Genomic DNA, 56205 nt, shown 5'->3' on the forward strand with positions numbered 1-56205 from the left:
GCGGGCACGGCCATCAACTTCACCCCCCCGCCCCCCCCCCCCCCCCCCCCCCCCCCCCCCCCCCCCCCCCCCCCCCCCCCCCCCCCCCCCCCCCCCCCCGGACCTCACGTCCAGTAGAGGAAGCGGGCCTGCGGGAGCCGGTCGGCGACGGCGGCCTCGAACCAGGGGCGCAGCTCCGCCATCGTCTCCTTCGGGTAGACGTGCTTGACCGAGCCGAACTTCCCGCGCTTGAGCGTGCGCCTCGACTCGTCCATCTCGAGCCTCGTCCGCGGGTACCAGTCGAGCAGCGTCTCCTTGCTGTCCGGCGTGAACCGGTGGGTGATGCACTCGACGGTGAGGTCGGCGTCCGCCGGCAGCGCCGCGGCGACGGCGTCGAGCAGGGCGCCGTACTCCTCGCGCCAGCCGTCCACCGGCATGATCGGCGCGATGGTCAGGCCGACCGGGTAGCCGGCGCGGGCGACGGCGGCCAGCGCGGCGACGCGCGCCTCGACCCGGGCCGTGGCGCCCTCGAACCGGCGGGCCACCGGGGCGGCGTTGAGGCTGAACCGGAGCCGGGTGCGCCCGCCGTGCGGCAGGCCCAGCAGCGCCGCGACGTCGTCGAACTTGGTCGTCGCGCGCAGCTGCACCGGGCCGGGCCACGCGTGGGTGCCGAAGTGCTCGACCATGCGGGCCAGGCCGCCGGTGAGGTGCTCGATCGCCAGAGGGTCGGTGTAGCAGGACGCCTCGAACGTCGTCCCCTCGCCGCCGCGCTCGACCGTGCCGGAGGTGACGTGCCCCCGGCCGACGTAGGCGTCGAGGCCCTCGAGCACCTCGTCGAGGTCGGCCCACACGCGGGTGATCGGCGGGCCGGACAGCGAGCCGGCGAGGTAGCAGTACTGGCAGTGCGCGGGGCAGCCCTCGGCCAGGTCGAGCCGGAAGTCCGCCGACGGCGGGATGGGCTGCAGCCGGCGCTTGGACGGCGGCGGGACGACCAGCGCCATCGTGTCCTTGGCGGCCATGAACGCCGCGCGGTCGTCGTCCCCGCGCAACGAGGGCAGCCGGTCGCCGGGCAGCAGGTCGATCGCGTCGACGCCGGCGGCCTCGAGGCGGCGCAGGACGCGCTGCCCGTGCGGGCGCTCGGCGGCCGAGCGTGTGACGAGGACGCGCCTCGGCGTCCACAGGCGGGTGGGGGAGGGGGCCCCGGGCAGGGCGGGCGCGGTCATCACCAGGGAGAACGCCCTGGTGGGAGCCGTGCTGCCGGGTCGCCGGGTGAGGTGGGACACGCCGCTCAGACGTCGACGGGGCTGCCCATCGTCACGGTGCGGTCGACCGGCAGGCCGAAGTACGCGGCGGGGTCGGCGGCGTTGCGGGCGAGGCCCAGGAACAGCACCTTGCGCCACCGGGCCATGCCGGGTGTGCGGGTGCGCCGGATGGGCCCGCGCGAGATGAAGTAGGAGGCGGTCTCCTCGTCGACCGAGTCCGACTCGAGCAGCCCGGCCCGGCACGCCCGGCGCAGCGCCGTGGGGAGGTCGGGGTCCTCGGAGAAGCCGTACCGCACGGTGAGGTGCTGGATGCGGTCGTCGGCGTGCCCGAGGTCGTCGACCTCGAAGCGCCGGGACAGCGGCACGTGCGGCACGGTGGCCGAGACGGCCGAGACGATCACCACGTCCTGGTGGAGGACGCCGTTGTGCCGGACGTTGGCCCGCAGCGCCAGCGGGGTCGTGTCCTTGCCCGGGTGCAGGAACACCGCGGTGCCGGGCACGCGGGGGATCCCCCGCCGGTACAGGTCCTCGACGAACTCCGACAGCGACCCCTCCTGGTGCCGGCGGTTGCCCGCGACGATCTCGCGGCCGCGCCGCCAGGTGGTCATGACGGTGAAGACGGCCAGGGCGATGGCCAGGGGGAGCCACCCGCCGTGCGCCACCTTCGAGAGGTTGGCGGACAGGAAGGTGAGCTCCAGGCCGCCGAAGACGGCCGCGGCGAGGCCGAGCCGCCAGGCGTCCCAGTGCCACAGGACCCGCGCGACCAGCAGCATGAGCACGGTGTCGACCACCAGCGCCCCCGTGACCGAGACGCCGTAGGCGGTGGCGAGCCGCTCGGAGGAGCGGAACGACAGCATGACGACGAGCACGCCGACGAACAGCAGCGCGTTGACGCCCGGCAGGTAGATCTGCCCCGCCTCGGTCCGGGAGGTCTGGCGGACGGTGACCGGGGGCAGCAGTCCCAGCTGGACCGCCTGGCGGGACAGCGAGAACGCGCCGGAGATGACCGCCTGGCTCGCGATGACGGTGGCGGCGGTGGCGAGCAGGACCATCGGCACCCGGCCCCACGACGGCAGGAGCAGGAAGAACGGGCTGGACACCGCGTCGGGGTGCCGCAGGATCAGCGAGGCCTGCCCGAGGTAGTTCAGCGTGAGCGCCGGGAAGACGACGAGGAACCAGGCGCGCAGGATCGGCGGCCGGCCGAAGTGGCCCATGTCCGCGTAGAGGGCCTCGGCGCCGGTGATGACGAGGACGACGGCGCCCATCGCGACGAACGCGATCCCGGGGTGCTCGGCGACGAAGAGCACGGCGTAGGTGGGCGACAGCCCCGCGAGCACGCCGGGCTCGGCCAGGACGCCCCGCAGGCCGGCGACGGCGAGGGCGGCGAACCACAGCAGCATGACCGGCCCGAACAGCGCCCCGACCCGCCCGGTGCCGAAGCGCTGGACCGCGAACAGCCCGACGACGATCACCGCGGCCACCGGCACGACGAGGTGCCCGAGCGCCGGCGCGGCGACGCGCACCCCCTCGACCGCGGAGAGGACGCTGATCGCGGGCGTGATCAGCGAGTCCCCGTAGAACAGCGACACCCCGACGACGCCGATGACCACGAGCGCCGTCGTCCTCCTCGCCCGACCGGCGTAGAGCCGGCGCGCCAGCGCGGTGAGGGCCATGACGCCGCCCTCGCCGTCGTTGTCGGCGCGCATGAGGATCCCGACGTACTTGACCGACACGATGATCGTGACCGACCAGGCCATCAGCGAGACGACGCCGTACACGTCGGCCTCGGTCGGCCGGACGGCCCCGCCGTCGATGGAGAAGACCGTCTGCAGGGCGTACAGCGGACTGGTCCCGATGTCGCCGAAGACGACGCCCAGCGCGGCGAGGACCAGGGCGCGGGTGCCCCCGTGGCCGGCCGCGCCGGCGGCCGTGGACCCGGACGGGAGGCGCGGCGGGACGTCCCCCGCGGTCGGGGGTCCGGTGGAGGCCGGCCCGTGCGTCACCCGGCACCTCCCGGTCCTGAGGTGATCCCCGACCGAGAGTCTCCGCCCGGACGGGGCGCAGCGCCCGATCGAGGAGCGCCGGGCTCAGGACGCGGTGGTCGTGAGGACCGCGGCGACGGAGTCCAGGGCCCCGGGCACGAGGGCGTAGTAGGCCCACACGCCGCGCTTCTCGCGGGTGAGCAGGCCGGCGTCGACCAGGACCCGGAGGTGGTGCGACACCGTCGGCTGGGACAGGCCGAGGGGTTCGACGAGGTCGCAGACGCAGGCCTCGCCGCCGTCGTGGGCGGCCACCAGCGACAGCAGCCGGAGCCGCGCCGGGTCGGCGATCGCCTTGAGCGTCCCGGCCAGCGTGGCGGCGTCAGCGGCGCTCAGGGGGGCGCGGACCAGCGGCGCGCAGCACGCGTCCGTCCCTGGGGCGAGCGGCAGCGACGTCGTCACGGCGCCAGTGTCGCACCGGACATCCACGGACGTCGATATCGACAATCGTCGATGCCCGTGGCACCGTCCTGTCATCGACGCCCATCGATGTGTGGAGGAGCCATGGCCGGGACCGAGGTCGACCTGCGGGAGCAGGTCCGGGCGCGCTACGCCGCGGCCGCGCAGGAGGTCGGGGGCGGCTGCTGCGGCCCGGCGGCCGGGGACGACGGGCGCTTCGGCGCCGGCCTGTACGACGCCGCGGCCACCGAGGGGCTCCCCGGCGAGGCCGTGCTGGCGTCGCTCGGCTGCGGCAACCCGGTCGCCGTCGCCGACCTGCACGAGGGGGAGCGGGTGCTCGACCTCGGCTCCGGCGGGGGCATCGACGTGCTGCTCTCGGCCCGCCGCGTCGGCCCCACCGGCTTCGCCTACGGCGTCGACATGACCGACGAGATGCTCGACCTCGCCCGCGCCAACGCGGCGGAGGCCGGCGCGACGAACGTCCAGTTCCGCAGGGGCACCATCGAGGACCTCCCGCTCGAGGACGCGAGCGTCGACGTCGTCATCTCCAACTGCGTCGTGAACCTGTCGACCGACAAGCCCGCGGTGCTCGCCGAGACCTTCCGCGTGCTCGCCCCCGGCGGGCGCATCGGCATCTCCGACGTCGTCGCCGAGGACTCCGTGACCCCGGCCGAGCGGGCCGAGCGCGGCTCCTACGTGGGCTGCATCGCCGGCGCCCTGTCCCGGTCCGAGTACCTCGAGGGCCTCGCCGCGGCCGGCTTCGCCGACGCCTCGGTGACCTTCACGCACGAGGTCGCGCCCGGCCTGCACGGTGCGATCGTGCGGGCCGTCAAGCCCGCGGCCGCGTGAGCGACGTCGTCGCCGAACGCCCCCGCGCGGGCACCGGCCCGGGGGCGCCCGTCCTCGCCCGCCTGTCGACCCTGGACCGCTTCCTGCCGGTGTGGATCGCCGCCGCCATGGCGCTCGGCCTGGCGCTGGGCCGCTGGGTGCCGGGGCTGGACGACGCCCTGTCGGCGGTCGAGGTGGGCGGCGTCAGCCTGCCCATCGCGATCGGCCTGCTGCTGATGATGTACCCGGTCCTGGCCAGGGTCCGGTACTCCGAGCTGGACCGGGTCACCGGCGACCGCCGGCTGCTGGCGGCCAGCCTGGCGCTCAACTGGCTGGTCGGCCCGGCGCTGATGTTCGTCCTTGCCTGGGCGCTGCTGCCCGACCTGCCCGAGTACCGCACCGGCCTGGTGATCGTGGGCCTGGCCCGGTGCATCGCGATGGTGCTGGTCTGGAACGACCTGTCCTGCGGTGACCGCGAGACCGCCGCCGTCCTGGTCGCGGTCAACTCGGTGTTCCAGGTCGTGGCCTTCGCCGCGCTGGGCTGGTTCTACCTGCAGGTGCTGCCGGGCTGGCTCGGCCTGCCGACGACGTCGGCGGAGTTCAGCGTCGGGGCGATCGTCGTGTCGGTGCTCGTGTTCCTCGGCGTCCCGCTCGCCGCCGGCTTCCTCACCCGCACGCTGGGGGAGCGGGCGCGGGGCCGGGGCTGGTACGAGGAGCGGTTCCTGCCGCGGATCGGTCCGGTCGCGCTGTACGGGCTGCTGTTCACGATCGTCGTGCTCTTCGCACTGCAGGGCGACGCCGTCACCTCGCGGCCCTGGGACGTCGCCCGGATCGCGCTCCCGCTGCTCACCTACTTCCTCCTCGTGTTCGGCGGCAGCTTCCTGCTCGGCATGCGGCTGCGCCTCGGCTACGCCAGGACGGCGACCCTGGCCTTCACCGCCGCGGGCAACAACTTCGAGCTGGCCATCGCCGTGGCGATCGGCACCTTCGGCGTCACCAGCGGGCAGGCGCTGGCCGGCGTGGTCGGCCCGCTCGTCGAGGTGCCGGTGCTCGTGGCGCTGGTGTACGCAGCCCTGTGGGCCGGCCGGCGGTTCTTCCCCGGTGACCCCACCGCACCCCGTCCCCTCCTCCCAGGAGCAGTCCGATGACCTCCCGCCCCAGCGTCCTGTTCGTCTGCGTGCACAACGCCGGCCGCTCCCAGATGGCCGCCGGCTGGCTGCGCCACCTCGCCGGGGACGCGGTCGAGGTGCGCTCGGCCGGCTCCCTGCCCGGCGACCGGGTCAACCCCTCCGCCGTGGAGGCGATGACCGAGGTCGGGATCGACATCACCGACCAGCGGCCGAAGGTGCTCACGACCGAGGCGGTCGAGGCCTCCGACGTCGTCATCACCATGGGCTGCGGCGACGCCTGCCCGGTCTTCCCCGGCAAGCGCTACCTCGACTGGGAGCTCGAGGACCCGGCCGGCAGGGGCGTCGAGGCCGTGCGGCCCATCCGCGACGAGATCGAGCGGCGGGTCCGCGCGCTGGTCACCGAACTGGTGCCCGCCCGCTGACCCGCCCGGCGCGACGGGTCGGAGCTCAGCCGAGCCAGCCGCTGCGGCCCGGCGACCGCCGCCGCCACACGTGCTTGAGCTCGCGGTACTCGGCCAGCCCGGTGGGCCCGAGCTCCCGCCCGACGCCGGACTGTCCGCGCCCGCCCCACTCCGCCCCGGGGACGTACGGGTGGTAGTCGTTGACCCACACCGTGCCGCAGCGGAGGGCCGCGGCCACCCGCTCGGCGCGCTCGTCGTCCCCCGTCCACACCGCGCCGGCCAGGCCGTAGGCGGTGTCGTTCGCCAGCGCGACCGCCTCCTGCTCGTCGGTGAAGGTCTCCACGGTGAGGACCGGCCCGAAGACCTCCTCGCGGACGACGGCCATCTGCCGCCGGCACCCGGTGAGCACGGTCGGCCGGTGGAAGAAGCCGTCCCGCAGCGCCGGGTCGTCGGGACGGCGCCCTCCGGCGGCCAGGACGGCGCCCTCGGTCAGGGCCCCGGCGACCATCTCCTCCGTCCGCGCCCGCTGCGCCGCCGAGATCAGCGGGCCCGACTGGGTGCGTTCGTCCCGCCCGTCGCCCAGCCGGATCGCCTCCGCGCCGGCGGCCAGGCCGGCCACGACGGCGTCGTGCACGTCGGCGTGCACGACCAGTCGCGAGCCGGCCGAGCAGACCTGTCCCGCGTGCAGGAACGCCGCGTACAGGGCGTTGTCGACCACGACGTCCACGTCGACGTCGGGGAAGACGACGTTGGGGTTCTTGCCGCCGAGCTCGCAGTGCACCCGCTTCACGGTGTCCGCGGCGGCGCGCAGGACGGCCCGGCCGGTGGCGGTGCCGCCGGTGAAGCTGACCAGGTCGACGCCGGGGTGCGCGACCAGCGCCGCCCCCACCTCCCCGTCGCCGAGCACCAGGTTGGCCACCCCGGAGGGCAGGCCGGCCTCGGCCAGCAGTAACAGCAGGTGCGCGGTGGTCAGCGGGGTGAGCTCGCTGGGCTTGACCACCGCCGTGCAGCCGGCCGCGAGCGCCGGCGCGAGCTTCCAGGAGATCTCGAGCAGCGGGTAGTTCCATGGCGTGACCAGCGCGCACACGCCGGCGGGCTCGGCGACGACCCGGCTGTCGACCCCGGGGCCGGCGTCGACGGACCGGCCGACGTCGACGACCGCGAGGTCGGCGTAGTACCGCAGCACCGCGACCACGTCGTCGACGTCGGCCCGGCTCTCGCGCAGCGTCTTGCCGGTGTCGCGGGTCTCCAGCAGCGCGACGTGCTCGCGGTCGCGGACCAGCAGGTCCGCGGTGCGGTGCAGCAGCGCCGCGCGCTCGGCCGCCGGCGCACCGGACCACTTCCCGGACTCGAACGCCGCACGAGCGGCGGCGACCGCGCGGTCGACGTCGCCGGGCGTGGCGGCGTCGTGCGCGACCACCAGCGACCCGTCGAACGGGTCGAGGACCCGCAGGACGCGACCGGAGCGGGCGTCCTGCCACGTCCCGTCGATGAACAGCGAGCCGGGCACGGACACGGCGGGACCCCTCGTCGTCAGGAGGCGGGAACACCCGCTACGGTAATCCCCATGCAGTCGGTCGGGATTGTGCGGATTGCGCTCGTCGAGCGCCGGCACGTCGACCTGCTGCGGTGCGCGAGCGCGCTCTGTCGGGCCTGAGTCCCGTCCTCGGCCCCGTCCGCCCGCCCGCACGCACCCCCGGAGACCTCGCATGACCCTGCTCGCTGCTGCCCCGACCACGCCCGCCGACCTCGACGGCGGCGTCCTCGACCTCGAGCGCCTGGAGCCGACCATCGGCGCCCGGGTCCACGGCGTCGACCTCGCCCGTGCCACCGATGAGCAGGTCCGGGCGATCCGGGCCGCGCTCGCCGAGTACAAGGTGCTGTTCTTCGCCGGCCAGCACGACCTGCACCCCGACAGCCAGGTCGTCCTGGGCCGCCGCCTGGGCGAGGTCACCGAGTCGCACCCGGTCGTCCCGGGCGTCGACGAGGAGCACCCGGAGATCTACGCGCTCGACAGCGCGACCGGCGGCTTCGCCGACATCTGGCACACGGACGTCACCTTCGTGCGCCGGCCGCCGCTGGGGTCGGTCCTGCGGGCCGTCGTCCTCCCGCCGACCGGTGGCGACACCCAGTGGGCCGACCTGGAGCTGGCCTACCGCTCGCTGTCCGAGCCGGTGCAGCGCCTGGCCGACCAGCTCGTCGCGGTGCACGACGGCACCCGCGAGTTCGGCTACTACATCGCCCAGCGCGAGGAGCGCACGAAGTGGGAGGGAGAGGAATACCGCGCCCTCGTCCCCGTCTCGCACCCGGTCGTGCGCGTGCACCCCGAGACCGGCCGCAAGGGGCTGTTCGTCAACCCCGGCTTCGTCTCGCACATCGAGGGCGTCTCCGACGCCGAGAGCCGGTACCTGCTCGACCTGTTCTACGCGCACATCACCAAGCCGGAGCACGTCGTGCGGCACCGCTGGTCGGTCGGCGACGTCGTGATGTGGGACAACCGGTCGACGGTGCACTACGCCAACCGCGACTACGGCGACCAGCGCCGTGTCATGCACCGCATCACCCTCCGGGGCGACGCCCCGGTCGGGCCCACCGCCGGCTGACGCCGGCCGCCGCCCCTCCCCGACCGATCGTGGTACGAGGCGCAGGCTCCTCCAGGGGGCCTGCGCCTCGTACTGTGCCCACACCTGCTGCGGCCCGTCAGGGCCCACGTCCCCAGGAAGAGGACCCCATGCAGCACTCCACCCTCCGCCCCCGCGCCTCCGCCGTGGCGCTGACCGCCCTCCTGACCGCAGCCCTCGCCGGGTGCACGAGCGAGGAGGCGGGCTCCGGCGCCAGCGGCGGCGGCGGCGGTGGCGGTGGCGACGGCATCACCGTCCAGACCGCCCAGTTCAGCTGGACCGCCGCCGGCCTGACCAACGGCATCCTGGGCGAGATCGCCGCCGACAACCCCGACCTCGGCGTCGCCTCGCTGGCGACCACCCAGCTGGACCCGGCCGCCGCCTGGGCCGGTGCCGCGCGCGGCGACATCGACCTGCTCACCGAGGTGGCGCTGCCCAACCAGCAGGAGCTGGCCGACTCGGCCGCCGACCGGGTCGAGATCGTCTCGGAGACCTACGGCGACGCCGCGCAGGGCTGGTTCGTGCCGGCCTACGCCGTCGAGCCGGGCGGGCCGCTGGAGGGGCTGACCAGTGTCACCCAGCTCAACGACTACGCCGAGCAGCTCGGCAACAAGTTCTACGACGCCGACCCCGGCTACATCACGACCGAGCAGAACGCCAAGCGGCTCCAGGGCTACGGCATCGAGCTGGAGCACGTGGTCTCCAGCGAGGCCGCCGAGCTCGCGCAGCTGGAGAACAGCTACAGCCGCGAGGAGCCGATCGTGCTGTACCTGTACCACCCGCACGCGGTGTTCGCGCAGTACGACATGGTCCAGCTCGAGGAGCCCACGCCCTACACCGACGGCTGCCTCACCGAGGGCGACGGCGCCTGCGCGATGCCCTCCTACAGCGCCAACATCGCCGCGAGCGACGAGCTGCGGGAACAGGCCCCGGGCTTCGTCGAGCTGCTGACGAACTTCCGCATCTCCGTCGAGGAGATGGAGGAGATGCAGAAGCAGGTCGACGTCGACGGCGAGGACGTGGCCACGGTGGCGCGCGAGTGGGTCGACTCCCACGGCGACCAGATCGACGAGTGGATCGGCTGACGTGACCGCGCCGGTGCTGCGCGTCTCGGGCCTGACCAAGGTATTCGGGGCGCGGGAGCAGGAGGCCCTGCGGCTGGCTGGCGAGGGGCTCGGGCGGGACGAGATCCTGCGGCGCACCGGGGCGACGCTCGCCGTCCACGACGTGAGCTTCGCCGTCGAGCGCGGTGAGCTCTTCGTCGTCATGGGGCTGTCGGGCTCGGGCAAGTCCACGCTGGTCCGCCTGCTCAACCGGCTGATCGAGCCCAGCGCCGGCACCGTGGAGGTCGAGGGCCGGGACCTGCGGGCGCTCGACGACGCGCAGCTGCGCGCGGTGCGCAACGAGAAGATGAGCATGGTCTTCCAGCACTTCGCGCTGATGCCGCACCGCACGGTCCGGGAGAACGCCGCCTACGCGCTCAAGGTCCGCGGCGCGAGCGCGGCCGAGCAGCGCGAGCGGGCGGACTGGGCGCTGGGGACGGTGGGGCTGCTCGAGCGGGCCGAGGCCCGGCCCGTCGAGCTGTCCGGCGGCATGCGCCAGCGCGTGGGCCTGGCCCGCGCGCTGGCCGCCGACTCGGAGGTGCTCCTCATGGACGAGCCGTTCTCCGCGCTGGACCCGCTGATCCGCCGCGACATGCAGGACCTGCTGGAGCGGCTGCAGGCGGAGCTGGCGAAGACGATCGTGTTCATCACCCACGACCTCAACGAGGCCATGCGGCTCGGCGACCGGATCCTCATGCTCAAGGACGGGCGGACGGTCCAGCTCGGCACCGGGCCGGAGATCATCTCGGCGCCCGCCGACGACTACGTCGCCGACTTCACCTCCGACGTCGACCGGACCCGGGTGCTCACCGCCGGCGACCTGCTCCGCGAGCCCCGGCTGACCGCCCGGCTCGGCGACCCACCCGGCGACGTGCTCAAGGCGCTGGGTGCGGCGGAGGCCACCGGCGTCTACGTCCTGGACGACGGCGGGCGCATCGCCGGCGTCGCCCGCGACGACCTGCTCGCCCGCGCGGCGCAGGAGGGCCGGCCCGCCCTCGGGCCGCGGGAGCTGGTCCCCGACCACGCGACCATCGCCGCCGACCGCCCGGTCGTCGAGTTCGTGCACTTGGTCGGGCGGCACCCCGTGCCGCTCGGCGTCGTCGACGACGACGGGCGGCTGCTCGGCGTCGTCCCGCGGGCCGCGGTGCTCGACGCGCTGTCGGCCGTCCCGGTCCGGGGGAGGCGCCCGTGATCCCGCACATCCCGCTCGGCCAGTGGGTCGCCGACCTCATCGACTGGCTGCTCGAGACGGTCCCGTGGCTGTTCGACGCCATCTCGAACGTCATGCAGGTCCTCGTGGACCGGCTGACCGACGTGCTGGTCTCCCCGCCGCCGGTGGTGTGGATCGTGGTCTTCACGGTGCTCGCCCTGCTGCTGCGCGGCCCGTGGCTGGCGCTGTACACCGTGCTGGCGTTCCTGCTGGTGGTGTCGCTGGAGCTGTGGGTCGAGACGATGCAGACCCTGGCGCTGGTGCTCGTGGCCGCGGTCATCGCCGCCGCGATCGGGATCCCCCTCGGGATCCTGGCGGCCCGCTCGCGGGCGGTGAGCATGACGGTCCGGCCGGTGCTGGACTTCATGCAGACGCTGCCGGTGTTCGTCTACCTCATCCCCGCCGTCTTCTTCTTCGGCGTGGGCGTCGTGCCGGGCGTCGTGGCGACCATCCTGTTCGCCATCCCGCCGGGCGTGCGGCTGACCGAGCTGGGCATCCGGCAGGTCGACCGCGAGGTGGTCGAGGCGGCGCAGGCCTTCGGCGCCCGCCCGGGGCAGGTGCTGCGCGAGGTGCAGCTGCCGCTGGCGCTGCCGTCGATCATGGCCGGCGTCAACCAGGTGATCATGCTGGCGCTGTCCATGGTGGTCACCGCCGGCCTGCTCGGCGCGGCCGGCCTGGGCGCCGTGGTGGTGCGGGCGGTCACCCAGCTCGACGTCGCCAGCGGCTTCGAGGGTGGCCTGGCCGTCGTCCTGCTGGCCATCTTCCTCGACCGGCTGACCGCGTCGTTCGGGCAGCAGACCGCTCTGTCGCGGGCGTTGCGCCTCCGCCGGCGGCCCGCCGAGCGGGCCCCGTCGGCCCGGACCGCCGAGCCCGAGGTGGCGTCGTCACCCACCGGCGCGCGCGTGACCACCTGACGGCGGCCGTACCCGCCCCGGCGGTCAGCCGGTCAGGAGGTCAGCGACAGAGCGCGCTGTCGTGCGGTGCAGGTCGACGCCTTCCGGGAGGTCATGGCCGGGGTGGCGACGCCGGTCGCCGTCGTGACGACGCTGACCGGCGACGGCCCGCACGGGACCACGGCCAGCTCGTTCGCCTCGCTGTCGCTGGCCCCGCCGATGGTCATGGCCGCGCTCGACCGCTCGTCGGGCCTGCTGCGCCGGCTGGCGGTGGGCGCGCCGTTCGGCGTCGACGTGCTCGGCAGCCACCAGGCGGAGCCGGCCGGGGTCTTCGCGCGCCGGGGCGAGGACGAGTTCGCCGGCGTCGAGTGGGCCCAGCACGGCGGGGCGCCGCGGCTGGCCGGCTGCCCCGGGTGGCTCGGCTGCGAGGTGACCGAGCTGGTCCCCGGCGGCGACCACGTGATCGTGCTGGCCACCGTCCGGCACGCCGCGGCGGGCGCGGGGGCGCCGCTGACCTACCACGGGCGGCGGTTCGGGACGCACGCGCCGGCCGCGGCCTGACCTCCGCTGGTCCGCCGGCTCGACGGCAGAGCCGCCACGCCCGCACCAGGAGGATTGACGTGGGGCCGCGGGTGGGTACCGCTGAGGACCAGCGACGGGTCAGGTTCTCGCTCCACAGCGGAGGGTCGCGGGATGGCTCAGGAGCGGCGTGCGGCGCCGGAGCGTCGTGCGGCGCCGCGGGCCGCTGGTCCACGGCTCAGCGCCTCTCGTCCCACGCGGACCGTCGGCTCGTCGCGGACCGGCACGGCCGCAGCCACGCGGACGGCCGGCAGTGCTGATCGGGCCGAACGGGTCCGTCCTGACGCCGGACACGGCCGGGACGCTCGCGCGGTCACCGAACGACGTGCCGACGCCGGCGCCCGCGTGGCGAAGCCACCCACCGAGCGCCGACGGCGCTCGACGAGCGCCGAGGACCACCTGACCGGTGGCAGGCCGGAGGTGAGCCGCGCGGCCGGGGCGCCCGGCGGACCGGCTTCCACCCCCGACGGTGGCCGCACACCGAGCTCCGGCCGGCCTCGGTCGCACTCCCACCCCGCCCTCCGTCGCACGGGCACGACTCGGCAGTCTCCCGGTGTCGCCGCCATCCTCTCGGCAGAGTGGCGCCGCGCCCGTGCCGCGCTGGACGGGCTCGGCGCACGTCCGGCGCGGGCAGTCCGGCGCACGGTCCGTCGGTTGTCGTCCCGGATCGCCGCGGCCTTGGACGGCCTCGCCGGCCGCGGCGGCGGAACCCGGCGGGCTGCGTGGGCCGCCGTGCGCGCTGTCCTGACCGGCCGCAACCCGGTACTCGCGGCGATCAAGGCCTGGTTCGCCGCGCTGAGCACGCCGATGAAGATCCTGGTGATCGGAGGGCTGGTGTTGCTCGCTCTGCTCGCGCCGCTGCTGCTGGTGCTCGTGCTGCTGGCCCTCGCCATCGCCGCCGTGGTCATCGCCGTTCGAGCGCCGGCCACCGCCTGAGCCCCGGCCGGCGGATCCTCCGCACCGCGGATCCGGCGGCTTCTCCCGACAGCCGGGCCGTGCACCCCGCGCCGTCTCCGGCCTGCGCGGACACCTCCGGCCGGGCCGGACACGTGTTCCGCCCCCTTCGGCTCCGACGTGCGGCACCTCCGCGATCGACCGCGGGGTCGCGTCGCTGGACGGGGTGAGCCCGGCGAGGAACGGCTCACCTCGCCCCCGGGACAGCCCCGCGGTCCGTCAGTCGGTCAGCTCGACGACCACGGGGGCGTGGTCGCTGGCGCCCTTGCCCTTGCGCTCCTCGCGGTCGATGAGCGCCGCGCTCACCCGGGCCGCCAGCGACGGGGTGCCGAGCACGAAGTCGATCCGCATGCCCTCGCGGCGGGGGAAGCGCAGCTGGGTGTAGTCCCAGTACGTGTAGACGCCGGGACCGGGGGTCAGCGGCCGGACGACGTCGGCGTACCCGGTGTCGACGACGGCGCGGAACGCCTCCCGCTCGGGCACCGAGACGTGCGTCGAGTGCGCGAAGACGCTCATGTCCCACACGTCGTCGTCCTGAGGGGCGATGTTCCAGTCACCGACCAGCGCGACCTGCGCGGCCGGGTCGGCGGCCAGCCAGCCACCGGCCGCGGTGCGCAGCGCGGCCAGCCACTCGAGCTTGTAGTCGTAGTGCGGGTCGCCGAGCTGCCGGCCGTTGGGCACGTACAGGCTCCACACCCGCACGCCGCCGCAGGTGGCGCCCAGCGCGCGGGCCTCGGCGGCGGGCTCCACGCCCTCCTTGGCCGCCCACGTCGGCATGCCGGGGAAGCCCACCTCGACGTCGGCCAGCCCGACCCGGGAGACGACGGCGACGCCGTTCCACTGCGAGTGGCCGACGTGCGCCACCTCGTAGCCGAGCTCGGTGAACCGCTCCTCGGGGAACTGGTCGTCGCGGCACTTGGTCTCCTGCAGCGCCAGGACGTCGACGTCGCGGCGCTGCAGCCAGGCCGTCACCCGGTCGACCCGGGTCCGGATGGAGTTGACGTTCCAGGTGGCGAGGCGCACGGTCCCCGAGCCTATGTGGCACGGGTGGTCACCGCCGGAGCCCGCCCGGACACCCGCCGTGACCAGGGGAGACGCACCTCACGCCCGTTCGGGTGCCCGGGGGCGGTCCGGGGTAGGGAGACGCCCGTGACCGCCAGCCGAGAGTGGGATCATGGCCGGATGACCAGGACCCGTGGGAGCGAGACGAGCCGACCCGGTGCGTCCCGGGTGCGTCCGTGAACGAGGACGTCACCCGGCCGATCGGCGACGCGCCGTCCCTCCCGCCGGTGCCCTCGGGGAAGGGGGCGGCCGGCCACGGGCGCGGTCGCCGGCAACCGCGCGAGTCGCGGTCCCTCGCGGCGGTGCTGGGCCTCACCGCGGCCAACGCCGTCGTCCCCGGGACCGCGTTCCTGGCCTCCGGCCGGCGCCGCCTGGGCGCGGTCGTCCTGGTCCTGTTCGTGCTGCTCGTCGGCGCCGGCGTCTGGCTGGCCACCGCCGGCCGGCGCACCGCGGTGCGGCTGGCCGTCGACTCCACGTCGCTGACCTGGATCGTCGCCGCCCTGGCCGTGCTCGCGGTCGCCTGGGTCGCCGTCGTCGTCACCGGCTACCGGTCGTTGCTGCCGCGGCACAGCTCCGCCCCGCGGCACGCCGTCGGCGCCGTCCTGGTGGCCCTCCTGGTCGCCGGGGTCGCCTACCCGGCCTACCGCGTCGGCACGGTCGCCGTTGCTCAGCGCGGCCTGCTCGACGGCGTCTTCGCCGACGACCGCGAGTCCGCCACCGTCGAGGACAGCCCGGACCCGTTCGGCAGCAAGGACCGGGTGAACGTCCTGCTCCTGGGCGGCGACGGCGGCGAGGGCCGCGAGGGCGTGCGCACCGACACCGTCATCGTCGCCAGCGTCGAGACCGAGACCGGTGAGACGACGCTGTTCAGCCTGCCGCGCAACCTCGAGGACCTGCCCTTCCCGGCCGACAGCCCGCTCGCCGAGATCTACCCCGACGGCTTCGACGCCGGCAGCGAGAGCGAGAGCCTGCTCAACTCCGTCTACGGCAACGGCCCCGCTCAGCACCCCGACGTCCTGGGCCCCACCGACGACCCCGGCGCGGACTTCCTCAAGCTGGGCGTCGGTGAGGCGCTCGGCCTCGAGATCGACTACTTCGTGCTGGTCAACCTCGACGGGTTCAGCCGGCTGGTCGACGCCCTGGGCGGCATCACGGTCAACGTCAACTACTACGTGCCGATCAACGGCATCACCGGTGAGGAGCTGCCCGACGACTACATCGCGCCGGGCCCGAACCAGCACCTCGACGGGTTCCTCGCCCTGCAGTTCGCCCGCGGCCGGTACGGGCTCAGCGACTACGACCGCATGGCCCGGCAGCGCTGCACCATCAAGGCGATCGTCGACGAGGCCGACCCGATCACCCTGCTGGAGCAGTACCAGGAGCTGGCCGCGACGACGCAGGACATCGTCAGCACCGACATCCCGCGGTCGGCGCTCGACGACTTCGTCGACCTCGCGTTCCTCGTCAAGGACGCCGAGATCCGCAGCGTCGTGTTCGACACCAGCCTGATCGACCCGGCGTACCCGGACTACGACCGGATGCGCCAGATCGTGGAGGACACCCTCTCCGGCGCCGCCGGCACGTCCGCTCCTGCGCCGGCCCCGGGGACCAGCGCCGCCGGCGCCGAGGTGCCCAACGGGACGCCGCCCGCCCCAGCCGAAGGTGCCCCCACGGCCACCGAGGTCGACGACGCGTGCGCCTTCAACCGGGCGCAGGCGCAGGCCGCGCTGGACGCCGGCGAGCCGCCGAGCCGCAACGGCTGAACGGACGGCCCCGGCGGCCGTCAGGTCGCCGGGGCGCTGGCGATCTGGACGAGGTTGCCGCAGGTGTCGTCGAGGACGGCGGTGGTCACCGGGCCCATCTCCAGGGGCTCCTGGGTGAACCGCACGCCGAGGGCCTTGAGCCGCGCGGTCTCGGCGTGCACGTCGGCGACGGTGAAGGAGTTGTAGGGGATCCCGTCGGCCACCAGCGCCTCCTTCCACGGCCGCGCCGCGGGGTGGGCGTCGGGCTCGAGGACCAGCTCGACGCCGTCGGGCGCCTCGGGCGAGACGACGGTCAGCCAGCGGTGCTCGCCCATCGGGATCTCGGTCTTCTTCACGAAGCCGAGGACCTCGGTGTAGAAGCGCAGCGCCTTCTCCTGGTCGTCGACCAGCACGCTGGTCAGGGTGATCCGCACGGGCCCTCCTCCGTGTCCAGCCGCCACCTCTCGACGATGGCGCGCAGGGGTGCGGTGTCCAGGTGGTGGAACTTGTAGCGACCCTCCCGCCGGGTCCGGACCAGGCCGGCCTGCTCGAGGACCTCCAGGTGCTGGGAGACGGCCTGGCGCGACGAGCCCACCCCGTGCCGCTGGATCAGCCGGGCGCACAGCTCGAACAGCGTCTGGCCGTCCCGGTCCTGCAGCTCGTCGAGCAGTGCACGCCGGGTCGGATCGGCGAGGGCCCTGAACACGTCGCCCACGCCGGGACGATACGCAAGCGTGCGCTTGCCTGTCCAGGGGTGCGGCGTCTGGTTGGCTCGGACGCGGAGCCGGTCCCGGAGGCCGGCGGGAACGGAGGCGACATGGGCGGCGGACCGGCACGGCCCGGGGACGGCGGGACGACGGCGCGGCGCGAGCGGCTGGTGGCGCTGCTCGTCCTCGGCATCGGGGTGGTGCTGCTGGTGTCCTCGCCGACGTGGTTCGCCAGCGACCGGAGCGGCGTCGGCGTCGCCCAGCTGTTCGTGGGCGTCGTCCTGCTCGCCGTCGGCGGCTTCCTCCTGCGGCGGTCGCGCTCGGTCCGCTGACGTTGCGGCGCCCGGGTGACCGGCACCACACTCCGGGGGACCCAGCGGGCCCCAGGACGGAGGACGCACGTGAAACTGGAGAAGCGGCACCTGCTCGAGATCCTGCGCACCGAGGGCGACCACCACACCGCGGACGCGGTGGAGAGCCGGTTGCCCGACGAGATCGACACCGACCGGGACGCCGACGCGCTGTCCGGCGTCGGCCTGGACCGCACGCAGCTGCTCGCGAAGCTGGCCGCCGGGGGCTTCGGGACGACGCTGTCCCCGTGAGCCGCCCAGGACGTGGGACGGGCCGGCACCCCCAGGGGTGCCGGCCCGTTCGCCGTTCCGCCGTCCTCAGCCCACGTACGGACGCTCGCGGGCGAGCTCCTCCTTGGCCACCGACCGCAGGTGCACCGCGTCCGGGCCGTCGGCGATGCGCAGCGTGCGGGCCGAGGCGTAGAAGCGGGCGAGCACGGTGTCGTTGCTGACGCCGGCGCCGCCGTGCACCTGGATGGCCCGGTCGATGACGTCGCAGGCGACGTTCGGCGCGATCACCTTGATGGCGGCGATCTCGGTGCGGGCGCCCTTGGCGCCGTACTTGTCGATCAGGTCGGCGGTGCGCAGCACCAGCAGGCGGGCCTGGTCGATCTCCATGCGCGACCGGGCGATCGTCTCGCGGATCGTGCCCTGCTCGGCCAGCGGCCGGCCGAAGGCGACCCGCTTCTGCGCGCGGTCGACCATGAGCGCCAGCGCCCGCTCGGCCATGCCCAGTGCGCGCATGCAGTGGTGGATGCGGCCGGGGCCGAGCCGCGCCTGGGCGATCATGAAGCCGTCGCCCTCGCCGGCGAGGATGTTGCTCACCGGGACCCGGACGTCGGTCAGCCGCATCTCGGAGTGGCCGTGCTGGTCCTGGTACCCGAACACCGGCAGGTGCCGGATGATCTCCAGGCCCGGGGTGTCGCGCGGCACCAGGACCATCGACTGCTGCCGGTGCGGGGCGCCGTCGGGGTCGGTCTTGCCCATGAGGATGAAGATCTGGCAGCGCTCGTCGGCGGCGCCGCTGGTCCACCACTTGCGGCCGTTGATCACGTACTCGTCGCCGTCGCGGACGATCGACGTCTGGATGTTGCGGGCGTCGGAGGAGGCGACGTCGGGCTCGGTCATCGCGAACGCCGAGCGGATCTCGCCCTCGAGCAGCGGCTCGAGCCAGCGCTGCTTCTGCTCGGGCGTCCCGAACATCATCAGCGTCTCCATGTTGCCGGTGTCCGGGGCACCGCAGTTGGTGGCCTCCGGGGCGATCGTGGGCGACCAGCCCATGATCTCGGCGACCGACGCGTACTCGAGGTTGGTCAGCCCCCCGAGCTCGTGGTGGAAGAGGTTCCAGAGGCCGCGGGCGCGGGCCTCCTTCTTCAGCTCCTCGAGCACCGGCGGGTGCTCGTGGTTGTCGTGGCCGCGCTCGGCGCGCCACGCCTCGTACACGGGCTCGGCGGGGAAGACCTGCTCACGCATGAAGTCCCACATCCGGCCGCAGACGTCCTCGGCTCGGGCGGAGAGGGCGAAGTCCATGCGTCGGAAGGTAGCCCGCCGCGTGACCGGCGTCGCACCGGGGTCGCGCGCCGTCCGGGCCGGGAGACGGCGGGGGCCGGGCACCCGCCGCGTGGCGGGCGCCCGGCCCCTGGTGACGTGCCGGAACGGCCCCCGTCCAGGGCCCCGCCTCGAGCCTGCGAGGGGGGCGGGGGGCCTCCCACTAGGCGCGCGAGGCGCGGACGGCCGAGTTGACCGGGCCGAGCGCGATCACCAGGCCGATGACGGCGGTGGCGACGTGCAGCACGTTGTCCGCGGCGTTGATGTTGAGGAAGTCCCAGTCCTTGCCGATGGCGGCCAGGCCGTAGACGAAGGCCGCGGCGTAGCCGACGGCGAGCAGCCAGCCGTAGGTGCGGGCGCCGGCCAGCGTGCGGGACAGCAGGATGCCGGCCAGGCCGATCACGACGTGCACGACGTTGTGCAGCGGGTTGATCATGAAGAACAGGAGCATCTCGTCCTGTCCGTTGCTGGCGAAGCCGTCGAAGCCGGTGATGAAGAAGCCGACGATGCCGACGAGCAGGTAGACGACGCCGAAGGCGAGACCGAGCGTCTGGGGCCAGGCCATCGCCGGCCGGGCGCCGGTGTTCCCCGTGGTGGCCATTGGTTCCTCCGTGTGTGGACGAGTCGCCGCCTGGTGGCGGGCAGGGTGGCCGCCTACCCCGGGGTGACGGGCGCCAACGGGAGACCCCTCGTCCGGGGGAGGACCGTTGCCGGATCGTCACCGTCGCGGCGGGCGGTGCACCGGGCGTTCGGACGCCGCGGGCGTTCCGGTTCGCCGGTCACCCGATGGAGGGCGGAGAACGCGCAGGGCCCCGCGCCGGCGGCGCGGGGCCCTGCGGGAGGAGCGCTCAGGGACGCGGCGTCCGCTTCGGCCGGCGGACGACGAACGGGCCGATGGCCAGCAGGTCGACCGGGGCCGAGCCGAAGCACTCCAGGGCGTCGCGCGGGTCGTCGACCATCGGCCGCCCGGCGGTGTTGAGGCTGGTGTTGACCACCACCGGCAGCCCGGTGCGCCGCTCGAACGCCGAGATCATCCGGTGCACCAGCGGCTCGGTCTCCGGGTCGATCGTCTGGATGCGCGCGGTGCCGTCGACGTGGGTGACCGTGGGGATGCGGTCCTTCCACTCCGGGGCGACGTCGTGCACGAAGAGCATGTACGGCGAGGGGATCGGCCCGCGGCTGAAGATCTCCGGCGCCTTCTCCAGCAGCACCATCGGCGCCACGGGACGGAACTGCTCGCGGCCCTTGACGTCGTTCATCCGCTCGAGGTTGGCCTCGAAGCCGGGGTGGGCGAGCAGGGAGCGGTGGCCCAGCGCCCGCGGGCCGTACTCGCTGCGGCCCTGGAACCAGGCCACGATCCCGTTGTCCGCGAGCACCTCGGCGACGGCCTCGGCGACGTCGTCGGGACGCTCGTAGTCGATGGCGGCGGTCTGCAGCCAGCGCTCGATCTCGTCGTCGCCCCAGCCGCGGCCCAGCGCCGCGCCGGGCATCGGCTCGGTGCGCTCGCCGAGCTCGGCGGCGACGTGCAGGGCGGCGCCGAGGGCCGTGCCGGCGTCGCCCGCGGCCGGCTGGACCCAGACCTGCTCGAACGGGCTCTCGGCGAGGATGCGGGTGTTGGCCACGCAGTTGAGCGCGGTGCCGCCGGCCATGGTGAGCGTCTTCTCGCCGGTCTGCTCGTGCACCCAGCGGGCGAGGTCGACCAGCACCTCCTCCAGCCGGGTCTGCACGCTGGCGGCGAGGTCGGCGTGGTCCTCGGTCCACTGCTCGTCCTTGCCCAGGCGCGGCGCGAACTCGGAGAAGTCGATCCGCTCGGTGCGGAAGCCGCCGTCGCCGGTGGCGCGGATGAGCTCGGACAGCTCGCCGAGGAAGCGCGGCTTGCCGTAGGAGGCCATCGCCATGACCTTGAACTCGTCGGAGCTGCGCAGGAAGCCCAGGTGGTCGGTGAGCTCCTCGTACACCAGGCCGAGGGAGTGGGGGAGCGACTGCCCCGCCAGGACCTCCAGCTGCCCGTCGACGTAGCGGCCGGCGAGGTGGCTGTGCGCCTCGCCGCGGCCGTCGAGCACCAGGACGGCGTTGTCGCGCTGCGGCGCGGCCTTGCCGGCGGAGGCCGCGTGCGCGACGTGGTGCTTGACGAAGCGGACCTTGGCGGGGTCCAGGCCGGGGAGGGCGTGCGCGAGGAAGTCCGGCGCCATCTCGGCGTACCGCTTGCGCATCGTGTCGCCGTCGTCGAACAGGCCCGAGTCCTCCGGCGTGCCCATGAGCGCCGGGTCGAAGGAGTAGGCGACGGCGTCGAGCTCCTCCGGGCGGATGCCGGCGTGCTCGAGGCACCACGCGGCGGACAGCTCGGGCAGCTCCCAGGCGCTCCAGGGCAGCGGGCGCTTGCCGTGCTTGCGCCGGCTGAAGCGCTCCTCCTCGGCCGCGGCCACGACCCTGCCGTCGACGACGAGCGCCGCCGCCGGGTCGTGGTAGATGGCGTTGATGCCGAGGACCTTCACGAGCGCACTCCTCCCGCACCGGGCGCGGTGCCCGGCTCTCTGCGGCTGATCTTCGAGGCACGGCGTCGGTCCCGCAGGGTGAGCACCCGATGCGGTCGCCGCTCCGTCATGCGCCGCGGACCTGCAGCAGGTCGTTGGCCTCGACTGCCCTGAGCGCCAGGGTCTTGTAGCCGACCTCCTCGAACAGGACGACGACGCGGTCGTCCTCCACCCGCATGACCACGCCGGGGCCCCACTCGGTGTGCGTCACGGGGGTCTCGGGAGCGAACGGGGTGTCGGCGTCGTCGCCGGCCGGCTGCTCGCGGGAGGTGCCGGCCGAGCAGTTGTCGCAGTTGCCGCAGGGCTCCTCGAGCTGCTCGCCGAAGTAGCCGAGCAGGTACTGGCGGCGGCACTCCGTGGTCTCGGCGTAGCCGCGCATCATCTCGACGCGGCTCTGGTCGACCCGCTCGTGGTGCTCGGCGAGCTCGCGCGCGGCGGCGGCCGCCTCGCCGGGGGGCGGTGCGCCCTCGGCGGGGTGCGCGGCGCCCTCCTCGTCGAGGACGACGGCCGACACCTGCTCCAGCAGGTTGAGGTCGCGGGCCAGCGGGGTGGCGCCGCGGCCGGTCTCCTCGCGCAGCTTCCTGACGTCGACGCCGTCCTCGACGCCCGCGGCGGGCGCGGCGGCGACCAGCCCGGCGACCTGCTGCAGCTCCTCCTCGGCGGGGGCGCCGGCGGCGAAGAAGCGGCGCAGGCCGAGGTCCTCCTGCCGGTAGACGAGCACCGCGAGCGCGGGCTCGCCGTCGCGGCCGGCCCGGCCGATCTCCTGGTAGTAGCTGTCGATCGAGTCGGCGGGCTCGGCGTGGACGACGAACCGGGTGCCGGGCTTGTCGATGCCCATCCCGAACGCGGTGGTGGCGACGACGACGTCGAGCTCGTCCTCCATCCACGCGCGCTGGGTGTCCTCGCGCTCGCCCTTCCTCAGGCCCGCGTGGTACGGCCGCGCCTGCAGCCCCCGCTCGGTGAGGGCGTCGGCGACCTCGAGGGTGCCCTTGCGGGTGGCGCTGTAGACGATGCCGGGGCCGCGGCCGGCCTCGACCTCGGCGACCGTGCGGTCGACGACGGCGTTGCGCTTGGCGGTGGCGTCGGCGTGGTGGTCGACCTCGAGCCGGATCTCCGGCCGGTCGAACCCGGCGACGACGACCTCGGGGTCGCGCATCGACAGCCGCTCGACGATCTCGGCGCGCACCGGCGGGGCGGCGGTGGCGGTCAGGGCGAGGACCGTCGGGTGGTCCAGCTGCTCGACCACCTGCCCGAGACGCAGGTAGTCGGGGCGGAAGTCGTGGCCCCAGGCGGAGACGCAGTGCGCCTCGTCGACGACGAACAGCGCCACGCCGGCCTCGCGGATCGCGTCGACCACCTCGGGCTTGGTCAGCTGCTCGGGGGCGAGGAGGAGGAAGCGGACCGTCCCGTCGGCCAGGCCCTCGAGCGCGGCGCGCTGGTCGCCGGCGGACAGGCTGGAGTTCAGCTGCGCGGCGCGGCCGGCGTCGTCGCCGAGCTCCTCCAGCCGCTCCACCTGGTCGCGCTGCAGGGCGATCAGCGGCGAGACGATGACGACCGGGCCGTCGAGCAGCTGCCCGGCGACCTGGTAGACCGCGCTCTTGCCGGCGCCGGACGGGAGCACCGCCAGCGTGTCCCGGCCGGACAGCACGGCCTGCATGGCCCGCTCCTGGCCGGGGCGGAACTCCTCGAAGCCGAGGACGTGGCGGGAGACCTCGCGGAGCCGGCGGGTGCGGACCGCGGCCGAGCCGCCGGCGGGGTTGTCGCTGGGGGTGCGTGACACCGGCTGCCGCTGCCCGGGCGCCGGGATCGGCAAACGGGACACGGGGTGTCGCCATGCCCACGGCGGCGCGGTGTGCACGGATCGCGCCGACGGGGCTCCGTGGGCGGCGGTGTGTGCACGCGCCGCGCACGTAGGGTCCCCGGCGTGAGCGCGAGCTACCGGATCGCCGAGGCCGCGGCGCTGCTCGGGGTCAGCGACGACACGGTGCGCCGGTGGATCGACAGCGGCCGGCTGCCGGCGTCGCGCCAGGGCGGCGGGCCCGCGCACGTCGACGGCGCCGACCTGGCCCGCCTGGCCACCGAGCTGCACGAGGCGCCCGAGCCCGGCACCACCCGCGGCTCCTCGGCGCGCAACCGGCTCGCCGGCATCGTCACCCGGGTCCTGCGCGACACGGTCATGGCCCAGGTGGAGATCCAGGCCGGGCCGTTCCGCCTGGTCTCGCTCATGTCCCGGGAGGCGGCCGACGAGCTGGGCCTCGAGGTCGGCGTCCGCGCCGTCGCCACGGTCAAGGCGACGCAGGTGAGTGTCGACGTCCCGTAGGAGGCCCGCACCTGCGGACCCGGAGGGGCTAGTGTCCCGCGCATGCGGGGACGACGGCTCGGTGCGGTGCTGGTCGCGGTGGCGCTCGGCGCCGCCGGGTGCGGGGGAGGGGCCGGCGCGAGCACGGCCGGGGACGACGACGGCCCCACCGGCACGCTCACCGTCTTCGCCGCCGCCTCGCTGACCGACGTCTTCACCGTCCTCGGGCAGCGGCTGGAGGACGAGCACGACGGGCTGACCGTCCAGTTCAACTTCGCCGGCAGCTCGGCGCTGGCCACCCAGCTGACCCAGGGCGCCCCGGCCGACGTCTTCGCCTCGGCCAACGGCACCCAGATGTCGGTGGTCACCGACGCCGGCCTCGCCGACGGCGACCCGACCGTGTTCACCGCCAACGTCCTGCGGATCGCCGTCCCCGCCGGCAACCCGGCCGGGGTCACCGGGCTGGCCGACTTCGCGCGCGAGGACCTCACGATCGCCGTCTGCGCGCCGGAGGTGCCGTGCGGCGCGGCCGCGGAGGACGTCCTCGCCGCCGCGGGCGTGACGCCCCGGCCGGACACGCAGGAGGAGGACGTCCGCGCCGCGCTGACCAAGGTGGAGCTCGGCGAGGTCGACGCCGCGCTGGTCTACGCCACCGACGTCGTCGCCGCCGGGGACGCCGTCGAGGGCGTGTCCTTCCCGGAGGCGGAGGGCGCGGTCAACGACTACCCGCTGTGCACGCTGGCCGGCGCCCCCAACCCGGAGGCGGCGCGGGCCTTCGTCGACCTGGTCCTGTCCGGGGAGGGGCGGCGCGCGCTCGGGGACGCGGGCTTCCGGGCGCCGTGAGGCGCGCCCGCACGCCGGCGCCGCTGCTGGTCCCCGCCGCCCTCGCCGTCGCCTTCCTCGTCCTGCCCCTGGTCGGGCTGCTCGTCCGCGCGCCCTGGCCGCAGGTGCCGGCGCTGCTCGCCGAGCCCGGCGTCGGGCAGGCGCTGCGGCTGTCGCTGGTGTCCGCGACGCTGGCCACGCTGGTCTCCGTCGTCCTCGGTGTGCCGCTGGCCTGGGTGCTGGCCCGCTCCCGCGCCCGCGGGCGGGCGGTGCTGCGCGCCCTGGTGACCGTGCCCCTGGTGCTCCCGCCGGTGGTCGGCGGCGTCGCGCTGTTCCTCGTGCTGGGCCGCCAGGGGATCGTCGGGCGCTGGCTCGACGAGGCGTTCGGGATCACCATCCCGTTCACCACCGCCGCGGTGGTCCTCGCCGAGACGTTCGTGGCGATGCCGTTCCTCGTGGTCAGCGTCGAAGGCGCGCTGCGGGCCGCCGACGCCCGGTTCGAGGACGCCGCGGCCACCCTGGGCGCCGACCGCTGGACCACCTTCCGCCGGGTCACCCTGCCGCTGGTGGCGCCGGGCGTCGCCGCCGGCGCGGTGCTGTGCTGGGCGCGGGCGCTGGGCGAGTTCGGGGCGACGATCACCTTCGCCGGCAACTTCCCCGGGACGACGCAGACGATGCCGCTCGCGGTCTACCTCGCGCTGCAGCGCGACCCGGACGCGGCGATCGTGCTGTCGCTGGTGCTGCTGGCGGTCTCGGTGGCCACCCTGCTGCTCCTGCGCGACCGCTGGCTGGGGCGCACGGGGGTGGCCCCGTGACCCTGGAGGCGCGGGTCCGCGTCCGCCGCGGCCCGGTGACTGTCGACGTCGCCCTCGACGTGCCCGACGGCGAGGTGCTCGCCGTCCTGGGCCCCAACGGCGCGGGCAAGTCCACGCTGCTGCGGGTGCTGGCCGGCCTGCTGCCGCCCGACGGCGGGCGGGTCGCCGTCGACGGGACCGTGTGGGACGACGTCGACGCCGGCGTGCAGCTGCCCGCGCACCGGCGCCCGCTCGGGATGGTGTTCCAGGACCACCTGCTCTTCCCGCACCTGTCCGTGCTGGACAACGTGGCGTTCGGGCCGCGCACCCGCGGGGCGTCGAAGGCGCAGGCGCGCCGGGCCGCGGCCGCGTGGACCGAGCGCGTCGGCCTGGCCGGCCTCGGCGACCGGCGGCCCGCGCAGCTGTCCGGCGGGCAGGCGCAGCGGGCGGCCCTGGCCCGCGCGCTGGTCGGCGACCCGGCGCTGCTGCTGCTCGACGAGCCGCTGTCGGCGCTGGACGCCCGCACCCGGCTCGCCGTCCGCGCGGAGCTGCGCCGGCACCTGGCCGACTACGGCGGCAGCACCGTGCTGGTCACCCACGACCCGGTGGACGCCATGGCGCTGGCCGACCGGGTCGTGGTGGTCGAGGACGGCCGGGTGGTGCAGGCCGGGACGCCGTCCGACGTCAGCCGGCACCCCCGCACCGACTACGTCGCGCGGCTGGTCGGGCTGTCCCTGCTGCCGGGCACGGGGGAGGGGACGGCGGTGCGGCTCGACGGCGGCGGCGTGGTGGCGGTGGCCGAGGAGACCGCGGGACCGGTGTTCGTCGCCGTCCGCCCGGAGTCGGTGGCGCTGTACCCGGCCCGGCCCGAGGGCAGCCCGCGCAACGTCTGGCCGGCGCGGGTGGCCGGGGCGACGCCGCACGGCGCCACGGTGCGCTGCGAGCTCGACGGCGAGGTGCCGCTGGTCGCCGACGTCACCGCGACCGCCTTCGCCGAGCTCGGCCTGGCGCCCGGCTCGCCGGTGTGGGCGGTGGTCAAGGCCTCCGAGGTCGCCGTCTACGCCCGCTGAGACGGCAGGATTGGCCATTTCTGTCGGTCCGGGAGGGCTGCGCCCGGGACGACGGCAGCCGGGTCAGCGGCGGGGCAGCACGCGGCCGTCGGGGAGCGTGCGGCCGCCCAGCAGGGCGACCAGCGCGCCGGTGTCCGCGCGGACGACCGCGCCGTCCCCCCGGCTCCACGCCGTGTCGGTGGCCTCGAGGCGGACGCCGGTGAGGTCGATCCCGAAGACCGCGCCGTCCGCGGCGACGAGGGAGTCGAGGACGGCCCTCACCGCCTCGGCCGGCGCGACCGGCGGCCGGTCGAGCGCGACCGTGACGTCCAGCGAGTGGATGACGGCGTGGCTGAGGGCGCCGACGGCGCCGCCGCCCGGCGGCTGCCACCCGTGCAGCACCGGCGAGCGCAGGGCGTCCAGGAGCTCACCCGCCGGCAGGGTGGCGTCGCGGGCCGCCACGGTGTCCGACAGCACGCCGAAGTCGCCGCCCGCCGCCGCCATCTCGGCCCCGAACCGCTCGGCCGTCAGCCGCACCGGCATGGTCACGTGCGCCGCCACGTGCCGGACCCGCCACCCCGCGCACAGCGACGGGGCGTCCCAGGTCCCGGGTGTGCCGGAGTCCAGCAGGTCGGCGAGGCCGTCGTACGTCCGCGCCGTCCAGTCCTGGAGCTGCTGCCCGTCCCCGTTCGCGGTCATCCCGATCCCTCCGTCGTCCGGTCGTGGCGCCCGTCGGGGGGCGCCTCGGGGAGACCGTGCCCGACACCGGAACTCATCGCCCCGCCCCGTGGACGGACGGCACCCCGCGCGGGGGAGGCTGGGGCCATGACGACGGTCGCCGGGCTGGTCCTCGCCGCGGGCGGGGGACGGCGCTACGGCATGCCCAAGGCGCTGGTCGAGTACGACGGCAGCCTGCTGGTCGAGCGGGCGGTGCGGACGGCGCGCGCGGTGTGCGACCCGGTGCTCGTCGTCCTGGGCGCCCGCGCGGTCGACGTGTGGCGGACCGCCGACCTCACCGGCGCCACCGTGCTCGCCAACCGCGACTGGGAGAGCGGCATGGCCTCGAGCCTGCACACCGGCCTGGACGGGCTGCGGGGCTGGCCGGGACGGGTCGACGCCGCCCTGGTCACGCTGGTCGACATGCCCGGGATGACCCCGGAGGCGCTGGCGCAGCTGGCCGCGCACGCCGCCCCGGACGCGCTGGCGGTCGCCACCTACGACGGCGTCCGCGGGCACCCGGTGCTGCTCGGGCGCGACCACTGGGCCGGGGTGGCGGAGACGGCGACCGGCGACGAGGGCGCCCGCCGCTACCTGGCCGCGCACCCGGTCACCGAGGTCGACTGCACGGGCCTGGCGGACCCGGTGGACCTCGACGTGCCGCCGGGCGGGGTAGCTTCGGCGCCGTGATCGCCAGGCACCTGATCGCCCGGGTCGTCGACGAGCCGCTGTCGGTCGCCGAGCACGAGCAGGCCGTGGCCGACGCGGGTGCGGGCGCCGTCGTCTCCTTCTCCGGCGTCGTCCGGGACACCGACGGCGGCCGGTCGGTGACCGAGCTGGAGTACGTCGGCCACCCCACCGCCGCGCAGGTGATCACCGAGCTGGCCGAGGAGTTCGCCGCCCGCCCGGGGATCCGCGCGGTCGCCGTCTCCCACCGGGTCGGCCTGCTGGGCATCGGCGACGTCGCGCTGGCCTGCGCGGTCAGCTCGGCCCACCGCGGGGAGGCCTTCACCGCCTGCGCCGAGCTCGTCGACGAGGTGAAGAAGCGGCTGCCCATCTGGAAGCGCCAGGTCTTCACCGACGGCGACGAGGAGTGGGTCGCCTGCCCCTGAGGCCGGTCCCGGCTCGGTACCGGTGCGGCCGGGCTGCTTGACCGGCCGCGGCACGCGTGGCACAACGATGCCCACTCCAAGGGTGGGGTGGGACTCCCCCCGGTGTGCCCGCGCACAGCGGCCGGACGACAGCGAGGTGCCCGTGCCCCCGCCGGAGCGCGACCCCGTCCTCGAGGCGATGCCCCTGGGCTACATCGCCGTCGACGCCGACTGGCGGGTCACCTACGTCAACGTCCACGGCGAGGCCGTGGTCGGCCGGACGTGGGAGCAGCTCGTCGGCACCTGCTTCTGGGCGTCCTTCCCCGCCAGCCGGGACGACGAGTTCGGCCGGGTCTACCGCGAGGTCATGGCCACCGGCACCCCGCAGAGCGTCGAGGCCTACTACGCCGAGCCGCTCCACTGCTGGTTCGAGGTGCGCGCCGTCCCGCTGCCGACCGGCCTGGCCATGTACTTCTCCGAGGTCACCGCCCGCCGGAGCGCGCAGGACCGGCTCGCCCTGCTGGCCCGGGTCGGCTCCGAGCTCACCGGCACGCTCGAGCTCGCCGAGGCGGTCCGCCGGATCCCGCGGCTGGTGGTGCCCGAGCTGGGCGAGGCGTGCCTGCTCACCGTCCTCGACGACGACGGTCGCCCGCGCGACCTGAGCTCCTGGCACGGTGACCCCGCTCGCCGCGAGCTGCTGGCCCGCTACGCCGCCGTCCGGCTGCCCGGGATGCCGGCCGCCGCGCCGGTGGTCCGCGCGCTGGCGGGGGAGACGGTGGCCGCCGACGGTGCCGCGGTGCTCGCCGCGATCGAGGACGAGGAGGCCGCCCGGCTCTACCGCGAGCTGGGCGCGCCCGCGGTGCTCGCCGTCCCCCTGCCCGGCCGGGAGCGGGTGATCGGCGCGCTGACCTTCCTCGCCGACGAGAGCCGCAGCGCCGCCCGGGTGGACCCGCTCACCGCCCGCGAGGTCGCCGGCCGGGTGGGCCTGGCGCTGGACAACGTCCGGCTGTTCGCCCGCCAGCACCAGCTCGCCGAGGCGCTGCAGCGCAGCCTGCTCACCGACCCGCGCGGCTCCGGGCTCGGGGCGGTCGAGGTGCGGTACACCCCGGCGGCGGAGGCGGCGCGGGTCGGCGGCGACTGGTACGACGCCTTCCCCCAGCCCGGCGGGGCGACGACGCTGGTCATCGGCGACGTCGTCGGGCACGACACCGCGGCCGCCGCGGCGATGGGCCAGCTGCGCTCGCTGCTGCGCGGCATCGCCGCCTACAGCGACGCCGGCCCGGCCGAGGTGCTGCGCGGGCTGGACGAGGCGATGGCGACCCTCGGCGTGGACACCTACGCCACCGCCGCCGTCGCCCGCTTCGAGCGGCTGCCGGGGGAGGGCGTGGCGACGCGGATGTGCTGGTCCAGCGCGGGCCACCTCCCGCCGCTGGTCCTCGACCCGGCGGGCCGGCCGGTCGAGTTGCCCGAGCCCCCCGGCGACCTGCTGCTCGGCGTCGACCCGGCCAGTGCCCGCGCCGAGAGCGCCGTGGTCCTGGCGCCCGGCTCCACGGTGCTGCTGTTCACCGACGGGCTCGTCGAGCGCCGCGGCCTCGACCTCGACACCGGGCTGGCCCGGCTGACCGGCGCCGTTGCCGAGCTGGCCCGGCGGCCGCTCGACGAGCTGTGCGACGAGGTGATCGAGCGGCTGGTGCAGGGCCGGCCCGAGGACGACGTCGCCCTCGTTGCCCTCCGCCTGGCGGGCTAGCGGACCGGCGCCTGCCCGTCCTCGTCGGTCGGGCCGGCGTGCCCGTGGCCGTGCCCGTGCGCGGCCTCCTCGGCGCGCTCCTCCTCCAGCTCGGCCTCGGCCTCCAGCCGGTGGGCCTCGCCGGCCACCTGCGCGGCGGCGTCGCCGTGCGACTCGCCGTAGACCTCCTCCGCCCGCCCGAGCAGCTCCTCGGCCTTCGCCTTCGCCTTCTCGATGAAGCTCATCGCGCTCCCGTCCTCTCGGCGTTCCGGTGTGCGGAGTCCCGGTGTGCAGCATCCCGGATCTCGCCCACGAGCTCCTCCAGGATGTCCTCGAGCGCGACGACGCCGACCACGCGGCCGCCCTCGGTGACCGCGGCGAACTGGGCGCGGCCGGCCTGCATGACGCCCAGCGTGCGGCGCAGGTCGTCCTCGGCGGCCACCTGCGGCAGCGGCCGGGTGATGTCCCGGACCCGCGGCTCCGGCGCGCCGTCGGCGACCAGCACGTCCTTGACGTGCACGTAGCCGAGCAGCCGCTCGCCGTCGGCCACCGGGAAGCGGGAGAAGCCGGTGGTGGCCGCGGCGCGCTCGACGGCGGCGATGTCATCGCCCGGCGCGACGACGGTCAGCGCGGCCCGCGGGATGAGCACCGATCGGGTGTCGCGCTCCTCCAGCTGCAGCGCGCCGGTGAGCAGCTCGTGGCCGCGCTCGTCGAGCAGCCCGCCGGCGCGGGACTCGTCGATGAGGCCGGCCACCTCGTCGCGGGTGAAGGCGCTGGTCACCTCGTCCTTGGGCTGCACGCGCAGCAGCCGCAGCACCCCGTTGGCCAGCGCGTTGAGCGTGACGATCACCGGCTTGAGCACCGTGACCACGCCGGACAGCAGCGGGGCGAGGACCAGCGCGGCCCGGTCGGGGCCGGCCAGCGCCAGGTTCTTCGGCACCATCTCGCCGATCACCACGTGCAGCGCGACGACGACGGTCAGCGCGATGACGAACGAGATCGGGTGCACCAGCGCCTCGGGCACCGACAGCGCCTCGAACACCGGCTCGAGCAGGTGCGCCACCGCGGGCTCGCCGATGGCGCCCAGCCCCAGCGAGCAGACGGTGATGCCCAGCTGCGCGCCGGCCATCATCAGCGACACCCGCTCCATCGCGGCCAGCGTGGTGCGGGCGCGACGGGAGCCCGCCTCGGCCAGGGGCTCGATCGAGGAGCGGCGCGCGGAGATGAGCGCGAACTCCGCGCCGACGAAGAACGCGTTGGCGAGCAGCAGCACGACGGCGACCAGCACGCCGACCCAGTCACCCACGGTCGTCCTCCTCGACATCGCCGGTGGTCGCCGGCAGGCCGCCGACGACGGCCCGCTCGACGCGGGTGCCGTCGACCCGCTCGACCTGCACCCACACGCCGGCCGGCAGCCCCTCGGCCTCGGCCGCGAGCTCCGGCGGCAGGGTGGGCCGCGCCTCGATCCGGTCGCCGACCTCGGGGATCCGGCCGAGCACGTGCAGCACCAGGCCGCCGAGGGTCTCCCAGTGCCGGTCGGCGGGCACGGCCAGCCCGGTGGCGGCGGCGACCTCGTCGGGCCGCAGCAGCCCGGACACCGACCAGGTGCCGTCGCCGCGGTCGACGACGTCGTCTCCGGTCTCCTGGTCGTGCTCGTCGGTCAGGTCGCCGACGATCTCCTCCACGAGGTCCTCGATGGTCACCACGCCGTCGGTGCCGCCGTACTCGTCGACGACGACGGCCATCTGCAGCCCGCCTCGGCGCAGGTCGCCGAGCAGGTCGTCCAGCCGCCGGGAGGTGGGGACGAACAGCGGCGGCAGCATGACCGCCGAGACCGGGGTGCCGGCCCGCCGGTCGCGGGCGACGGCGAGGGCGTGTTTCACGTGGACCATCCCGACGACGTCGTCGACGCCGCCGTCGTCGACCACCGGGAACCGGGAGTGCCCCGAGTCGCGCGCGGCGGTGAGCACCTCGGCCACGGGGGCGTCGGCGGGGACTGTGGTCATGCGGGTGCGCGGGGTGGCCGCGTCGCTGGCGCGCAGCTCACCGAAGGCCAGCCCGCGCTCGAGCATCACCGCGGTCTCGGCGGGCAGGGTGCCCTGCCGGCCCGAGCGGCGGACCAGCGAGGTCAGCTCCTCCGGCGAGCGGGCCGAGGCCAGCTCCTCCTGCGGCTCGACGCCGAACAGCCGGCGCAGCATCGCGTTGGCCCAGCCGTTGAGGAACCGGATGACCAGCGACGTGGCCTTCGTGAAGCCGCGCTGGAAGCCGGCGACGGCCCGGGCGGTGCGCAGCGGCTCGCTGATCGCCACGTTCTTGGGCACCAGCTCGCCGAACACCATGGTCAGCACGGTGGCCAGGACCAGGGCGAGGGTGATCGACACCGACCGGGCCGCGGCGCCGGACAGGCCGGCCGACTCCAGCGGCCCGCGCAGCAGCGCGGCGATGGAGGGCTCGGCGACGAAGCCGATGGCCAGGTTGGTGACCGTGATGCCGAGCTGGGCGCCGGACAGCTGGGTCGACAGCGTCCGCAGCGCGGTGAGGACGCCCGCGGACCCGCGGACGCCGGCCTCGGTCTCGCGCTCGACGGTGGCCCGGTCGACGGTCACCAGCGCGAACTCGAAGGCCACGAAGGCGGCGCAGGCGAGCACCAGCAGGACGCCGACCAGGACCAGCAGCCACTCGATCACGGGGTGACCTCGATGGCGGGGGAGAGCAGGTGAGGGCTCGTATGGTGAGGCTTGCTCACGAGGGGGCGGTCATCCTCCGGCGAAGGGGGGCAGCACGTCCACGACCGCCCCGGGCGACAGCTCCAACGCGCGGTCGCGGGTCTGCGTTCCGTCGACCAGGAACGAGCAGGCGGTGAGCACCCGTTCGAGGCGCTCGCCGTGGGCGTCCACGATCCGGCCGACCAGCTCCTGCAGCGTGCCGGCCTCGCAGGTCTCGGTGTCCACGCCGGCCGCGGCGCGGGCGCCGGCGAAGTAGCGCACGGTCACCGGCACCGGATCAGCCCCCGATGGCCGACATCGGCCGGGACGGCTGCAGGAAGCTCGGGTCGTCGATGCCGTGGCCGGGGAGCTTGGCCAGGGTGGCGATCCGCCAGCGGTCCGCGAGCTCGGCGTCGGTGGCGCCCTCGCGCATCGCCGTCCGCAGGTCGGACTCCTCGCGGGCGAACAGGCAGTTGCGGACCTGGCCGTCGGCGGTGAGCCGGGTGCGGTCGCAGGTGCCGCAGAACGAGCGGGTGACCGAGGCGATCACGCCGACCGTGGCCGGGCCGCCGTCGACCAGCCACCGCTCGGCGGGCGCGGAGCCGCGCTCCTCGGTGTCGGGCGTGAGGTCGTGCGCGGCCGAGAGCCGCTCCAGGATGTCCTCCGCGGTGACCATCTCGCCGCGGGTCCAGGCGTGGTGCGCGTCGAGCGGCATCTGCTCGATGAACCGGAGCTGGTAGCCGCGCTCCAGGCAGAAGTCGAGCAGCGGGACGGCGTCGGCCTCGTTGATGCCGCGCAGCAGGACGGCGTTGACCTTCACCGGCGTGAGCCCCGCGTCCTGCGCGGCCTGCAGGCCGGCCAGGACGTCGTCGAGCCGGTCGCGGTGGGTCAGGGCCTTGAAGCGGTCGCGGTCGAGGGTGTCGAGGCTGACGTTGATCCGGTCCAGCCCCGCCGCTGCGAGCGCGGGGGCGACGCGGGCCAGCCCGATGGCGTTGGTGGTGAGGCTGACCTCCGGCCGCGGGCGCAGCGCCGTCGTCGCCTCGACGATGCCGACCAGGCCGGGACGCAGCAGCGGCTCGCCGCCGGTGAAGCGGACCTCGCGGATGCCGAGCTGCTCGACGCCGATGCGGACCAGCCGGGCGACCTCGTCGTCGGTGAGCTGCTCGACCTTGGGCAGCCACTGCAGCCCCTCGGGCGGCATGCAGTAGGAGCAGCGCAGGTTGCAGCGGTCGGTGAGCGAGACCCGCAGGTCGGTGGCGACCCGGCCGTGCCGGTCGACCAGCCCGCCACTCCCCGGGACGGCACTGCCCGGGACGCCGTCGGCCGGACGGGTCCAGGGGTCGGGGAGCGGGGTGGCACTCACGTCGCGAATGTAATCCGGAACGCCGATCACGTCCCCCGTCCCGCGACAGGGGGCGGCTGGGCCGCCGCATCCGCGGAGCCGATCACAGGACCCGGGCCGCTGGTGCGGATGCCGAGGTTGCAGCCGGGTTGCCGGCGGACGAGCAGGCGGAAACCGGGACGACGACGTCGGTGCCCGTTGTTACGGTCGGGACGCCACCCGAGAGTCCGGCGGGCAGTCCCGCACTCGCCTGTGGCCAGGAAGCGCGAGAAGAGCCGGTGTCACCCCGCACGCTGTTCGGCCCCTACGGCCGCCTGTTCGCCGTCCCCGGAGCCGTCTGGTTCTCCCTCGCCGGGTGGGTCGCCCGGCTCCCGCTGCCGATGCTCGGCCTGGGCGCGGTGCTGCTGGTCGAGGGCGAGTCCGGCAGCTACGGCCTGGCCGGCGCCGTCTCCGGCACCCTCGCCCTCGCGGCCTCGGTCGGCGGGCCGCAGTGGGCCCGCGCCATGGACCGCCGCGGCCAGGGGCGGGTCCTGCAGGCGGCGATGGCGGCCTACCTCGTCACCGGGCTGGCGTTCGTCGGCGTCGTCGTGGCCGACGGCCCGCGCTGGGCGTGGTTCGCCCTCGCCGGCCTGACCGGGGCGAGCCTGCCCAACATCGGCGCGCTGGTGCGCGCCCGGTGGGCGGCCGCGCTGGAGGACGCCGAGCGCCGGCAGACCGCGTTCGCCTTCGAGTCCGTCGTCGACGAGGTCGTCTTCGTCGTCGGCCCGCCGCTGGTGACCGTGCTCGGCACGATGGTCGCCCCCGCCGCCGGCTTCACCACCGGCATCGTGCTGGGCACCGTCGGCGGGCTGTGGCTGGCGCGGCAGCGGGCCACCGAGCCCGTGGCGGTGCCCACCTCCGCCGGCGGCGGGCACCGCCGGCCGGCCGCGCTGAACGCGGCGGTGCTGCTGGTCTGCGCCACCTACCTGGGCGTGGGCACCGTGTTCGGCGCGATGGACGTCGTCGTCGTGGGCTTCGCCGAGGAGCAGGGCGCGCCCGCGCTGGCCGGGCTGGCGCTCGCGCTCTACGCCGGCGGCAGCCTGGTCGCCGGGCTCGCCTACGGCGTGGCCCGGCTGCGCGGCACGCTGGCCACCCGGTTCCTCGCGACGGCGGTCTTCTTCGGCCTGGCCGCGCAGGGGCTGTGGGCGGTGACCTCGCTGCCGCTGCTGGTCGGCGCCGGGTTCCTCGCCGGGCTCGCCGTCGCGCCGGTGCTGGTGTCCGGGACGTCGCTGGCCGAGTCGCGGGTGCCGCGGGCCGCGCTCACCGAGGCGCTGTCCTGGACCAACACCGGCCTGACGCTGGGCGTCACCGCCGGGTCGGCGCTGGCCGGCGCGGCGGTGGACGCGTGGGGCGCCCGGGCGGCGTTCGCCGTCCCCGCGCTGGCTGCCGCCGGTGCCGCCGGGCTCGCGCTGCTCGGCGCGCCGCTGCTGCGCCGCCCGGCGGCGGCGGGGACGACGGAGGGGCGGGCGTCACGGGTTGGGGACGCGGTCGGCGGGTAGGCGCGCTCCACGGGGGCCTGGTGCGCCGTGGAGTGGCGCGCCGCCCACCGTCCGCGACCGAGAGGGAGAGCCCGTGGCCACCGTGCCCACCATCCGCCTGAACAACGGCGTCGAGATCCCGCAGCTGGGCTTCGGCGTGTTCCAGATCCCGCCGGACCAGACCGCCGAGGCGACCCGCACCGCGCTCGAGGTCGGCTACCGGCACATCGACACCGCCGAGATGTACGGCAACGAGAAGGAGGTCGGCCAGGCGGTCCGCGAGTCCGGCATCGACCGGTCGGAGGTCTTCGTCACCAGCAAGCTGAACAACGGCTACCACCGCCGCGACGACGCGCTGAAGGCCTTCGACCAGACGATGGCCGACCTCGGCCTCGACTACCTCGACCTGTTCCTGATCCACTGGCCGCTGCCCACGATCGACGTCGACTACGTCGAGACGTGGAAGGCCATGGAGGAGATCTACGCCGGCGGCTGGTGCCGCGCGATCGGCGTCTCCAACTTCAACCCGCACCACCTGCGCCGGCTGTTCTCCGAGACCGAGGTGCGCCCGGCGGTCAACCAGATCGAGGTGCACCCCTACCTCGCCAACGACGAGGTCCGCGCCTTCGACGCCGAGCACGAGATCGTCACCGAGGCCTGGTCGCCGATCGCCCAGGGCAAGGTCCTCGACGACCCGGCGATCGTCGCGATCGCGGAGGAGCTGGACCGCACGCCGGCCCAGGTCGTGCTGCGGTGGCACGTGCAGCGCGGCGACGTCGTCTTCCCGAAGTCGGTGACCCGCGCGCGGGTCGAGGAGAACTTCGCGCTGTTCGACTTCGAGCTCGACGAGGGCCAGATGGCCACCATCACCGGCCTCGACCGCGGCGAGCGCACCGGCCCGGACCCGGACAGGTTCGACTACATCCCGGGCTGACCGCCCCCGCCCGACCGCGATCATGGCGCCGTGACCACCGGAGACCCCTCCGGCCCGGTCACGGCGCCGTGATCGTCTCGGGGCTCAGTCCATCGTGACGAAGTCGATGAGCTCCTCGACACGGCCGATGAGCGCGGGCTCCAGGTCGGTCCAGGTCCGCACGCGGGCCAGGATGCGCTGCGCCCACACGTAGCCGGTGTCGTCCTCCCAGCCCAGGCGGCGGCAGACGCCGGTCTTCCAGTCCTCACCCCTCGGCACCTCCGGCCAGGCGCGGATGCCGACGACGGAGGGCTTGACCGCCTGCCAGATGTCGATGAACGGGTGGCCGACGACGAGCGCGTGCTGGCCGGTGACCTGCTCGGCGATCCGCGACTCCTTCGACCCGCGCACCAGGTGGTCGACCAGCACGCCGAGCCGCCGGCCCTGCCCGGGGCGGAACTCGCGGACGATGCCGGGCAGGTCGTCGACGCCGTGCAGCGGCTCCACGACGACGCCCTCGATGCGCAGGTCGTGGCCCCACACCTTCTCGACCAGCTCGGCGTCGTGCTTGCCCTCGACGTAGATCCGGCCCTCACGGGCGACACGGGCGCGCGCACCGGCCACGTAGGTCGAGCCCGAGGCGCTGCGGGTCGGCGTCACCGGGCCCTTCGGCGTCGGGCGCACGAGCACCACCGGGCGGCCGTCGACCCAGAAGCCCGGGCCGAGGGGGTAGGCGCGCACCTTCCCGAACCGGTCCTCGAGGTGGACGACGTCCTTCTCGCAGCGTACGACCGCGCCGACGAACCCCGAGCTGGGGTCCTCGACGACGAGGTCACGCTCGGCGGCCACCTGCGGCGGCGGCTTCTTGACCGTGCGGGGGTGCACCAGGTTGTCGTAGGGGGAACGCGGCGGCACGGCTCCCAGGAGAGCCGATGACCGCGCGCGAGCCCGGCAGACGCGCCGAGCGGGCCGCGGGGAAGCGGCCGCGACACGCCCGGGGAACCGGCCGATCGCGGACCGTGACGGGACGTCGCGATGGGTCGACGACGGCGGGGGATGGAGGAATGCCGCGGTGACCTGCGGAAACGCGCTCCCGGCCGCCGGATCCCGCACGACCGGCGCGGCACACGCTCAGCGACCGAAGCGTCCCAGTCGATCTCCGTCGTTTCGCTGCGCCGAGCCCGGTCACCCATCTGACCGACCGTCACACCACAGCTCAGATGGGAGCGAGAGCGACGATGATCGGCACCGACACCATCAGCCGCGTGATCGGACAGGACGTCTACGACGAGACCGGCGAGAAGATCGGCTCGGCCTCCGAGGTCTACCTCGACGACGAGACCGGTCAGCCGGAGTGGGCCACGGTGCGCACCGGGCTGTTCGGTACCAAGGAGTCCTTCGTCCCGCTGCGGGACGCCGACCTGACCAACGAGGGCCTGCGCGTACGCGTGAGCAAGGCCCAGGTCAAGGACGCCCCGAAGATCGACACCGACGGGCACCTGTCCCCGCAGGAGGAGCAGGAGCTGTACCGGTACTACGGCCTCGGCTTCGGCTCGGGCACGCAGACCACCACGCAGACCACCACGGACGTCGGCACCGCCGGCACCTACTCGCTGGACCAGACCCGGTCCCAGCAGGACCTGACGACGGCCGGCACCGGCACCGCCGGGATGGCGACCGACCGTGACCGCGACGGCGTCCGCGACGACCTCGAGGCCCGGGGCACCGTGGGTCACGACGTGTCCGGCCCGACGACCGACAACGCCATGACCCGCTCCGAGGAGCACCTCAACGTGGGCACCCAGCGCGTCGAGGCCGGCCGGGCGCGGCTGCGGAAGTACGTCGTCACGGAGAACGTGAGCCAGACCGTCCCCGTCTCCCACGAGGAGGTCCGGGTCGAGCGCGAGCCCATCACCGACGCCAACATCGGCAACGCGATGGACGGGCCGGCCATCTCCGAGGAAGAGCACGAGGTCGTCCTGCACGCCGAGCGCCCCGTGGTGTCCAAGGAGGCCACGCCGGTCGAGCGCGTCCGCCTCGACACCCAGACGGTGACCGAGCAGGAGACGGTCTCCGACCAGGTGCGCCGCGAGGAGATCGAGGTCGAGGGCGGCACGGCGGGCGTCGCCGGCACCACGACCGGGACGACCACCGGCACCACCGGGGACGACCGCAGCCTCGTGCAGAAGGCCAAGGACGCCCTGGACCGCGACAACGACGGCAAGATCGGTCGCTGAACCGGTAGCAGCACCACGGCCCGGTCCTGACCGGGCGCACCAGACGGCGGTGGCCGGCCGGAGACGATGACTCCCGGTCGGCCACCGTGGCGTCTGCAACGGTTGCGGGCACCGGGACCATGGCGTGTCGCGCGCCTGCGCAGGTGGGATGCTCGGCAGCGTGACCGAGACCACGACCGAGCTCCCCGGGACCGACGGCCTGCCCGGCGGACCCGACGAGCTGGCCGCGGCGCTCCGCTCCACCGGCTACCTCCCCGACGAGGGCCTGGCCACCGCCGCCTACCTGGCGCTGGTCATGCGCCGCCCGCTGTTCCTCGAGGGCGAGGCCGGCGTCGGCAAGACCGCCCTGGCCCGGGCGCTGGCCGAGGTCACCGGCCGCCCGCTGTACCGCCTGCAGTGCTACGAGGGCCTGGAGGCCAGCCAGGCGCTCTACGACTGGGACTTCGGCCGCCAGCTGCTGCACCTGCGCGCCGCCGAGGCCGCCCACGCCACCGGCGACACCGAGGCCCTCGAGGCCTCGCTGTACGACCGCCGGTTCCTGCTCGCCCGGCCGCTGCTGCAGGCGCTGGAGGACTCCCCGAGCGTGCTGCTGGTCGACGAGGTCGACCGCGCCGACGACGAGTTCGAGGCCTTCCTGCTCGAGGTGCTGTCGGACTTCACCATCTCCATCCCCGAGCTCGGCACCGTGCGCGCCGAGGTGCCGCCGCTGGTGGTGCTCACCTCCAACCGCACCCGCGAGGTGCACGACGCGCTCAAGCGCCGCTGCCTCTACCACTGGCTGCAGCACCCCGACTTCGACCGCGAGGTCGCCATCCTGCGCGCCCGGCTGCCCGAGGTCACCGAGCAGCTGGCCCGCGAGGTGGCCCGGGCGACGGCGCAGCTGCGGACGCTGGACCTGCTCAAGCCGCCGGGCGTCGCCGAGGCGATGGACTGGGCCACCGCGCTGCACGCGCTCGGCGCCCGCGACCTCGACCCCGACCTCGCCGCCCGCACGCTCGGCGCGGTGCTCAAGTACCGCGAGGACACCGACCGGGTGCACGCGCTGGCCCGCGGAGCGCTGTTCGGCGGTGGCTGAGCGGGACGTCGTCGCCACCGTCCTGGGGTTCGCCCGGACGCTGCGCGCCGCCGGGGTGGCCGCCTCCCCGGACCGGGTCGAGGCGATGCTGTCGGCGGTGGCGGTGCTCGACGTCCTCGACGCCACCGCCGTCTACTGGGCCGGGCGGGTGACGCTGTGCTCGGGCCCCGACGACCTCGACCGCTACGACGCCGCCTTCGCCGCGTACTTCGGCGGCGAGGCGCCCCGGCGGGGGACGGCCGCGGGTCCCACCGCGCCCCCGCGGGTCGCCGTCACCGCGCCGCTGGACCAGAGCGGCGGGTCCGGCGAGGAGGGCGAGGAGCCCTCGGACCTCGCCGTCGCCGCCTCGGCCGAGGAGGTGCTGCGGCACCGCGACGTCGCCGACCTGACGCCGGCCGAGCGCGAGCACCTGCGACGGCTGTTCGCGCTGGTCCGCCCGGCGGCGCCGATGCGCCCGGCCCGCCGCCGCCGGCCGGCGCCGCACGGCGCGGTGCACCCGGCGCGCACGGTGCGGCGGGCGCTGCGCGACGGCGGCGAGGTGACCCGGCTGCTGCACCGGCGGGCCCGGCCGCGGCCGCGGCGGGTGGTGCTGCTGGTCGACGTCTCCGGCTCGATGAGCCCCTACGCCGACGCGCTGCTGCGCTTCGCGCACGCCGCGGTGCGCGCCCGGCCGGCCTCGACCGAGGTGTTCACCATCGGCACCCGGCTGACCCGGGTGACCCGCGAGATGCGGCTGCGCGACCCCGACCGGGCGCTGGCGGCCACCGGCGGCGCGATCCCCGACTGGTCGGGCGGCACACGGCTGGGCGAGGTGCTCAAGGCGTTCCTGGACCGGTGGGGGCAGCGCGGGACCGCCCGCGGCGCCGTCGTCGTGGTGTGCAGCGACGGGTGGGAGCGGGGCAGCCCCGACCTGCTGCGCGAGCAGATGGCGCGGCTGCGCCGGCTCGCGCACGCCGTCGTCTGGGTGAACCCGCACAAGGGCCGGGCCGGCTACGAGCCGCTGACCGGTGGGATGCAGGCGGCGCTGCCGTCGGTCGACGCGTTCGTGTCCGGGCACAGCCTGGCCGCGTTCGAAGAACTCTCAGGGGTGATCTCGCGTGCGTGAGGTGCTGGACGACCTGGTCGGCTGGTGGCAGGCCGGCGAGACCGTCGGCATGGGGACGGTGGTGGCCACCTGGCGGTCCGCGCCGCGGCCGGCCGGGGCGGCGATGCTGGTCGGTCCCGACGGGACGGCGGTCGGCAGCGTGTCCGGCGGCTGCGTCGAGGGCGCGGTGTACGAGGAGGCGCGGGACGTCGTCGAGTCCGGCGTCCCGACGCTGGAGCGCTACGGCGTCAGCGACGACGACGCGTTCGCCGTCGGGCTGACCTGCGGCGGGATCCTCGACGTGTTCGTCGAGCCGGTCTCGCGCGAGTCCTTCCCCGAGCTCGGTGAGATCGCCGAGTCGGTGGGCCGGCACGAGCCGGTCGCCGTCGTCACCTGCGTGCGCGGACCCGAGGACCGGATCGGGCGGCGGCTGGTGCTCTGGCCCGACCGCAGCTCCGGCACGCTCGGCCTGCAGCGCCTCGACGACGCCGTCGCCGACGACGCCCGCGGCATGCTCGCCGCCGGCCGCACCGGCACGCTGACCTACGGCCACGACGGCGAGCGGCGCGGCGACGAGCTGACGCTGTTCGTCTCCTCGTTCGCCCCGCCGGCGCGGATGGTCGTGTTCGGCGCCATCGACTTCGCCGCCGCCGTCGCCCGGGTCGGGGCGTTCCTCGGCTACCGGGTGACCGTCTGCGACGCCCGGCCGGTGTTCGCCACCGCCCGCCGCTTCCCCGACGCGCACGAGGTCGTCGTCGAGTGGCCGCACCGCTACCTGCAGGCCGAGGTCGACGCCGGGCGGATCGACGAGCGCACCGTGCTGTGCGTGCTCACCCACGACCCGAAGTTCGACGTCCCGCTGCTGGAGGTCGCGCTGCGGCTGCCGGTGGCCTACGTCGGCGCGATGGGCTCGCGGCGCACCCACGACGAGCGACTCGAGCGGCTGCGCGAGGCGGGGCTGTCCGAGGCCGAGCTGGCCCGGCTGTCCTCGCCGATCGGCCTGGACCTGGGCGCCCGCACGCCCGAGGAGACGGCCGTCTCGATCGCCGCGGAGATCATCGCCGGGCGCTGGGGCGGCACGGGGGAGCGGCTGACCGGCACGGTGGGGCCCATCCACCACACCGCGGAACGCTGAGCGGGACCTCCCGCCCATAGCGGATCAGGCATACCGTCGCCGGTGTGCCGCCGCCGCGCCGCAGCCGCTTCCCCGGCCTGGAGGACCGGGGGGAGCGCCGGCGCGGGCTGATCGAGGAGCTGGTCCGGCTGCGCCGGGAGAGCGAGCTGAGCCAGACGCAGGTCGCGGCGCGCATGGGGACGTCGCAGTCCGCCGTCGCCCGCCTGGAGAGCGGGGAGCCGGACGCGCGGCTGTCGACGCTGGAGCGCTACGCGGCCGCCCTGGGCCGCACCGTCGACTGGCAGGTCCGCACGTCCGAGGAGTCCCGATGACCCGTCCCTCCGGCACCTGGCCGCCCCTCCCGCCCGAGCCCCCGTTCCCGCTGCCGCCCCCGGACCACCCGCGCAGCCCCTGGCAGCCGCCGCCCCGGCCGCCCGCCGTCCCCGGGCAGGGCGCGACGACGATGTCCGTCGTCGTCGGGTCGCCCGACTGGCTGGCCGAGCGGCTCGTCGAGCACCGGATGGTGACGCTGTCCGGCGAGCTGGACGCCGACGCGGTCAACCGGGCGGTCGCCGAGCTGGCGCTGCTCGACGCCGACGGCGACGGCCCGGTGCAGCTGCGGCTGTCGGGGGTGAGCGCCGACCTGGACGCCGCCCTGGTCCTCGTCGACGCGATCGACCTCATGGGCGCGCCGGTGCACGTCACCTGCCTCGGCACGATCGCCGGCGCCGCGGTCGCCGTCCTCGCGGTGGCCGACCGGCGCACCGCCGGGACGCACACCCTGTTCCAGCTGACCGAGCCGCGGGCGCCGGGCAGCGGCCTCGGCCGGGACGTCGAGGTGCTCGCCGCCGAGCACACCCGCCGGCTGCGCCGGCTGCAGGAGCGGCTGGCCGGGGCCACCGGTCGCGACGTCGAACAGGTCGCCGCCGACATGCGCGCCGGGCGGCTGCTGTCCACCGAGGAGGCCCGGGAGTACGGGCTGGTCGACCGCTGAACGCCGACCGTCCGTACGCCTACGACGTCGAGGTGGTGGGGCTGCTCGTCTCGCCGGTGCACCGGTACGACGGGCGGCCCGGCGGCGTCGTCCCGCCGCAGGACGGCGACCGGCTCGAGCGGGTGGAGGTGCGCGCCGGCCACGGCATCGTCGGCGACCGCTACGCCGGCCGGCCCGCGCACCGCGACGCCGCCGTCACCGTGCTCGCCGCCGAGTCGGTCGAGGCGCTGGCCGCCGAGTTGGGCACCGGCCCGCTGGACCCGCTGCTCGCCCGGCGCAACGTCGTCCTGCGCGGCGCCGAGGTGGAGGCCCTGCGCGGCGAGGTGTTCGCCCTCGACTGCGGGGAGGGCGCCGTCGTCCTGCGCGGCGGGCGGCCGGCCAACCCGTGCGCCTGGCTGGACACCGTGCTCGCGCCCGGCGCGCACCGCGGCATGCGCGGCCGCGGCGGGGTCCGCTGCGCCCCGCTGACCGACGGCGTCCTGCGGCTCGGCCCCGCCGTCCTCACCAGCGTGGTCCCGCTCGACCCGGCCCGCGCCGGCCAGGCCCACCGCGTGCTGCCCCGGTCCCGCGGCTGAGCACCGGGACCCCCCGTCCGGGGGTGGCCCGGGTCACACCGCCGCTCCGACCATGGCCGGACCGAGGACGGGCCGCCGAGGGCCGGCGGCCGCGGGCTGGAGGGGCGATGCGGACCAGGGCAGCGGTACTGCGGGACGTCGGGAAGCCGTTCGAGATCACCGGCCTCGAACTCGACGTGCCGAAGGCGGGGGAGGTGCTCATCCGCTTCGTCGCGGCCGGGCTGTGCCACTCCGACGAGCACCTGTGGCACGGCGACGTCGTGCCGCGGTTCCCGGTCGTCGGCGGCCACGAGGGCGCCGGCGTCACCGAGGAGGTCGGCCCCGGTGTCACCCGGCTGCAGCCCGGCGACCACGTCATCTGCTCGTTCCTGCCGGTCTGCGGCCACTGCCGCTGGTGCTCGACGGGGAGGTCCAACCCCTGCGACCAGGGCGCGACCATCCTCGACGGGCAGCTGCCCGACGGCACCCACCGCTTCCACGACGACAACGGGAACGACCTCGGCGGCACGTGCATGCTCGGCACGTTCTCCGAGCGCGCCGTCATCAGCGAGAACTCCGCGGTGGAGGTCGACCCGGACCTGCCGCTGGACGAGGTCGTGCTCATCGGCTGCGGCGTCCCGACCGGCTGGGGCTCGGCGGTGCACGCGGCGGCCACCGAGGCCGGCGACACGATCGTCGTCTACGGGATCGGCGGCCTCGGCATCGACAGCGTGCAGGGCGCACGAGCTGGTCCAGGAGCTCACCTGCGGCGTCGGGGCGGACAAGGCGATCATCACCGTCGGCGTCGTCGACGCGGAGGTGGTCGCGGACGCGGTGAACGTGATCCGCAAGGGCGGCACGGCGGTCATCACCGGGCCGGCCGACCCGACGACGACCACCGTCGAGCTCGACAGCTCGCTGCTCATCCTGTTCGAGAAGCCGGTGAAGGGCAGCCTGTCCGGCTCGGGCGACCCGTTCCACGACGTCCCGGAGATGGTCGAGCTCCACCGGTCCGGGGACCTCGAGCTCGACGAGCTGGTCGCCCAGACCTACACGCTCGAGGAGGTCGACGAGGGCCACCAGGACCTCGTCGACGGCAAGAGCACCCGCGGCGTGATCCTCTTCGACACCCCGCCGCTGGAGGAGACGCCGGCCTGAGTGGCCCCGGTCACCACCGTCCGCAGCGGGGTCTGCACACTCGGGGCCATGAGCGCCCCGGGTGTGCAGACCCCGTCGACCAGGGAGGGGACCGCGTGACGCCGACCGTGCCGCACCCGGTCATCGGGCTGCGCCGGGAGCGCGAGGTGCTCACGGTCGCGCTGCGCACCAACCGGCACGTCGTCCTCGAGGGACCGCCGGGCACCGGCAAGTCGACGCTGCTCCGCTCGATCGCGGCGGAGACCGGCCAGGAGGTCGTGTTCGTCGAGGGCAACGCCGAGCTGACGCCGGCCCGGCTGATCGGCCAGTACGACCCGGCCGCCGTCCTGGCCGAGGGCTACGTGCCCGGCAGCTTCACCGACGGGCCGCTGCTGACGGCGATGCGCGGGCACGGGCTGCTCTACCTCGAGGAGCTCAACCGGATCCCCGAGGAGACGCTCAACGTCCTCATCACGGTGCTCACCGAGGGCGAGATCACCGTGCCGCGGCTCGGGCACGTGCGGGCGGCCGCGGGCTTCCGGCTGATCGCGGCGATGAACCCGTTCGACGCGATCGGCACCGCCCGCGTCGGGCAGGCGATCGCCGACCGCATGTGCCGCGTCGTCCTCGGCTACCAGGACGCCGCCTCCGAGCGGGCCATCGTCGCCGCGGTGACGGGCGCGCCGCCGCCGCTCATCGGGCTCGCCGTCCGGCTGGTGCGGGCCTCGCGCGAGCACCGCGACGTCCGGATGGGTTCGTCGGTGCGCGGCGCCACCGACCTGGTGCTGCTGCTCGGCGGCCTGCTGGAGGTGCGCGGGCAGTCCGGCCTGGGTGCCGACGGCGCCCGCGAGACCGCCCGCGACGCCGCGCACGCCGCGCTGTCGGGCCGGATCCGGGTCGCCGAGGGTGTCGAGCGCACGCCCGAGGCGGTCATCGACGAGATCCTCGACGACGCCTGGCCACCGGACGGGCCACCACCTCCGGACGAGGAGGAGCCCCCCGCTCCCGCCGAGGGGGGTGGCGAGGGAAAAGCAGGAGGCCCGCCGGAGTCGCCGGCGGGCCCTGAACCCTCCTCCCCCCGCCGCGACCGCCGCGGCGGGAACGGCCGCCGGCAGACCAGCCGCCGCGAGATGGCCGCCCGCCACGACGCGTTCGAGGAGGTCAGCCCGGAGGTCGGCGAGCTCGACGAGGAGGCCTTCGCCGAGCTGATGGCCCAGGACGCCGACGCCGCGGCCGCGCTGCTCACCGACCTGGCCGCGGCCACCGACCGCGAGCTGCGCGCCGCCGCCCGGCGCCTGGCCGGGCGGGTGTTCGTGCAGGTCGGCCGGGTGGGCCGGTCGCGCACTCGCGGCACCCGGCGGCTGGTGCCCGACCGGCACGGCGACGGCGACCTGGACCTCGACCGCACGCTCGACCGGTGGGACGTCGGGACGCCGCTGCAGGCCGGCGACCTGGTCACGCGGCGGTGGACCGGGCACCGGCGCGCGGTGTGCCTCGCCGTCGACACCTCCGGCTCGATGACCGGGCTCGGGGTGGCGATCGCGGCGGTGGCGGCGGCCGGCGTCGTCCTCACCGGCGACGAGCGGCTGCGCACCAGCCTGATCACCTTCGGCCGGGACGTCGACGTCGTGCAGCGCCAGGGGCAGCGGCGGGCGGCGGAGGACGTCGTCACCCACCTGCTCGGCCTGCGCGGGCACGGGATGACCGACGTCGCCGGCGCGCTCCGGGCCGCCCGGCTGCAGCTGGCCGAGGAGGTCGCCGACGAGCGCGTGGTCGTGCTGCTGTCGGACTGCCTCCACACCACCGGCGACCCGCCCGAGACCGCGCTCGCCGGCATCGACCGGCTGCACGTGCTCTGCCCGCTGCCCACGCCCGAGGCCGAGACGGCGGCGCGCTCGCTGGCCGCACGGGGCGCGGGGACGGCGCAGATGGTGCGCACCGTCCGCGACCTCGGCCCCGCCCTCACCCGCCTGCTGGGCTGACCCCGGAGTCGATCAGCGGACGCGTGCGCGGCCGACCGGCGTGTCCGCCCCTGTCGCGCGCACGCAGCCGATGATCATCGTCTCGTTGCCGCTCGCGGCGGCGTGTCGGCGCGTGTCGGCGGCAACAGGCCGATGATCAACGCGCGGGCGGGGCCTACGGGACGAGGCCGAGCCTCCGGGCGCGGGAGACGGCCTCCAGGCGGGTGTGCGCGTCGAGCTTGGTCATCGCCGAGCCCAGGTAGCTCTTCACCGTCTCCGGGCGCAGCGACAGCCGTGCGGCGACCTCCCGGTTGCTGCAGCCCAGCGCCACCTGGGTCAGGACGTCGACCTCGCGGCCCGACAGCCGGACGGCCGGCGCCGCGCCGTCCGCCGTGCCCAGGGCCGCCAGGCGGGTGCAGGCGGCCGGCAGCCGGTCGCGCAGCGCGGCGTCGCCGGTCTCCTGGGTGACCAGGCGCAGGTCGGCGCGCACCACCCGCACCTCCTCCCACCGCGCAGGTCAGGGAGCTGGTCCCGTTCCGCTGCAACCCCGGGCAACGCCCGGCGCGATCGGGGGTGGCCGACCCGCCTTTCCGCGCCGACGATGCGGGGAGGAGTCCCGACGACGAGGAGCGCCGATGCCCGGCACCGCCACCGCCGCCTACCGTGCCGCCCGCGACCAGCTGCTCGAGCTGCGAGGGGACCCCGTCAAGGCCGCGCAGGAGTTCCGCTGGCCGGTGTTCGACGGGCCGTTCAACTGGGCGGTCGACTGGTTCGACGAGATCGCCCGGGGCGTCGAGCGGCCCGGGCTGGTGATCGCCCAGGAGGACGGCACGGAGGGCAGCTGGTCCTTCGACGCGCTCGCCCGCCGCTCCGACCAGGTGGCGGCCTGGCTGCGCGAGCGGGGCGTGCAGCGCGGCGACCGCGTCGTCCTCATGCTCGGCAACCGGGTCGAGCTGTGGGAGTCGATGCTCGCCGTCATGAAGCTCGGCGCCGTCATCATGCCGACGACGACGGCCCTGCCGCCCGCCGACCTCGCCGACCGCATCGGCCGCACCGGCGCCCGCCACGTGGTCGCCGACGCCGCCGAGGCGGCGAAGTTCGACGCCGTCCCCGGCGACTACGGCCGGATCGCCGTCGGCGGGGAGCCCGCCGGCTGGGCGCCCTACGCGGACTCGGCCGGCGCGCCGGACCGCCCGCTGGGCCATCCCGGCACCGCGCCCGGCGACCCGCTGCTCCTGTACTTCACCAGCGGCACCACCAGCCGGCCCAAGCTGGTCGAGCACACGCAGGTCAGCTACCCGGTCGGGCACCTGTCGACGATGTACTGGCAGGGCCTGCAGCCCGGTGACCGGCACCTCAACATCAGCTCCCCCGGCTGGGCCAAGCACGCCTGGAGCTGCTTCTTCGCGCCGTGGGCCGCCGAGGCGACCGTCCACCTGCTCGACTACCGCCGCTTCGACCCCGCGGTGCTGCTCGGCCGGATCCGCGACGCCGGCATCACCACCTTCTGCGCCCCGCCCACGGTCTGGCGGATGCTCATCCAGGCCGACCTGTCCGGCGGCCCGGGGCAGCTGCGCGAGGTGCTGGCCGCCGGCGAGCCGCTCAACCCCGAGGTCATCGAGCAGGTCCGGCGGCACTGGGGGCTGACCCTGCGCGACGGCTACGGCCAGACCGAGACGACGGCATCGGTGGGCAACCCGCCGGGCGCGGAGGTGCGGCCGGGCTCGATGGGCCGGCCGCTGCCCGGCGTGCCCGTGGTGCTGGTCGACCCGGTCACCGGGGAGCAGGGGGAGGAGGGCGAGATCTGCCTGGACCTCGCGCAGCGGCCGACCGGCCTGATGACCGGCTACCAGGGTGACCCCGAGCGGGCGGCCGAGGCGATGGCCGGCGGGTACTACCACACCGGCGACGTCGCGACCCGGGACGCGGACGGCTACGTCACCTACGTCGGGCGCACCGACGACGTCTTCAAGGCCAGCGACTACAAGATCAGCCCGTTCGAGCTGGAGAGCGTGCTCATCGAGCACCCGGCGGTGGTGGAGGCCGCCGTCGTCCCGGTGCCGGACCCGGTGCGGCTGGCGGTGCCCAAGGCCTACGTGACCCTCGCCCCGGGCTGGGAGCCCGGGCCGGAGACGGCGCTGGCGGTGCTGCGGCACGCGCGTGAGCGGCTGGCGCCCTACCTGCGGGTGCGGCGGGTGGAGTTCGCGGAGCTGCCCAAGACGATCTCGGGCAAGATCCGCCGGGTCGAGCTGCGGCAGCGCGAGGAGCGGGCGGCGCCGCGGGGCACCGGCACCGACTGGGCGGACACCGACTTCCCGGAGCTGGGCGGCTGAGCCGCTCCCCGTGCCCGCCGGGGACGCCGGCGGGCACGGGGACGGGGTCAGCGGTCGGAGTCGCCGTAGACGACCATCCCGCGGATGTTCTTGCCGTCGCGCATGTCCTGGTAGCCCTGGTTGATGTCCTCGAGCTTGTACTTCGTGGTGGCGAGCTCGTCGAGCTTGAGCTGGCCCTCCTGGTAGAGGCCGAGCAGCTCGGGGATCGCCGCCCGCGGGGCCAGGCCGCCGAAGATGGCGCCCTGCAGGTCCTTCTGCAGCAGGGTGAGCTCGAACAGGCTGAGCTTGACGTCGGTGTTGGCGGCGTTGCCCATGCCGGTGACGACGGCGCGGCCGCCCTTGCCGGTGAGGCTGAGCGCGGTCTGGACGTCCTCGCCCTGGATGTCGCCGACCGTGATGATCGTCTTGTCCGCCATCCGGCCCCAGGTCAGCTCGTTGACCTTCTCGGTGGCCTCCTCGGCCGACTCGAACACGTGCGTCGCGCCGAGGTCCATCGCCCACTCGCGCTTCTTCGCCACCGGCTCGATGACCATGACCCGCTTCGCGCCGGCCGCCGCCGCGCCCTGCACGGCGTTCATGCCGACGCCGCCGGCGCCCATGACGACGACGTTCTCGCCCGGTCGCACGTCGGCGACCTTGGTGGCCGACCCCCAGCCGGTGGTGACGCCGCAGCCGACCAGCGCGGCGATCTCCAGCGGGATGTCGGGCTCGATCTTCACGACCGACGCCTGGTGCACGGTGATGTAAGGGGAGAACGTGCCGAGCAGGCACATCGGGATGACGTCCTGGCCGCGCGCCTGGACGCGGTAGCTGCCGTCGGAGATCGAGGTGCCGGCCAGCAGGTTCGCGCCGAGGTCGCAGAGGTTCTGCATGCCCTTGGAACACGGCGGGCACTGGCCGCAGGCGGGGATGAAGGCGGTGACGACGTGGTCGCCCTCCTGCAGCCCGGTGACGCCGGGGCCGACCTTCGTGACGACGCCGGAGCCCTCGTGCCCGCCGATGACCGGGTAGAAGGCGACCGGGGTGCCGCCGGTGACGAGGTGCTCGTCGCTGTGGCACAGCCCGGAGGCGGCCAGCTGGACCTGGACCTCGCCCTCCTTCGGGTCACCCAGCTCGATCTCCTCGATCGACCACTCCTCGCCGACGCCCCACAGGATCGCGCCCTTGGTCTTCACCCGGTGTCCTCTCGGTCCGGCCCGCCCTCGTCGGCGGGCAGCCTGGTGGGCACACCCCGCTGGAGTGTGCGCCGGGCCACAGACTCACCGCGGCACCGGGTGCCGTCAAGAGTGCGCAACGGACTGCAACGTCCGGTTCAGCGCCCGGGGTCGACGGTCACCGCGGTGAACGGCAGGTGCGGCTCCACCCAGGGGAAGACGACGAACAGCAGCAGCGCCGCCGCGGCCAGCGCGAGCAGCAGGGACAGCGCCGAGCGGGTCGCCGTCCCGCCGGGCAGGTGCCGCCAGATCCAGCGGTACACGGGTCCTCCTCAGCCCTCGGTCAGGGCCGGCGGCCCGTCGGGTGCGTCCGCCCGGGTGACGCCCGGGCCGTCGAGGACGGCGTGCACGACCAGCCGCTGCCGCGCCGAGTACCGCGGGTGGCAGGTGGTGATCGTCAGGTAGGAGCCGGCGGGCGCGGCGTCCGCGGCGCCCCCGGGGACCGGGGCGATGACGTCGATGTCGGCCGGCGTCACGATCTGCTGTCCGGGGACGCCGTTGGGGTCCTGCGCCGGGTCGCCGAGCACGCGGTAGGTGAACCACCCGTCGGCCACCTCGACGACGATCGGGTCGCCCGGCCGCAGCCGGTCCAGGTCCAGGAACGGGGAGCCCCGGCCCACCCGGTGCCCGGCGAGCGCGACGTTGCCCGGCGCCCCGGGCATCGCCGTCCCGGCGTAGTGGCCGGGGCCCTGGGACAGCTGGTCCTCGCCGGTGCCCTCGAGGACGACGCGCGACCAGCCCTCGCCCAGCCGCGGGACGTGCAGCACCGCGAACGGCTCGCCCACCGGCACCCCCGCGGGGACGGTGGGCACCCCGGAGGCGGGCGGCTGCGCGGACCACTCGGTCTGCAGCCGGTCGGAGAGCCGGTCCTGGTCGCGCGCGGAGAACAGGTCGGTCACCCACAGCTCGTAGACCACGAACAGCAGCAGCACGACGCCCGCGGTGACCAGCGTCTGCCCCAGCCCGCCGGCCAGGGTGCGCCAGCGGTCGCCGCGCGTCCGGCCGTACCGGCGCCACCCGGCCGGCGGCGCGGGGGCGTCTGTCGTGGCCATCGCCGGGCCACTGTGCCAGCCCGGACCCGGGGCGGTCGGCGACACTGGGCGGCGTGTCGTCGCAGCCGGTCAGCCCGCCTGTCGTGGTGGTCGGCGCCGGGCCGGTGGGCACGACCGCCGCGCTGCTGCTCGCCCGGCGCGGCCTGCCGGTGCTGCTGCTCGACCGCCAGCCCCGCCCCTACGGGCTGCCGCGGGCGGTGCACCTCGACGACGAGGCGCTGCGGGTGCTGGCCGACGCCGGCGTCGTCGAGGCGTTCCTCGAGGTCAGCCGGCCGATGGCGGGGCTGCGGCTGCTCGACGCGCGGCACCGCACGCTCGCCGAGTTCCGCCGCGCCGGGGACGCCGGGCGGCACGGCTGGCCGCAGGCGTCGATGTTCCACCAGCCCGACCTGGAGCGGCTGCTGCGCGCCGCGGTGCGCGACGCCCCGGGGGTCGAGCTGCGAGGGGGCGAGGAGGTCGTCGGGCTCGCGGAGGCGGACCGCTCCGTCACGGTGACCGTCCTCGAACGCGCCACGGGGCGCCGCCGGGACGTCGTCGCCTCGGCCGTGCTCGGGTGCGACGGGGCGAACAGCACCGTCCGGGGCCTGGTGGGCGCGCGGATGCGCGACCTCGGCCGGCCCGACCGCTGGCTGGTCGTGGACCTGCGCGCGCGGGCGCCGCTGCCGGTGTGGCCGGGCGTGCACCAGGTGTGCGACCCGGACCGCGCGGCGACGTTCATGCCGGTCAGCGGGGACCGCTACCGCTTCGAGGCGCGGCTGCGGCCAGACGAGACGGCCGCGGACCTCACCGGCGCCGCGCTGCCGGCCCTGCTCGCGCCGTTCGGGGCGCAGGACGCCGAGGTGGTCCGCGCGGCCGAGTACGTCTACCGGGCGCAGGTCGCCGACCGCTGGCACCGCGGCCGGGTGCTGCTGGCGGGGGACGCCGCCCACCTCACCCCGCCGTTCGTCGGCCAGGGCCTCGGGCTGGGCCTGCGCGACGCCCACCAGCTGGCCTGGAAGGTCGCCGCCGTCGTCACCGGCGCCGCCGGCGAGGAGCTGCTCGACACCCACCGCGCCGAGCGGGAGCCGCACGCCCGGGCGCTGGTCCGGCTCGCGGCACTGGTCGGGCGGCTGATGACCGGCGGGGGAGCGGGCGCGGTGCCGGTCCGCCGGGCGGTGCTCGCCGCGGTCGCGGGCGTGCCGGCGCTGGCCGCCTACGCCACCGACAGCCGCACGCCCGCGCTGCGCCCCGGCCCGCTGGTCGACCGGCGCGGCCCGGCCGGACGGCGGCTGGCCGGGACCCTCGTGCCGCGGGCCCGCGTCCGCGCCGGCGGGCGGGAGTGCCGGCTCGACGACGTCCTCGGTCCCGGCACCGCGGTGGTGGCGCTGGCGGCGCCGGGGCGCGTGGCGGTCACCGCGGCCGGCCGGCGCACCGAGGTGGACGACGTCGACGGCACGCTCACCGCCTGGCTGCGGGCGGGGCGGGCCCGCTTCGCCGTCGTCCGGCCCGACCGGGTGGTGCGAGCCGCGGGGTGAGTGGGTAGCGGGACGTCATGCAGATCGACAAGGACCAGATCCTCCAGCTGCTGCGCTCCCAGGGCGACGACGCCAAGGCGCAGCAGGCCGACCAGGAGCTCCCCGGCCAGGTCGACACCGACCAGCACGCCGGGATCCTGCAGAAGCTCGGGCTGGACCCGGGCGACCTCATCAAGATGATCAGCGGCGGTGGCGGCCAGGGCGGCGGCCTCGGCGGCGCGATCGGCGGCATCCTCGGCCGCTGACCCGGACGCGCACGTCCGCGGAGGCGCCCCGGGCGTCTCCGCGGACGTGCGCGTCCGTCCGGCCGGTGGCCGAGGCCTCCCGGCTCTCCTACGGTGTGGTGCACATCTCACGACGACGGCCGGACGGGGGTCGGTCGTGCCCGGCCGCCCGCGGTGACCCCGTGACCGCGCCCTGCCGGGCCCGGGACGGAGGACAGCCCGTGAGCCCGTACGCCCTGCCCCACACCCCGCCGCGCCGCAGGCGCCCCCGCGGAGCGACGCGGCCGAGGGGGTCCGGGAGGCGGCCGGTCGTCGGCGGTGCCGTCGTCGCCGGCGTCCTCGTCCTCGGGGCGGTGGTCCCCGCCTCGGCGCAGGCGGCGGACGCGGCGCCCGGGTACCCCGGGGAGGCGGCGACCTGGTCGCCGGGTGACAAGGACGGCTTCGGGACGGCGATCGGCGCCCTCGACAGCACGGTCTGGTACACGCTCAACGACGGCACGCTCAGCGAGGTTTACGCCCCGCGGATCGACACGCCGAGCTCCCGGGACACCCAGTTCGTCGTCACTGACGGCGCCACCTTCGCCGAGCGGGAGGACGAGGCCACCGACTCCGTCGTCGAGCTGGTCGACCCGCGGGCCCTGGTCTACCGGCAGGTCAACACCGCGCAGAGCGGCCGCTACCGCATCACCAAGACCTACACCACCGACCCCGACCGGTCCGCGGTGCTCGTCGACGTGCGCTTCGAGTCCCTCGACGGGCAGCCGTACCAGCTCTACCTGCTCCACGACGTGGGCCTGGGACTCAACGCCAACGACGACACCGGGCGCTCCGCCGACGGACGGCTGCTGGCGACCGACGGTGCGCTGAGCAGCGCCGTCACCGTCTCGGGCGGCCTCAGCGACACCTCCAGCGGCTACCTCGAGCGCAGCGACGGCTGGGCGGACCTGCGGAACGACTTCGTCCTCGACGACAGGTGGGACGCGCCGACCCCCGGCAACGTGGTGCAGATCGGCCGCACCGGCCTCACCGGCACCGGCGGCGGGCAGCGACTCACCCTGTCCCTCGGCTTCGGGACGACGGAGGACGACGCCGCGCAGGCCGCCGACCGGGCGCTGGAGCGGGGCTTCGACGACGCCCTGGCGGCCTACACCGAGGGCTGGCACGACTACCTCGACGGCCTGGCGCCCGTGCCGGCCAGCGCCGAGCGGTGGCGCACGGAGTACGACGTGTCCGCCATGGTCGTCGCGGCCAGCGAGGACAAGACGTTCCGCGGCGGGTTCATCGCCTCTCCGGGCAAGCCATGGGCCTGGGCGAACGAGCTGCAGCACTTCCCCGTCTACCACGAGGTCTGGTCGCGCGATCTGTACCAGCACGCGACCGCCCTGATCGCGATGGGCGACGAGGCGGCCGCCGAGCGCGCACTGGACCACCTGTGGACGGTGCAGCAGCGTCCCGACGGGTCGTTCCCGCAGAACGCGCGCCTCGACGGGGAGGCGGTCTTCGGCGGGCTGCAGATGGACGAGGTCGCTCTGCCGATCGTGCTCGCCTGGCAGCTCGGCCGGACGGGGCCGGAGGACTGGGAGCGGGTGCGGCTCTCGGCGGACTTCATCGTGGCCGAGGGGCCGGAGACGGAGCAGGAACGGTGGGAGAACCTGAGCGGGTGGTCGCCGAACACCATCGCGGCCGAGGTCGCCGGCCTGGTGACCGCGGCAGAGATCGCCCGCGCCAACGGTGACGACGCCCGTGCGGACACGTACCTGGCCACGGCCGACGAGTGGCGAGCCGGTCTCGCGGAGTGGACGGTGACGACCACCGGCCCGCTGTCGCCGGAGCCGTACTACCTCCGCATCACCGCCGACGGGGACGCCGACGCCGGTACGCAGATCCAGATCGCCGACGGCGGCCCGCTGGTCGACCAGCGGGAGGTGCTCGACCCGAGCTTCCTCGACCTGGTCCGGCTCGGCATCGTGCCGGCCGACGACCCCGTCGTGACCAACACCCTGCGGCTGATCGACGAGCAGCTGGCCTACGACACGGCCAACGGCCGGTTCTGGCACCGGTCGAGCTTCGACGGGTACGGGGAGAAGGCCGACGGCACCCAGTGGGAGCCGGTGGACCCGGGCTCGCGGGAGACGATCGGCCGCGGCTGGCCGCTGCTCACCGGCGAGCGGGGCGAGTACGAGCTGGCCCTCGGCGGCGACGTCGCCGCGACCGCCCAGGAGCGGCTGGACACCATGGCCCGCTCGGCCGACGACGAGTCCTTCTTCCTCGCCGAGCAGGTGTGGGACGACCAGCCGCCGTCGGCGGAGGGGACCGACTTCGTGCCGGGGGAGCCGACCTTCTCCGCGACGCCGCTGTCCTGGAGCCATGCGGGCTTCGTCCGGCTGGCGCACGCCGTCGACGCCGGCCGTCCCGTGGACACGCCGGACGTCGTGGCCTGCCGGTACGGCACGTCGCTCTGCCGGGACTGAGACCCGGACGGGTCGCTGAGCACCACCGCGGAGGTGCCCCGGGCACCTCCGCGGTGGTGCACGGACCTCAGGACTCGGCGATGCGCTTGATCGCGGCCAGCGTCGCCGGGATGCCCTCGTGTGCCGCGCGCGTGCGCTGCTCGATCTGCCGCGGCGCGTCCTCGCCGTAGCGCTCGGCGAAGAACTCCAGGCCGGCGGGCAGGAACTCCCACGTCTCGGTCAGCCGGGTGCCGCCCTCGACCGGCTCGAGGAGGTAGCCCCACCGGACCAGCCGCCCGCTGACGAGCCACGCGAACTCCCGGCCGCGGTCGGCCGCCACCACCTGGCTGCGCGTCTCCCAGGTGCGCTCGGGCGTGACGTTGCGGCCGGTGAACCAGTCGCCGACCCGCCCGCCGGCGCCCTCGTCCCACCAGCAGGCGGCGCAGATCGGGCTCCACTCGCCGGTGCGGGTCACGTCGCTGACCAGGTCGTACACCTCCTCCGGGGAGGCGGCGACGACGATCGAGTCGGAGTGCGTCAGGGAGTCCACGCCCGGGAGTGTGCACGGGCGGGGCCGGGCCGCCGGGCATGCTGCCCCCGTGCACACGAGCTACGACGTCGCCGCCGTCCGTGCGGACTTCCCGGCCCTGCGCGCCGGGGCCGCCCACTTCGACGGGCCGGGCGGCTCCCAGGTGCCGCGCCAGGTCGCGCACGCGGTGGCCGCCACGCTCGGGTCCCCGATCGCCAACCGCGGCCGGCTGACCGAGGCCGAGCGCAACGCCGACGACGTCGTCCTGGCCGCCCGCGCCGCCGTCGCGGACCTCGTCGGCGGGGACCCGGGCGGCGTCGTCTTCGGCCGCTCGATGACCCAGCTGACCTACGACCTGTCCCGCACGCTGGCCGCCGCCTGGGGCCCCGGCGACGAGGTCGTCGTCACCCGCCTGGA

58 protein-coding genes and 2 pseudogenes (1 of these 60 only partly in view) are annotated in these 56205 nt (G+C 75.4%); 37 read left to right on the top strand and 23 right to left on the bottom strand.

What is annotated here, in order from left to right; genetic code table 11:
• Positions 1-104: 104 nt before the first annotated feature.
• The 3 genes from ACI8AA_RS17575 to ACI8AA_RS17585 all read right to left on the bottom strand — a co-directional run bounded on the left by ACI8AA_RS17575 (position 105) and on the right by ACI8AA_RS17585 (position 3682).
• The gene (locus ACI8AA_RS17575; RefSeq protein ID WP_457045683.1) at positions 105-1202 is read right to left on the bottom strand and encodes a spore photoproduct lyase family protein; all 1098 of its coding nucleotides are present in this window, start codon (positions 1200-1202) and stop codon (positions 105-107) included.
• A 65-nt stretch (positions 1203-1267) separates the two neighbouring features.
• Positions 1268-3244, bottom strand: coding sequence for a potassium transporter Kup (locus ACI8AA_RS17580; RefSeq protein WP_457045684.1), 1977 nt, complete (start codon positions 3242-3244; stop codon positions 1268-1270).
• A gap of 84 nt (positions 3245-3328) precedes the next feature.
• Positions 3329-3682, bottom strand: a complete 354-nt coding sequence (locus ACI8AA_RS17585; protein ID WP_457045685.1) for an ArsR/SmtB family transcription factor — start codon at positions 3680-3682, stop codon at positions 3329-3331.
• Between the two features lie 102 nt (positions 3683-3784).
• Here ACI8AA_RS17585 and arsM point away from each other — a divergent pair, with 102 nt between their 5' ends.
• The 3 genes from arsM to ACI8AA_RS17600 are packed head-to-tail and all read left to right on the top strand — an operon-like array spanning position 3785 to position 6059.
• Positions 3785-4528, top strand: a complete 744-nt coding sequence (gene arsM / locus ACI8AA_RS17590; RefSeq protein WP_457045686.1) for an arsenite methyltransferase — start codon at positions 3785-3787, stop codon at positions 4526-4528.
• Positions 4525-5655 carry an ACR3 family arsenite efflux transporter gene (arsB, locus tag ACI8AA_RS17595; protein WP_457045687.1) on the top strand — a complete coding sequence of 377 codons (1131 nt, stop codon included), beginning with the start codon at positions 4525-4527 and terminating at the stop codon, positions 5653-5655. Before arsM ends, arsB begins: the two co-directional genes overlap by 4 nt.
• Positions 5652-6059, top strand: a complete 408-nt coding sequence (locus ACI8AA_RS17600) for an arsenate reductase ArsC (RefSeq protein WP_457045688.1) — start codon at positions 5652-5654, stop codon at positions 6057-6059. The genes arsB and ACI8AA_RS17600 overlap by 4 nt, the downstream gene beginning before the upstream one ends.
• Before the next feature lie 25 nt (positions 6060-6084).
• Here the strand turns inward: ACI8AA_RS17600 and ACI8AA_RS17605 are convergent, their stop codons facing one another.
• A complete protein-coding gene (locus ACI8AA_RS17605; RefSeq protein ID WP_457045689.1) occupies positions 6085-7554 on the bottom strand; it encodes an aldehyde dehydrogenase family protein in 1470 nt (489 codons plus the stop codon).
• 193 nt (positions 7555-7747) lie between these two features.
• On the opposite strand from ACI8AA_RS17605, the gene ACI8AA_RS17610 reads away from it, so the two are divergent.
• The 6 genes from ACI8AA_RS17610 to ACI8AA_RS17635 all read left to right on the top strand — a co-directional run bounded on the left by ACI8AA_RS17610 (position 7748) and on the right by ACI8AA_RS17635 (position 13380).
• The gene (locus ACI8AA_RS17610) at positions 7748-8641 is read left to right on the top strand and encodes a TauD/TfdA dioxygenase family protein (RefSeq protein WP_457045690.1); all 894 of its coding nucleotides are present in this window, start codon (positions 7748-7750) and stop codon (positions 8639-8641) included.
• A 128-nt stretch (positions 8642-8769) separates the two neighbouring features.
• Positions 8770-9744, top strand: a complete 975-nt coding sequence (locus tag ACI8AA_RS17615) for a glycine betaine ABC transporter substrate-binding protein (protein WP_457045691.1) — start codon at positions 8770-8772, stop codon at positions 9742-9744.
• A 1-nt stretch (position 9745) separates the two neighbouring features.
• Positions 9746-10954 carry a quaternary amine ABC transporter ATP-binding protein gene (locus ACI8AA_RS17620; RefSeq protein ID WP_457045692.1) on the top strand — a complete coding sequence of 403 codons (1209 nt, stop codon included), beginning with the start codon at positions 9746-9748 and terminating at the stop codon, positions 10952-10954.
• Entirely contained in the window at positions 10951-11886 is a 936-nt protein-coding gene (locus ACI8AA_RS17625; RefSeq protein ID WP_457045693.1) for an ABC transporter permease, read from the top strand. Before ACI8AA_RS17620 ends, ACI8AA_RS17625 begins: the two co-directional genes overlap by 4 nt.
• Positions 11887-11952: 66 nt before the next feature.
• The gene (locus tag ACI8AA_RS17630) at positions 11953-12426 is read left to right on the top strand and encodes a flavin reductase family protein (RefSeq protein ID WP_457045694.1); all 474 of its coding nucleotides are present in this window, start codon (positions 11953-11955) and stop codon (positions 12424-12426) included.
• A 750-nt stretch (positions 12427-13176) separates the two neighbouring features.
• Positions 13177-13380 carry a hypothetical protein gene (locus ACI8AA_RS17635; RefSeq protein WP_457045695.1) on the top strand — a complete coding sequence of 68 codons (204 nt, stop codon included), beginning with the start codon at positions 13177-13179 and terminating at the stop codon, positions 13378-13380.
• Positions 13381-13617: 237 nt separating this feature from the next.
• Here the strand turns inward: ACI8AA_RS17635 and ACI8AA_RS17640 are convergent, their stop codons facing one another.
• Positions 13618-14421: an exodeoxyribonuclease III gene (locus tag ACI8AA_RS17640; RefSeq protein ID WP_457045696.1), complete on the bottom strand. Its 804-nt coding sequence runs from the start codon at positions 14419-14421 to the stop codon at positions 13618-13620.
• 215 nt (positions 14422-14636) lie between these two features.
• On the opposite strand from ACI8AA_RS17640, the gene ACI8AA_RS17645 reads away from it, so the two are divergent.
• Positions 14637-16223 carry an LCP family protein gene (locus ACI8AA_RS17645; RefSeq protein ID WP_457045697.1) on the top strand — a complete coding sequence of 529 codons (1587 nt, stop codon included), beginning with the start codon at positions 14637-14639 and terminating at the stop codon, positions 16221-16223.
• A gap of 20 nt (positions 16224-16243) precedes the next feature.
• On the opposite strand, the gene ACI8AA_RS17650 is transcribed toward ACI8AA_RS17645, so the two are convergent.
• A complete protein-coding gene (locus tag ACI8AA_RS17650) occupies positions 16244-16636 on the bottom strand; it encodes a VOC family protein (RefSeq protein WP_457045698.1) in 393 nt (130 codons plus the stop codon).
• On the bottom strand, positions 16621-16917 hold the full coding sequence (locus ACI8AA_RS17655; protein WP_456927600.1) for an ArsR/SmtB family transcription factor: 297 nt from the start codon (positions 16915-16917) through the stop codon (positions 16621-16623). The genes ACI8AA_RS17650 and ACI8AA_RS17655 overlap by 16 nt, the downstream gene beginning before the upstream one ends.
• A gap of 102 nt (positions 16918-17019) precedes the next feature.
• Here ACI8AA_RS17655 and ACI8AA_RS17660 point away from each other — a divergent pair, with 102 nt between their 5' ends.
• Together ACI8AA_RS17660 and ACI8AA_RS17665 are read left to right on the top strand one after the other, a co-directional pair.
• Positions 17020-17241: a hypothetical protein gene (locus tag ACI8AA_RS17660; protein WP_457045699.1), complete on the top strand. Its 222-nt coding sequence runs from the start codon at positions 17020-17022 to the stop codon at positions 17239-17241.
• Between the two features lie 69 nt (positions 17242-17310).
• Positions 17311-17511, top strand: coding sequence for a hypothetical protein (locus tag ACI8AA_RS17665; RefSeq protein ID WP_456927598.1), 201 nt, complete (start codon positions 17311-17313; stop codon positions 17509-17511).
• 66 nt (positions 17512-17577) lie between these two features.
• Here ACI8AA_RS17665 and ACI8AA_RS17670 read toward each other — a convergent pair whose 3' ends face one another.
• From ACI8AA_RS17670 to ACI8AA_RS17685, 4 genes are all read right to left on the bottom strand, one after another.
• Entirely contained in the window at positions 17578-18789 is a 1212-nt protein-coding gene (locus ACI8AA_RS17670; RefSeq protein WP_457045700.1) for an acyl-CoA dehydrogenase family protein, read from the bottom strand.
• A 181-nt stretch (positions 18790-18970) separates the two neighbouring features.
• Entirely contained in the window at positions 18971-19408 is a 438-nt protein-coding gene (locus ACI8AA_RS17675) for a DUF4383 domain-containing protein (RefSeq protein ID WP_457045701.1), read from the bottom strand.
• 247 nt (positions 19409-19655) lie between these two features.
• A complete protein-coding gene (locus tag ACI8AA_RS17680; protein ID WP_457045702.1) occupies positions 19656-21302 on the bottom strand; it encodes a carbamoyltransferase family protein in 1647 nt (548 codons plus the stop codon).
• A 106-nt stretch (positions 21303-21408) separates the two neighbouring features.
• Positions 21409-23121, bottom strand: coding sequence for a RecQ family ATP-dependent DNA helicase (locus ACI8AA_RS17685; protein ID WP_457045703.1), 1713 nt, complete (start codon positions 23119-23121; stop codon positions 21409-21411).
• 144 nt (positions 23122-23265) lie between these two features.
• On the opposite strand from ACI8AA_RS17685, the gene ACI8AA_RS17690 reads away from it, so the two are divergent.
• The 5 genes and pseudogenes from ACI8AA_RS17690 to ACI8AA_RS17710 all read left to right on the top strand — a co-directional run bounded on the left by ACI8AA_RS17690 (position 23266) and on the right by ACI8AA_RS17710 (position 26326).
• Positions 23266-23661 (top strand): TOBE domain-containing protein, encoded by a 396-nt coding sequence (locus tag ACI8AA_RS17690; RefSeq protein WP_457045704.1) that lies wholly within the window; start codon positions 23266-23268, stop codon positions 23659-23661.
• A gap of 42 nt (positions 23662-23703) precedes the next feature.
• A complete protein-coding gene (gene modA / locus ACI8AA_RS17695; protein ID WP_457045705.1) occupies positions 23704-24483 on the top strand; it encodes a molybdate ABC transporter substrate-binding protein in 780 nt (259 codons plus the stop codon).
• Positions 24480-25277 carry a molybdate ABC transporter permease subunit gene (modB, locus tag ACI8AA_RS17700; protein ID WP_457045706.1) on the top strand — a complete coding sequence of 266 codons (798 nt, stop codon included), beginning with the start codon at positions 24480-24482 and terminating at the stop codon, positions 25275-25277. Before modA ends, modB begins: the two co-directional genes overlap by 4 nt.
• A pseudogene (locus tag ACI8AA_RS17705) lies at positions 25232-25750 on the top strand (ATP-binding cassette domain-containing protein); the annotation flags it as partial. The gene modB and the pseudogene ACI8AA_RS17705, both read left to right, overlap by 46 nt.
• Positions 25751-25870: 120 nt before the next feature.
• Complete coding sequence (locus tag ACI8AA_RS17710; RefSeq protein WP_457045764.1) at positions 25871-26326, top strand: TOBE domain-containing protein; 456 nt, start codon at positions 25871-25873, stop codon at positions 26324-26326.
• Positions 26327-26389: 63 nt separating this feature from the next.
• Here the strand turns inward: ACI8AA_RS17710 and ACI8AA_RS17715 are convergent, their stop codons facing one another.
• Positions 26390-27004 (bottom strand): maleylpyruvate isomerase family mycothiol-dependent enzyme, encoded by a 615-nt coding sequence (locus ACI8AA_RS17715; RefSeq protein ID WP_457045707.1) that lies wholly within the window; start codon positions 27002-27004, stop codon positions 26390-26392.
• Between the two features lie 126 nt (positions 27005-27130).
• On the opposite strand from ACI8AA_RS17715, the gene ACI8AA_RS17720 reads away from it, so the two are divergent.
• From ACI8AA_RS17720 to ACI8AA_RS17730, 3 genes are all read left to right on the top strand, one after another.
• Positions 27131-27712, top strand: a complete 582-nt coding sequence (locus ACI8AA_RS17720; RefSeq protein ID WP_457045708.1) for a nucleotidyltransferase family protein — start codon at positions 27131-27133, stop codon at positions 27710-27712.
• A complete protein-coding gene (locus ACI8AA_RS17725; RefSeq protein WP_457045709.1) occupies positions 27709-28134 on the top strand; it encodes a molybdenum cofactor biosynthesis protein MoaE in 426 nt (141 codons plus the stop codon). The genes ACI8AA_RS17720 and ACI8AA_RS17725 overlap by 4 nt, the downstream gene beginning before the upstream one ends.
• A gap of 136 nt (positions 28135-28270) precedes the next feature.
• Positions 28271-29860 carry a SpoIIE family protein phosphatase gene (locus ACI8AA_RS17730; protein ID WP_457045710.1) on the top strand — a complete coding sequence of 530 codons (1590 nt, stop codon included), beginning with the start codon at positions 28271-28273 and terminating at the stop codon, positions 29858-29860.
• Here ACI8AA_RS17730 and ACI8AA_RS17735 read toward each other — a convergent pair.
• From ACI8AA_RS17735 to moaA, 5 genes are all read right to left on the bottom strand, one after another.
• Positions 29857-30084, bottom strand: coding sequence for a hypothetical protein (locus ACI8AA_RS17735; RefSeq protein WP_457045711.1), 228 nt, complete (start codon positions 30082-30084; stop codon positions 29857-29859). The two genes, ACI8AA_RS17730 and ACI8AA_RS17735, sit on opposite strands and share 4 nt — an antisense overlap.
• Complete coding sequence (locus tag ACI8AA_RS17740; protein ID WP_457045712.1) at positions 30081-31145, bottom strand: hemolysin family protein; 1065 nt, start codon at positions 31143-31145, stop codon at positions 30081-30083. The genes ACI8AA_RS17735 and ACI8AA_RS17740 overlap by 4 nt, the downstream gene beginning before the upstream one ends.
• Positions 31138-32526 carry a hemolysin family protein gene (locus ACI8AA_RS17745; RefSeq protein WP_457045713.1) on the bottom strand — a complete coding sequence of 463 codons (1389 nt, stop codon included), beginning with the start codon at positions 32524-32526 and terminating at the stop codon, positions 31138-31140. The genes ACI8AA_RS17740 and ACI8AA_RS17745 overlap by 8 nt, the downstream gene beginning before the upstream one ends.
• A 69-nt stretch (positions 32527-32595) precedes the next feature.
• The gene (locus tag ACI8AA_RS17750; RefSeq protein WP_457045714.1) at positions 32596-32838 is read right to left on the bottom strand and encodes a MoaD/ThiS family protein; all 243 of its coding nucleotides are present in this window, start codon (positions 32836-32838) and stop codon (positions 32596-32598) included.
• A gap of 4 nt (positions 32839-32842) precedes the next feature.
• Complete coding sequence (gene moaA, locus ACI8AA_RS17755; RefSeq protein WP_457045715.1) at positions 32843-33907, bottom strand: GTP 3',8-cyclase MoaA; 1065 nt, start codon at positions 33905-33907, stop codon at positions 32843-32845.
• A gap of 257 nt (positions 33908-34164) precedes the next feature.
• Between moaA and ACI8AA_RS17760 the strand changes: the two genes are divergently transcribed.
• Positions 34165-35424 carry an MFS transporter gene (locus tag ACI8AA_RS17760; RefSeq protein ID WP_457045716.1) on the top strand — a complete coding sequence of 420 codons (1260 nt, stop codon included), beginning with the start codon at positions 34165-34167 and terminating at the stop codon, positions 35422-35424.
• Between the two features lie 73 nt (positions 35425-35497).
• Positions 35498-36337 (top strand): aldo/keto reductase, encoded by an 840-nt coding sequence (locus tag ACI8AA_RS17765; protein WP_457045717.1) that lies wholly within the window; start codon positions 35498-35500, stop codon positions 36335-36337.
• A gap of 84 nt (positions 36338-36421) precedes the next feature.
• Here ACI8AA_RS17765 and ACI8AA_RS17770 read toward each other — a convergent pair whose 3' ends face one another.
• Entirely contained in the window at positions 36422-37231 is an 810-nt protein-coding gene (locus ACI8AA_RS17770) for a DUF3097 domain-containing protein (protein WP_457045718.1), read from the bottom strand.
• A gap of 323 nt (positions 37232-37554) precedes the next feature.
• Here ACI8AA_RS17770 and ACI8AA_RS17775 point away from each other — a divergent pair, with 323 nt between their 5' ends.
• The 10 genes and pseudogenes from ACI8AA_RS17775 to ACI8AA_RS17820 all read left to right on the top strand — a co-directional run bounded on the left by ACI8AA_RS17775 (position 37555) and on the right by ACI8AA_RS17820 (position 46493).
• Complete coding sequence (locus ACI8AA_RS17775; RefSeq protein WP_457045719.1) at positions 37555-38553, top strand: DUF2382 domain-containing protein; 999 nt, start codon at positions 37555-37557, stop codon at positions 38551-38553.
• A 160-nt stretch (positions 38554-38713) separates the two neighbouring features.
• Positions 38714-39628, top strand: coding sequence for an AAA family ATPase (locus ACI8AA_RS17780; protein WP_457045720.1), 915 nt, complete (start codon positions 38714-38716; stop codon positions 39626-39628).
• Positions 39621-40733: a vWA domain-containing protein gene (locus ACI8AA_RS17785; RefSeq protein WP_457045721.1), complete on the top strand. Its 1113-nt coding sequence runs from the start codon at positions 39621-39623 to the stop codon at positions 40731-40733. Before ACI8AA_RS17780 ends, ACI8AA_RS17785 begins: the two co-directional genes overlap by 8 nt.
• Positions 40726-41847, top strand: a complete 1122-nt coding sequence (locus tag ACI8AA_RS17790; RefSeq protein WP_457045722.1) for an XdhC family protein — start codon at positions 40726-40728, stop codon at positions 41845-41847. Before ACI8AA_RS17785 ends, ACI8AA_RS17790 begins: the two co-directional genes overlap by 8 nt.
• Before the next feature lie 44 nt (positions 41848-41891).
• On the top strand, positions 41892-42158 hold the full coding sequence (locus tag ACI8AA_RS17795; RefSeq protein WP_457045723.1) for a helix-turn-helix domain-containing protein: 267 nt from the start codon (positions 41892-41894) through the stop codon (positions 42156-42158).
• The gene (locus ACI8AA_RS17800; protein ID WP_457045724.1) at positions 42155-42820 is read left to right on the top strand and encodes an ATP-dependent Clp protease proteolytic subunit; all 666 of its coding nucleotides are present in this window, start codon (positions 42155-42157) and stop codon (positions 42818-42820) included. The genes ACI8AA_RS17795 and ACI8AA_RS17800 overlap by 4 nt, the downstream gene beginning before the upstream one ends.
• Positions 42821-42852: 32 nt before the next feature.
• Entirely contained in the window at positions 42853-43395 is a 543-nt protein-coding gene (locus tag ACI8AA_RS17805) for an MOSC domain-containing protein (RefSeq protein ID WP_457045725.1), read from the top strand.
• 107 nt (positions 43396-43502) lie between these two features.
• Positions 43503-43904: pseudogene (locus ACI8AA_RS17810) on the top strand (alcohol dehydrogenase catalytic domain-containing protein); the annotation flags it as partial.
• 262 nt (positions 43905-44166) lie between these two features.
• Entirely contained in the window at positions 44167-44532 is a 366-nt protein-coding gene (locus ACI8AA_RS17815) for a hypothetical protein (RefSeq protein WP_457045765.1), read from the top strand.
• A 95-nt stretch (positions 44533-44627) separates the two neighbouring features.
• Positions 44628-46493: an AAA family ATPase gene (locus ACI8AA_RS17820; RefSeq protein WP_457045766.1), complete on the top strand. Its 1866-nt coding sequence runs from the start codon at positions 44628-44630 to the stop codon at positions 46491-46493.
• A gap of 154 nt (positions 46494-46647) precedes the next feature.
• On the opposite strand, the gene ACI8AA_RS17825 is transcribed toward ACI8AA_RS17820, so the two are convergent.
• On the bottom strand, positions 46648-46965 hold the full coding sequence (locus ACI8AA_RS17825) for a response regulator transcription factor (RefSeq protein WP_457045726.1): 318 nt from the start codon (positions 46963-46965) through the stop codon (positions 46648-46650).
• A gap of 142 nt (positions 46966-47107) precedes the next feature.
• Between ACI8AA_RS17825 and ACI8AA_RS17830 the strand changes: the two genes are divergently transcribed.
• Positions 47108-48805, top strand: a complete 1698-nt coding sequence (locus ACI8AA_RS17830) for an AMP-binding protein (protein ID WP_457045727.1) — start codon at positions 47108-47110, stop codon at positions 48803-48805.
• Positions 48806-48852: 47 nt separating this feature from the next.
• Here the strand turns inward: ACI8AA_RS17830 and ACI8AA_RS17835 are convergent, their stop codons facing one another.
• The 3 genes from ACI8AA_RS17835 to ACI8AA_RS17845 form a co-directional block, all read right to left on the bottom strand.
• Complete coding sequence (locus ACI8AA_RS17835; RefSeq protein WP_457045728.1) at positions 48853-49980, bottom strand: NDMA-dependent alcohol dehydrogenase; 1128 nt, start codon at positions 49978-49980, stop codon at positions 48853-48855.
• Between the two features lie 137 nt (positions 49981-50117).
• Positions 50118-50282 (bottom strand): hypothetical protein, encoded by a 165-nt coding sequence (locus tag ACI8AA_RS17840; RefSeq protein ID WP_456937563.1) that lies wholly within the window; start codon positions 50280-50282, stop codon positions 50118-50120.
• A 9-nt stretch (positions 50283-50291) separates the two neighbouring features.
• Positions 50292-51071 carry a class E sortase gene (locus tag ACI8AA_RS17845; RefSeq protein ID WP_457045729.1) on the bottom strand — a complete coding sequence of 260 codons (780 nt, stop codon included), beginning with the start codon at positions 51069-51071 and terminating at the stop codon, positions 50292-50294.
• A 53-nt stretch (positions 51072-51124) separates the two neighbouring features.
• On the opposite strand from ACI8AA_RS17845, the gene ACI8AA_RS17850 reads away from it, so the two are divergent.
• From ACI8AA_RS17850 to ACI8AA_RS17860, 3 genes are all read left to right on the top strand, one after another.
• On the top strand, positions 51125-52585 hold the full coding sequence (locus ACI8AA_RS17850; RefSeq protein ID WP_457045730.1) for a bifunctional 3-(3-hydroxy-phenyl)propionate/3-hydroxycinnamic acid hydroxylase: 1461 nt from the start codon (positions 51125-51127) through the stop codon (positions 52583-52585).
• Positions 52586-52602: 17 nt separating this feature from the next.
• On the top strand, positions 52603-52830 hold the full coding sequence (locus ACI8AA_RS17855) for a hypothetical protein (protein WP_456930107.1): 228 nt from the start codon (positions 52603-52605) through the stop codon (positions 52828-52830).
• Between the two features lie 200 nt (positions 52831-53030).
• Positions 53031-55280 carry a glycoside hydrolase family 15 protein gene (locus tag ACI8AA_RS17860; protein WP_457045731.1) on the top strand — a complete coding sequence of 750 codons (2250 nt, stop codon included), beginning with the start codon at positions 53031-53033 and terminating at the stop codon, positions 55278-55280.
• A gap of 67 nt (positions 55281-55347) precedes the next feature.
• Here the strand turns inward: ACI8AA_RS17860 and ACI8AA_RS17865 are convergent, their stop codons facing one another.
• Complete coding sequence (locus tag ACI8AA_RS17865) at positions 55348-55809, bottom strand: SRPBCC family protein (protein ID WP_457045732.1); 462 nt, start codon at positions 55807-55809, stop codon at positions 55348-55350.
• Positions 55810-55858: 49 nt separating this feature from the next.
• On the opposite strand from ACI8AA_RS17865, the gene ACI8AA_RS17870 reads away from it, so the two are divergent.
• Positions 55859-56205 carry the 5' end (the start) of a cysteine desulfurase-like protein gene (locus ACI8AA_RS17870; protein ID WP_457045733.1) on the top strand. The gene runs 856 nt beyond the window's last position, so only the first 347 of its 1203 coding nucleotides appear in the window; the start codon lies at positions 55859-55861; its stop codon lies beyond the right edge, outside the window.

The sequence above is a fragment of the Geodermatophilus sp. SYSU D01180 genome (assembly GCF_054050415.1).

What these genes read in the sequence shown, in the direction of transcription:
- ACI8AA_RS17575 (WP_457045683.1), bottom strand. Translation starts at nt 1,202, where the DNA reads ATGACCGCGCCCGCCCTGCCCGGGGCCCCCTCCCCCACCCGCCTGTGG.
- ACI8AA_RS17660 (WP_457045699.1), top strand. Translation starts at nt 17,020, where the DNA reads ATGGGCGGCGGACCGGCACGGCCCGGGGACGGCGGGACGACGGCGCGG.
- ACI8AA_RS17600 (WP_457045688.1), top strand. Translation starts at nt 5,652, where the DNA reads ATGACCTCCCGCCCCAGCGTCCTGTTCGTCTGCGTGCACAACGCCGGC.
- ACI8AA_RS17735 (WP_457045711.1), bottom strand. Translation starts at nt 30,084, where the DNA reads ATGAGCTTCATCGAGAAGGCGAAGGCGAAGGCCGAGGAGCTGCTCGGG.
- arsM (WP_457045686.1), top strand. Translation starts at nt 3,785, where the DNA reads ATGGCCGGGACCGAGGTCGACCTGCGGGAGCAGGTCCGGGCGCGCTAC.
- ACI8AA_RS17710 (WP_457045764.1), top strand. Translation starts at nt 25,871, where the DNA reads ATGGCGCTGGCCGACCGGGTCGTGGTGGTCGAGGACGGCCGGGTGGTG.
- ACI8AA_RS17610 (WP_457045690.1), top strand. Translation starts at nt 7,748, where the DNA reads ATGACCCTGCTCGCTGCTGCCCCGACCACGCCCGCCGACCTCGACGGC.
- ACI8AA_RS17845 (WP_457045729.1), bottom strand. Translation starts at nt 51,071, where the DNA reads ATGGCCACGACAGACGCCCCCGCGCCGCCGGCCGGGTGGCGCCGGTAC.
- ACI8AA_RS17720 (WP_457045708.1), top strand. Translation starts at nt 27,131, where the DNA reads ATGACGACGGTCGCCGGGCTGGTCCTCGCCGCGGGCGGGGGACGGCGC.
- ACI8AA_RS17670 (WP_457045700.1), bottom strand. Translation starts at nt 18,789, where the DNA reads ATGGACTTCGCCCTCTCCGCCCGAGCCGAGGACGTCTGCGGCCGGATG.
- ACI8AA_RS17830 (WP_457045727.1), top strand. Translation starts at nt 47,108, where the DNA reads ATGCCCGGCACCGCCACCGCCGCCTACCGTGCCGCCCGCGACCAGCTG.
- ACI8AA_RS17715 (WP_457045707.1), bottom strand. Translation starts at nt 27,004, where the DNA reads ATGACCGCGAACGGGGACGGGCAGCAGCTCCAGGACTGGACGGCGCGG.
- ACI8AA_RS17800 (WP_457045724.1), top strand. Translation starts at nt 42,155, where the DNA reads ATGACCCGTCCCTCCGGCACCTGGCCGCCCCTCCCGCCCGAGCCCCCG.
- ACI8AA_RS17675 (WP_457045701.1), bottom strand. Translation starts at nt 19,408, where the DNA reads ATGGCCACCACGGGGAACACCGGCGCCCGGCCGGCGATGGCCTGGCCC.
- ACI8AA_RS17775 (WP_457045719.1), top strand. Translation starts at nt 37,555, where the DNA reads ATGATCGGCACCGACACCATCAGCCGCGTGATCGGACAGGACGTCTAC.
- ACI8AA_RS17855 (WP_456930107.1), top strand. Translation starts at nt 52,603, where the DNA reads ATGCAGATCGACAAGGACCAGATCCTCCAGCTGCTGCGCTCCCAGGGC.
- modA (WP_457045705.1), top strand. Translation starts at nt 23,704, where the DNA reads ATGCGGGGACGACGGCTCGGTGCGGTGCTGGTCGCGGTGGCGCTCGGC.
- ACI8AA_RS17615 (WP_457045691.1), top strand. Translation starts at nt 8,770, where the DNA reads ATGCAGCACTCCACCCTCCGCCCCCGCGCCTCCGCCGTGGCGCTGACC.